57 protein-coding genes (1 of these 57 only partly in view) are annotated in these 57,671 nt (G+C 36.0%); 37 read left to right on the forward strand and 20 right to left on the reverse strand.

Annotation, left to right across the window (positions count from 1 at the left end; translation table 11 throughout):
* Nucleotides 1-4 precede the first annotated feature (4 nt).
* Entirely contained in the window at nucleotides 5-610 is a 606-nt protein-coding gene (gene pncA, locus J2772_RS21360; RefSeq protein WP_209920236.1) for a bifunctional nicotinamidase/pyrazinamidase, read from the reverse strand.
* A 261-nt stretch (nucleotides 611-871) separates the two neighbouring features.
* Here pncA and J2772_RS21365 point away from each other — a divergent pair, with 261 nt between their 5' ends.
* The 5 genes from J2772_RS21365 (at nucleotide 872) to J2772_RS21385 (ending at nucleotide 4,174) form a co-directional block, all read left to right on the forward strand.
* A complete protein-coding gene (locus J2772_RS21365) occupies nucleotides 872-2,014 on the forward strand; it encodes a DEAD/DEAH box helicase (protein WP_209920238.1) in 1,143 nt (380 codons plus the stop codon).
* A 195-nt stretch (nucleotides 2,015-2,209) separates the two neighbouring features.
* Nucleotides 2,210-2,746 (forward strand): YfiT family bacillithiol transferase, encoded by a 537-nt coding sequence (locus tag J2772_RS21370; protein ID WP_209920240.1) that lies wholly within the window; start codon nucleotides 2,210-2,212, stop codon nucleotides 2,744-2,746.
* Nucleotides 2,747-2,754: 8 nt separating this feature from the next.
* Nucleotides 2,755-3,201, forward strand: coding sequence for a DUF1569 domain-containing protein (locus J2772_RS21375; protein ID WP_245365292.1), 447 nt, complete (start codon nucleotides 2,755-2,757; stop codon nucleotides 3,199-3,201).
* Complete coding sequence (ytxJ, locus tag J2772_RS21380) at nucleotides 3,198-3,578, forward strand: bacillithiol system redox-active protein YtxJ (protein ID WP_209920247.1); 381 nt, start codon at nucleotides 3,198-3,200, stop codon at nucleotides 3,576-3,578. Before J2772_RS21375 ends, ytxJ begins: the two co-directional genes overlap by 4 nt.
* Nucleotides 3,578-4,174: a Crp/Fnr family transcriptional regulator gene (locus J2772_RS21385; protein ID WP_045496653.1), complete on the forward strand. Its 597-nt coding sequence runs from the start codon at nucleotides 3,578-3,580 to the stop codon at nucleotides 4,172-4,174. Before ytxJ ends, J2772_RS21385 begins: the two co-directional genes overlap by 1 nt.
* A 151-nt stretch (nucleotides 4,175-4,325) precedes the next feature.
* Here J2772_RS21385 and J2772_RS21390 read toward each other — a convergent pair whose 3' ends face one another.
* Nucleotides 4,326-5,747 carry a PLP-dependent aminotransferase family protein gene (locus J2772_RS21390; protein WP_209920249.1) on the reverse strand — a complete coding sequence of 474 codons (1,422 nt, stop codon included), beginning with the start codon at nucleotides 5,745-5,747 and terminating at the stop codon, nucleotides 4,326-4,328.
* Nucleotides 5,748-5,842: 95 nt separating this feature from the next.
* Between J2772_RS21390 and J2772_RS21395 the strand changes: the two genes are divergently transcribed.
* Entirely contained in the window at nucleotides 5,843-6,727 is an 885-nt protein-coding gene (locus J2772_RS21395; protein WP_209920251.1) for a DMT family transporter, read from the forward strand.
* Between the two features lie 118 nt (nucleotides 6,728-6,845).
* On the opposite strand, the gene J2772_RS21400 is transcribed toward J2772_RS21395, so the two are convergent.
* Entirely contained in the window at nucleotides 6,846-7,634 is a 789-nt protein-coding gene (locus J2772_RS21400) for an AraC family transcriptional regulator (RefSeq protein WP_209920253.1), read from the reverse strand.
* Nucleotides 7,635-7,718: 84 nt separating this feature from the next.
* Here J2772_RS21400 and J2772_RS21405 point away from each other — a divergent pair, with 84 nt between their 5' ends.
* A complete protein-coding gene (locus J2772_RS21405; protein ID WP_209920254.1) occupies nucleotides 7,719-8,855 on the forward strand; it encodes an Atu1372/SO_1960 family protein in 1,137 nt (378 codons plus the stop codon).
* Nucleotides 8,856-9,090: 235 nt separating this feature from the next.
* Here J2772_RS21405 and J2772_RS21410 read toward each other — a convergent pair whose 3' ends face one another.
* Entirely contained in the window at nucleotides 9,091-10,521 is a 1,431-nt protein-coding gene (locus J2772_RS21410) for a PLP-dependent aminotransferase family protein (RefSeq protein WP_209920257.1), read from the reverse strand.
* Between the two features lie 101 nt (nucleotides 10,522-10,622).
* Between J2772_RS21410 and J2772_RS21415 the strand changes: the two genes are divergently transcribed.
* The 5 genes from J2772_RS21415 (at nucleotide 10,623) to J2772_RS21435 (ending at nucleotide 15,516) form a co-directional block, all read left to right on the forward strand.
* Nucleotides 10,623-11,078, forward strand: a complete 456-nt coding sequence (locus J2772_RS21415; RefSeq protein ID WP_209920258.1) for a cupin domain-containing protein — start codon at nucleotides 10,623-10,625, stop codon at nucleotides 11,076-11,078.
* A gap of 120 nt (nucleotides 11,079-11,198) precedes the next feature.
* The gene (locus J2772_RS21420; RefSeq protein WP_209920260.1) at nucleotides 11,199-12,083 is read left to right on the forward strand and encodes a dihydrodipicolinate synthase family protein; all 885 of its coding nucleotides are present in this window, start codon (nucleotides 11,199-11,201) and stop codon (nucleotides 12,081-12,083) included.
* Nucleotides 12,084-12,377: 294 nt separating this feature from the next.
* On the forward strand, nucleotides 12,378-13,175 hold the full coding sequence (locus J2772_RS21425) for a helix-turn-helix domain-containing protein (RefSeq protein WP_209920262.1): 798 nt from the start codon (nucleotides 12,378-12,380) through the stop codon (nucleotides 13,173-13,175).
* Nucleotides 13,176-13,238: 63 nt separating this feature from the next.
* A complete protein-coding gene (locus J2772_RS21430) occupies nucleotides 13,239-14,192 on the forward strand; it encodes a nitrilase family protein (RefSeq protein WP_209920263.1) in 954 nt (317 codons plus the stop codon).
* A gap of 100 nt (nucleotides 14,193-14,292) precedes the next feature.
* Nucleotides 14,293-15,516, forward strand: coding sequence for an MFS transporter (locus J2772_RS21435; RefSeq protein WP_245365293.1), 1,224 nt, complete (start codon nucleotides 14,293-14,295; stop codon nucleotides 15,514-15,516).
* A gap of 301 nt (nucleotides 15,517-15,817) precedes the next feature.
* On the opposite strand, the gene J2772_RS21440 is transcribed toward J2772_RS21435, so the two are convergent.
* Nucleotides 15,818-16,063: a hypothetical protein gene (locus J2772_RS21440; RefSeq protein WP_209920264.1), complete on the reverse strand. Its 246-nt coding sequence runs from the start codon at nucleotides 16,061-16,063 to the stop codon at nucleotides 15,818-15,820.
* 200 nt (nucleotides 16,064-16,263) lie between these two features.
* Here J2772_RS21440 and J2772_RS21445 point away from each other — a divergent pair, with 200 nt between their 5' ends.
* Both J2772_RS21445 and J2772_RS21450 read left to right on the forward strand, forming a co-directional pair.
* Nucleotides 16,264-16,455 carry a hypothetical protein gene (locus J2772_RS21445; protein ID WP_209920266.1) on the forward strand — a complete coding sequence of 64 codons (192 nt, stop codon included), beginning with the start codon at nucleotides 16,264-16,266 and terminating at the stop codon, nucleotides 16,453-16,455.
* Nucleotides 16,456-16,514: 59 nt separating this feature from the next.
* The gene (locus J2772_RS21450; RefSeq protein ID WP_209920267.1) at nucleotides 16,515-17,225 is read left to right on the forward strand and encodes a hypothetical protein; all 711 of its coding nucleotides are present in this window, start codon (nucleotides 16,515-16,517) and stop codon (nucleotides 17,223-17,225) included.
* 28 nt (nucleotides 17,226-17,253) lie between these two features.
* On the opposite strand, the gene J2772_RS21455 is transcribed toward J2772_RS21450, so the two are convergent.
* From J2772_RS21455 to J2772_RS21495, 9 genes are all read right to left on the reverse strand, one after another.
* Entirely contained in the window at nucleotides 17,254-17,493 is a 240-nt protein-coding gene (locus J2772_RS21455) for a hypothetical protein (RefSeq protein ID WP_209920269.1), read from the reverse strand.
* An 89-nt stretch (nucleotides 17,494-17,582) separates the two neighbouring features.
* Nucleotides 17,583-18,227, reverse strand: coding sequence for a ligase-associated DNA damage response endonuclease PdeM (gene pdeM / locus J2772_RS21460; protein WP_317194526.1), 645 nt, complete (start codon nucleotides 18,225-18,227; stop codon nucleotides 17,583-17,585).
* A gap of 33 nt (nucleotides 18,228-18,260) precedes the next feature.
* Nucleotides 18,261-18,863 (reverse strand): 2,3-bisphosphoglycerate-dependent phosphoglycerate mutase, encoded by a 603-nt coding sequence (locus J2772_RS21465; RefSeq protein WP_209920275.1) that lies wholly within the window; start codon nucleotides 18,861-18,863, stop codon nucleotides 18,261-18,263.
* Between the two features lie 152 nt (nucleotides 18,864-19,015).
* Complete coding sequence (locus J2772_RS21470) at nucleotides 19,016-21,466, reverse strand: ligase-associated DNA damage response DEXH box helicase (protein ID WP_317194524.1); 2,451 nt, start codon at nucleotides 21,464-21,466, stop codon at nucleotides 19,016-19,018.
* Nucleotides 21,467-23,047 carry an ATP-dependent DNA ligase gene (locus J2772_RS21475; protein ID WP_209920278.1) on the reverse strand — a complete coding sequence of 527 codons (1,581 nt, stop codon included), beginning with the start codon at nucleotides 23,045-23,047 and terminating at the stop codon, nucleotides 21,467-21,469.
* A complete protein-coding gene (locus tag J2772_RS21480) occupies nucleotides 23,044-24,066 on the reverse strand; it encodes a ligase-associated DNA damage response exonuclease (RefSeq protein WP_209920280.1) in 1,023 nt (340 codons plus the stop codon). The genes J2772_RS21475 and J2772_RS21480 overlap by 4 nt, the downstream gene beginning before the upstream one ends.
* A 238-nt stretch (nucleotides 24,067-24,304) precedes the next feature.
* On the reverse strand, nucleotides 24,305-25,381 hold the full coding sequence (locus tag J2772_RS21485) for an SDR family oxidoreductase (protein WP_209920284.1): 1,077 nt from the start codon (nucleotides 25,379-25,381) through the stop codon (nucleotides 24,305-24,307).
* Nucleotides 25,382-25,465: 84 nt separating this feature from the next.
* A complete protein-coding gene (locus J2772_RS21490; RefSeq protein ID WP_209920287.1) occupies nucleotides 25,466-26,050 on the reverse strand; it encodes a Crp/Fnr family transcriptional regulator in 585 nt (194 codons plus the stop codon).
* Nucleotides 26,051-26,099: 49 nt separating this feature from the next.
* The gene (locus J2772_RS21495) at nucleotides 26,100-26,555 is read right to left on the reverse strand and encodes a PPC domain-containing DNA-binding protein (RefSeq protein WP_209920290.1); all 456 of its coding nucleotides are present in this window, start codon (nucleotides 26,553-26,555) and stop codon (nucleotides 26,100-26,102) included.
* 197 nt (nucleotides 26,556-26,752) lie between these two features.
* On the opposite strand from J2772_RS21495, the gene J2772_RS21500 reads away from it, so the two are divergent.
* The 4 genes from J2772_RS21500 (at nucleotide 26,753) to J2772_RS21515 (ending at nucleotide 32,464) form a co-directional block, all read left to right on the forward strand.
* A complete protein-coding gene (locus J2772_RS21500) occupies nucleotides 26,753-27,379 on the forward strand; it encodes a chloramphenicol acetyltransferase (protein WP_209920293.1) in 627 nt (208 codons plus the stop codon).
* A 180-nt stretch (nucleotides 27,380-27,559) separates the two neighbouring features.
* A complete protein-coding gene (locus J2772_RS21505; protein WP_209920295.1) occupies nucleotides 27,560-29,005 on the forward strand; it encodes a tellurite resistance TerB C-terminal domain-containing protein in 1,446 nt (481 codons plus the stop codon).
* Nucleotides 28,998-30,314, forward strand: coding sequence for an ATP-binding protein (locus J2772_RS21510; RefSeq protein ID WP_209920298.1), 1,317 nt, complete (start codon nucleotides 28,998-29,000; stop codon nucleotides 30,312-30,314). Before J2772_RS21505 ends, J2772_RS21510 begins: the two co-directional genes overlap by 8 nt.
* Complete coding sequence (locus J2772_RS21515; RefSeq protein WP_209920300.1) at nucleotides 30,311-32,464, forward strand: DEAD/DEAH box helicase; 2,154 nt, start codon at nucleotides 30,311-30,313, stop codon at nucleotides 32,462-32,464. Before J2772_RS21510 ends, J2772_RS21515 begins: the two co-directional genes overlap by 4 nt.
* Nucleotides 32,465-32,552: 88 nt before the next feature.
* Here J2772_RS21515 and J2772_RS21520 read toward each other — a convergent pair whose 3' ends face one another.
* The gene (locus J2772_RS21520) at nucleotides 32,553-33,284 is read right to left on the reverse strand and encodes an MBL fold metallo-hydrolase (protein ID WP_209920303.1); all 732 of its coding nucleotides are present in this window, start codon (nucleotides 33,282-33,284) and stop codon (nucleotides 32,553-32,555) included.
* Nucleotides 33,285-33,365: 81 nt separating this feature from the next.
* The gene (locus J2772_RS21525; RefSeq protein ID WP_317194525.1) at nucleotides 33,366-34,124 is read right to left on the reverse strand and encodes an NUDIX hydrolase; all 759 of its coding nucleotides are present in this window, start codon (nucleotides 34,122-34,124) and stop codon (nucleotides 33,366-33,368) included.
* Nucleotides 34,125-34,351: 227 nt separating this feature from the next.
* Between J2772_RS21525 and J2772_RS21530 the strand changes: the two genes are divergently transcribed.
* Nucleotides 34,352-35,536, forward strand: a complete 1,185-nt coding sequence (locus J2772_RS21530; RefSeq protein WP_209920306.1) for an MFS transporter — start codon at nucleotides 34,352-34,354, stop codon at nucleotides 35,534-35,536.
* Between the two features lie 194 nt (nucleotides 35,537-35,730).
* Here the strand turns inward: J2772_RS21530 and J2772_RS21535 are convergent, their stop codons facing one another.
* Nucleotides 35,731-36,108, reverse strand: a complete 378-nt coding sequence (locus tag J2772_RS21535; RefSeq protein ID WP_209920310.1) for a winged helix-turn-helix transcriptional regulator — start codon at nucleotides 36,106-36,108, stop codon at nucleotides 35,731-35,733.
* Between the two features lie 145 nt (nucleotides 36,109-36,253).
* Between J2772_RS21535 and J2772_RS21540 the strand changes: the two genes are divergently transcribed.
* The 11 genes from J2772_RS21540 to J2772_RS21590 all read left to right on the forward strand — a co-directional run bounded on the left by J2772_RS21540 (nucleotide 36,254) and on the right by J2772_RS21590 (nucleotide 47,040).
* Nucleotides 36,254-37,174, forward strand: a complete 921-nt coding sequence (locus J2772_RS21540) for an alpha/beta hydrolase (RefSeq protein WP_209920313.1) — start codon at nucleotides 36,254-36,256, stop codon at nucleotides 37,172-37,174.
* Between the two features lie 20 nt (nucleotides 37,175-37,194).
* Nucleotides 37,195-38,361: an MFS transporter gene (locus tag J2772_RS21545; protein ID WP_209920315.1), complete on the forward strand. Its 1,167-nt coding sequence runs from the start codon at nucleotides 37,195-37,197 to the stop codon at nucleotides 38,359-38,361.
* Nucleotides 38,362-38,435: 74 nt separating this feature from the next.
* Nucleotides 38,436-39,137, forward strand: coding sequence for a DsbA family oxidoreductase (locus J2772_RS21550; protein ID WP_209920317.1), 702 nt, complete (start codon nucleotides 38,436-38,438; stop codon nucleotides 39,135-39,137).
* Nucleotides 39,138-39,258: 121 nt separating this feature from the next.
* Nucleotides 39,259-39,738, forward strand: a complete 480-nt coding sequence (locus J2772_RS21555; RefSeq protein WP_209920319.1) for a hypothetical protein — start codon at nucleotides 39,259-39,261, stop codon at nucleotides 39,736-39,738.
* 9 nt (nucleotides 39,739-39,747) lie between these two features.
* Nucleotides 39,748-40,122, forward strand: coding sequence for a hypothetical protein (locus J2772_RS21560; RefSeq protein WP_245365294.1), 375 nt, complete (start codon nucleotides 39,748-39,750; stop codon nucleotides 40,120-40,122).
* A 63-nt stretch (nucleotides 40,123-40,185) separates the two neighbouring features.
* Nucleotides 40,186-40,767, forward strand: coding sequence for a nucleosidase (locus J2772_RS21565; protein WP_209920321.1), 582 nt, complete (start codon nucleotides 40,186-40,188; stop codon nucleotides 40,765-40,767).
* 12 nt (nucleotides 40,768-40,779) lie between these two features.
* On the forward strand, nucleotides 40,780-41,301 hold the full coding sequence (locus tag J2772_RS21570) for a GNAT family N-acetyltransferase (protein ID WP_209920323.1): 522 nt from the start codon (nucleotides 40,780-40,782) through the stop codon (nucleotides 41,299-41,301).
* A gap of 102 nt (nucleotides 41,302-41,403) precedes the next feature.
* The gene (locus J2772_RS21575) at nucleotides 41,404-41,979 is read left to right on the forward strand and encodes a Crp/Fnr family transcriptional regulator (protein WP_209920326.1); all 576 of its coding nucleotides are present in this window, start codon (nucleotides 41,404-41,406) and stop codon (nucleotides 41,977-41,979) included.
* A gap of 155 nt (nucleotides 41,980-42,134) precedes the next feature.
* Nucleotides 42,135-42,944: an alpha/beta hydrolase gene (locus J2772_RS21580; RefSeq protein ID WP_209920329.1), complete on the forward strand. Its 810-nt coding sequence runs from the start codon at nucleotides 42,135-42,137 to the stop codon at nucleotides 42,942-42,944.
* Between the two features lie 497 nt (nucleotides 42,945-43,441).
* Nucleotides 43,442-45,862, forward strand: coding sequence for a TonB-dependent receptor (locus J2772_RS21585; protein WP_209920332.1), 2,421 nt, complete (start codon nucleotides 43,442-43,444; stop codon nucleotides 45,860-45,862).
* Between the two features lie 2 nt (nucleotides 45,863-45,864).
* Nucleotides 45,865-47,040, forward strand: a complete 1,176-nt coding sequence (locus tag J2772_RS21590; protein WP_209920336.1) for a PepSY-associated TM helix domain-containing protein — start codon at nucleotides 45,865-45,867, stop codon at nucleotides 47,038-47,040.
* Nucleotides 47,041-47,188: 148 nt separating this feature from the next.
* Here the strand turns inward: J2772_RS21590 and J2772_RS21595 are convergent, their stop codons facing one another.
* Nucleotides 47,189-48,676 carry a PLP-dependent aminotransferase family protein gene (locus J2772_RS21595; protein WP_209920338.1) on the reverse strand — a complete coding sequence of 496 codons (1,488 nt, stop codon included), beginning with the start codon at nucleotides 48,674-48,676 and terminating at the stop codon, nucleotides 47,189-47,191.
* Nucleotides 48,677-48,742: 66 nt separating this feature from the next.
* Between J2772_RS21595 and J2772_RS21600 the strand changes: the two genes are divergently transcribed.
* The 5 genes from J2772_RS21600 (at nucleotide 48,743) to bioA (ending at nucleotide 53,721) form a co-directional block, all read left to right on the forward strand.
* Complete coding sequence (locus J2772_RS21600; protein WP_209920343.1) at nucleotides 48,743-49,366, forward strand: hypothetical protein; 624 nt, start codon at nucleotides 48,743-48,745, stop codon at nucleotides 49,364-49,366.
* Entirely contained in the window at nucleotides 49,359-50,468 is a 1,110-nt protein-coding gene (locus tag J2772_RS21605; RefSeq protein ID WP_209920346.1) for an aminotransferase class I/II-fold pyridoxal phosphate-dependent enzyme, read from the forward strand. Before J2772_RS21600 ends, J2772_RS21605 begins: the two co-directional genes overlap by 8 nt.
* 38 nt (nucleotides 50,469-50,506) lie before the next feature.
* A complete protein-coding gene (gene bioD, locus J2772_RS21610) occupies nucleotides 50,507-51,118 on the forward strand; it encodes a dethiobiotin synthase (protein ID WP_209920349.1) in 612 nt (203 codons plus the stop codon).
* Between the two features lie 2 nt (nucleotides 51,119-51,120).
* Nucleotides 51,121-52,104, forward strand: coding sequence for a biotin synthase BioB (gene bioB / locus J2772_RS21615; RefSeq protein ID WP_089736715.1), 984 nt, complete (start codon nucleotides 51,121-51,123; stop codon nucleotides 52,102-52,104).
* Between the two features lie 327 nt (nucleotides 52,105-52,431).
* Nucleotides 52,432-53,721: an adenosylmethionine--8-amino-7-oxononanoate transaminase gene (gene bioA, locus J2772_RS21620; protein ID WP_209920352.1), complete on the forward strand. Its 1,290-nt coding sequence runs from the start codon at nucleotides 52,432-52,434 to the stop codon at nucleotides 53,719-53,721.
* A 392-nt stretch (nucleotides 53,722-54,113) separates the two neighbouring features.
* Here the strand turns inward: bioA and J2772_RS21625 are convergent, their stop codons facing one another.
* Nucleotides 54,114-55,316: a CynX/NimT family MFS transporter gene (locus tag J2772_RS21625; RefSeq protein ID WP_209920355.1), complete on the reverse strand. Its 1,203-nt coding sequence runs from the start codon at nucleotides 55,314-55,316 to the stop codon at nucleotides 54,114-54,116.
* Between the two features lie 73 nt (nucleotides 55,317-55,389).
* Here J2772_RS21625 and J2772_RS21630 point away from each other — a divergent pair, with 73 nt between their 5' ends.
* Nucleotides 55,390-56,196, forward strand: coding sequence for an AraC family transcriptional regulator (locus J2772_RS21630; protein WP_209920358.1), 807 nt, complete (start codon nucleotides 55,390-55,392; stop codon nucleotides 56,194-56,196).
* Nucleotides 56,197-56,545: 349 nt separating this feature from the next.
* Here the strand turns inward: J2772_RS21630 and J2772_RS21635 are convergent, their stop codons facing one another.
* Nucleotides 56,546-56,743 carry a hypothetical protein gene (locus J2772_RS21635; RefSeq protein WP_209920361.1) on the reverse strand — a complete coding sequence of 66 codons (198 nt, stop codon included), beginning with the start codon at nucleotides 56,741-56,743 and terminating at the stop codon, nucleotides 56,546-56,548.
* A 559-nt stretch (nucleotides 56,744-57,302) separates the two neighbouring features.
* Between J2772_RS21635 and J2772_RS21640 the strand changes: the two genes are divergently transcribed.
* Nucleotides 57,303-57,671, forward strand: partial view of a Crp/Fnr family transcriptional regulator gene (locus J2772_RS21640; RefSeq protein ID WP_209920364.1) — the 5' portion only. It continues 201 nt past the right edge of the window; the window shows 369 of its 570 coding nt (coding positions 1-369); it begins with the start codon at nucleotides 57,303-57,305; its stop codon lies beyond the right edge, outside the window.

Here is a 57,671-nt window from a genome sequence, read left to right on the forward strand (position 1 = left end):
TATGTTATCCAAGTACGGTTACTCCTTTTTCAATCATTTCATAGATTGCATCTCTGCCATTATCAGGTTTTACATTTACAGCTTTGGTTCCGTTGAAGTGAAGACAGGTAATATATCCGTTTGCTACAGCATCCTGAGCTGTGAATTTTACACAATAATCCATTGCTAATCCAACGATTTCCACTAACTGAATATCATGGTATTTCAAGAAGTCATCCAATCCGGTTTTCATGAAATGATTATTGTCCTGAAAACCACTATAGCTATCAATTTCAATATTCTTTCCTTTCTGTATGATATGAGTAACCTTGCTTTGGTTTAAGTCCTTATGAAATTCAGCCCCAAAAGTTCCCTGAATACAATGATCCGGCCACATAAATTGCGGTACACCGTTCAGAATAATACTTTCTCCCACCTTACGTCCGTTGCTGCTTGCAAAACTTTTATGTCCCACAGGATGCCAATCTTGAGTTAAAATGATCTGGTCATATTCATTTTCTTCCATCAGAAGATTGATATAAGGAATAATCTCATTGGCTTCCGGTACTGCTAATGCTCCGCCTTCACAAAAATCATTCTGTACATCTACTATTATTAATGCTTTTTTCATATTTTGATTTCTCGAATTTTTGATAAATTTACAAAACTAATTGGCAAAAATTTGTCCAAAACTGAATTATCGGACAAAACGGCAAAAAAAATTAAAGGTTGGAAGCTGGAAGAAAGAAGTTGGAAGTTACTTTTAGTGATACAACAACGAACTGTCAGCTTTAAAAGGAGTATCATCATTTTTTTGACCATCATTACTTCCATCATCCATCATCCATCATCCAGCCTTTTAGCGTATCTTTGCAGCAAATAAATAGTTTTTATGTCATTTGAATCGTTAGGATTATCACACAATATTATTCGTTCTGTTAAAAAACTGGGATATTTGAAGCCTTTTCCCATTCAGGAACAAGCCGTACCTGTTATTCTGCAAGGGAAAGATCTTATGGGAATTGCACAGACAGGTTCCGGAAAAACAGCTTGTTTTGTAATGCCTATTTTAGAAAAGCTACAGAATACAGAAGCCAAGAAAGGGCGTAATGTCCAGGTTTTAATATTGGTTCCTACTCGTGAATTAGCTATTCAGATTGACGACGTTTTCAGAGCATTCACAGAAAATTTGAAACGTGAAATACGAACTATGGCGGTTTATGGTGGAGTTTCTATCAACCCTCAGATGAAAGGAATGTTTGGAGTAGAAGTCCTTATAGCAACTCCAGGACGTTTATTAGATTTGATTGATCATAATGCGCTGAGTATTTCAGAAATTCAGCATTTGGTAGTTGATGAAGCGGATAAAATGTTTCAGTTAGGTTTTGGAGAGGAGATGAATAAGCTTTTTGCTTTGATGCCTGTAATGAAACAGACGACTTTATTCTCAGCAACTTTAAATGATAAAATTGCTGAAATGAAAGAACGTTTATCTATTAATCCAACAATTATTGAAATTAAAAAAGAAGAAGTTGAGATTGATAATATTGAACAGTTTGCTTATCATGTTTCTCCGGAAAATAAGGGGCCTTTTTTACGATATCTCATTAAGGAAAAGAAAGTTGAAAAAGCTTTGATATTTGTTTCATCTACGAGATCTGCTGACAATTTAGTAGAAAAACTTAAAAAGAATAAAATTAAGGCAGTGGCTATTCACAGTCAGAAGTCCCAGGGTGCCCGAAGAAATAATTTAGAAGAATTTAAATCTGATGGAGCCCAAATTTTAGTGGCTACAGATTTAATCGGGCGTGGAATTCATATCGATTATCTGCCTTGTGTTATCAATTATGAACTGCCGCGTTCTCCTTTGGATTACATTCACCGAATTGGTAGAACAGGCCGTGCCAACGAAAAAGGAACTGCCATTAATATTCTGACAGATGATGAGCTGCAGCATTTTAGAGTAATTCAAAAGAAAATGGGTAAAAAAGTACCTTTGGAAAGAACAGAAGGAATTAACCTGCATGGTTACTAAAATAAATTAAAATAAAAAGTTCCGATTATACACAATTGGAGCTTTTTTGTATTCCTTACTATAATCATTACAATTAACATTTTTTTCATATTCAAATTTCTCGAATTTTAATAAATTTACAGAATCGGATAAAAGCTTGCCCAAAACTGGATGACCATACAAACCAACAATAATTAAAAGTTAAAAACCTGAACTATGAATGATCTTGAGAACAAAAAATTTCCAATAGGACCGTTTGAAGCACCGGAAAACATCTGTGATACCACTTTAGACACCTATATTAAAGAAATTAAAGACTTTCCTGGAAAACTGAAGAATCTCATTGAACATTTTACAGACGAACAGCTTGATACGCCTTACAGAGAAGGAGGGTGGACAGTGAGACAGCTTGTTAATCATATTGCTGACAGCCATACCAACAGTTTTATCCGTTTTAAGTTAGCGCTTACCGAAGATAACCCAACCATCAAACCTTATGATGAAGCTAAATGGGCTGAACTTCAAGACAGCATTCACATGCCGATAAAGCCAGCCATGAGAATATTAAAAGGAACTCACCAGCGATGGACAACACTTCTTAAAAGTCTTACCAATAAACAGTTTGAAAGAACCTTTCATCATCCTGAACATAACAGAAATTATAATTTAAGGGACAACCTTGCCTTATATGTCTGGCACTGTAACCATCATTTTGCCCATATTGAAAACCTGAAGAAAGAAAAAGGTTGGTAAAAAAGTACTTGACTCATCCAATATATTATAAGGAAATTACAGAAAGGATTTCGAAATTATCTGCAGACAGCCAAAAAAAATGGGGAAAAATGGATGTCTGCCAGATGCTAACACATTGTGATCTAGTTCTTCAGGTCGCCCTGCGAAAAATTGAACTTCCTTCCATTAATCCTCTCTTTGAGACCATAGGGATCGTTACAAAATTGGAAATGTATGTTTTCAATAACGGAATTCCCAGAAACATGCCTACTTTTCAAAAACTAATCGTTAATTTTGAGTGTGATTTTGATGAATCAAAAACCAATCTACTGAAAACGCTGGAAGAATTCCGGGAAGCCTGTGAAAACAGAAAACTACCTGATAGACACAGATTATTCGGAAACATGACTGAAAAAGACTGGGAATTTTTAGAATATAAACATCTAGATCATCACTTAAAACAATTTAATGTATGAGTTTTTTTGATAAAATATTCGGTGGAAATAATAATGAAACCTCTGATCAAAAATCTTTCTGGAAAAATATAAAGTCTGAACAAGACCTGGAAAAAGCCATTGAAAGTTCTTATCAACATAAAATAGCAATATTCAAGCATTCAACAAGCTGTTTTATCAGCAAGACTGTATTGAGAAATTTTGAAAAGGAGGTTGAGAACTCTGATCAGGAGGTAGAAGTATATTTTCTTGATTTATTAGCTCACCGATCTCTTTCCAATAAAATTGCTGAGGATTTCGGGATAAGGCATGAAAGCCCACAGCTGATTGTTATTGAAAACGGAAAGCCCGTTAACAGCGCTTCGCACCAGGACATTTCTTTAAGCCAGATTGTATAATGAAGAATATTAATAATTATTTAGCCAAAGTTTTAAATGTTCCTCTTCAAAATGTGAACACCTGCAGCCTGCATTATGAAGTAAAAAAGATTCCTAAAAATCAGTTTCTTCTTCAGTATGGTGAAATATGCCGACATATATTCTTTGTAGAAAAAGGACTCTTGAAAATGTACTCTATTGATAAAAACGGAAAGGAGCATATTATACAGTTTGCTCCTGAAAGCTGGCTGATTTCTGACCGAAGCAGTCTTTATTTCAATGAAAAATCCAATTATTATATAGAAGCAGTAGAAGATTCTGAAGTTTTGTTTCTGCATCCTGATTTCTTCAATAAATTAGTAGAACAATTCCCGAACAGTATTGAGCGTAGCGATTTTCTGCTTCAGAAACATATCAGAAGTCTTCAAAACAGGATCAATTCTTTATTGGGAGAAACGGCAGAGGAAAGATATATGAAATTTATTAAAATGTATCCTGATCTGCTTCTTAGAGTTCCTCAATGGATGATTGCCTCTTATCTTGGTATTACTCCGGAAAGTTTAAGCCGTGTAAGGAAAGAACTGGCAAGAAAGAACTTCGTTCCGGATAATAAATAATATAGAATGGAAGCTGGAAGAGGGAAGTAGGAAGTTATATTGAACACATAAGAACTTCGGATGCTATTGTTAAAGTATTCTTTACAATTGCAATATGAATAAATATGGAAGTAATTATTTTTACATTTCCATCTTCCAGCCTCCATCTTCCTTACTTCAAATAAATCTTTTTAGCGAGCTGTCCAATCTGCTTGAGTTTTGCCTGCGTATCTTCTGACCAAGGAAGTCCAATACAAAGTCTCATACAGTTTTCAAACTGTTTCTGGAAAGTAAACATTCTTCCGGGAGCAATACTTATATTCTGTTTGATGGCAAGATCATAAAGCTCTGTAGTACGGATTTTCTTATCAAATTCTACCCATAAGGACAATCCTCCCTGTGGGCGACTGGTTTTGGTTCCTTCCGGAAAGTATTCAGCGATGGTTTGTACATAATTCTGATAATTACTTTGCAACGTCTTTCTAAGCTGCTGAAGATGCTTTTCATACCTTCCGGACTTCAAGAAGTTAGCAACAGCCTCATTCACAATTGAAATAGAAGATGTGGAATGCAAAAGTTTAAGCTTTAAGATCTTATCTTTATATTTTCCAGGCGCAATCCAGCCTACACGATATCCCGGAGCCAATGTTTTTGAAATAGAGCTACAATACAGCACATTCCCATCTTTATCAAAAGATTTGCAGCATTTCGGACGGGTAGAGCCAAAATAAAGGTCTCCATACACATCATCTTCAATCAAAGGAATATTATTTTCTGAAAGGATTCTTACAATTTCTTTCTTATTCTCATCAGGCATGCAGCTTCCCAGAGGAGAATTAAAATTAGGAATCAACAAACACAAATCAATTTTGGGAATCAGTTTTTTTAAGGCCTCAATTTCTATTCCGGTGGTAGGATGGGTGGGTAATTCTAAAACTTTTAATCCCAATCCGTTGGCCAGCTGAAGAATCCCTGGATAACATGGACTTTCAATAGCAATAGTATCTCCTGGTTTCCCTAAGGCCATTAAACAGAAAGATAGGGCATTCATTCCGCCATTTGTAGTAATCAGATCATTTTCATGAAGATTTCCAGCCCATTGTAATGAACGTACAGCAATCATTCTTCTCAGCTTCAGGTTTCCCTGTAGTTCTTCATATTCTGTTCCACCTTCTTTTAATTCTCTTATAGCATGTACAATCTCTTTTTTCAGTTTGGCCTGAGGAAGAAGATCTCCGGATGGAATTCCAATGGAAAAGAAGGTGATATCCTTTTTACCCATATTTTCATAGACTTTACTGATAAGCTCATCAGGTTCGTCATTATTGGCAATCAAAGAAGGACGGCTCACTTCAGGCAACGGAAGCTTTACAGACAACAATTGGCTTACAAAATATCCGGATTGTGGCTTAGATTCTACAAGAGATTGAGATTCCAGCTCAAGAAAAACACGTTTAGCGGTGTTCATGCTTACCTGATGTTCACTGCATAGCATTCTTACAGACGGAAGTTTATCTCCTGCCTTTAATACTCCGCTTTTGATCTGGGAGGCGATGCCATCTGCTATTTCTGTATATAAAAATTCTTTACTCATTTTTTTAACTGTACTCATACAAATATACAAAACTGATACTGTGTTTGTTTGTTTTTCCTCTTTAATTTTGTCCTTATAATTAAAAGTTTATCAAAATGATGACAAATACAATTTCAAAAGACCAGGCTTTAAGCGGCTGGATCAATGGTTTCATAGGCGTATTGCTATTTAGCGGTTCTATGCCAGCCACCAAGCTTGCAGTGATGGAAATGGATCCTATATTTGCAACAATTGCCCGTGCAGTGATTGCAGGAATCTTAGCGCTTTCCGTTTTATTGATTTATAAGGAAAAACGCCCGGCAAAACATCAGTTATTTTCCTTAGTACTGGTTGCTATAGGGTGTGTCATAGGATTTCCTTTACTTTCTTCATTAGCCTTGCAGTATCTTACCTCTGCTCATTCTATTGTATTTTTAGGAATGTTACCTTTGGCTACTGCTATTTTCGGGGTTTTCCGTGGTGGAGAGAAACCACATCCTGTATTCTGGATGTTTTCTGTGATTGGCAGCCTTTTAGTTGTTGGCTATGCTTTTTCTCAGGGTATTTCCGCTTCTCCAATTGGAGATATTCTGATGCTTGTGGCCATCATTCTGTGTGGAATGGGCTATGCAGAAGGAGCAAAACTATCTAAAACATTGGGCGGATGGCAGGTTATTTCATGGGCTCTGGTTATATCTTTACCTATTATGCTCCCTTTATTTTTTATCTATTTCCCTTCCAATATTGAATCCATAAGCTTTAAAGGTTGGTTTGGATTAGGTTATATTTCCCTGTTCAGTATGTTTATCGGGTTTATATTCTGGTATAAAGGATTGGCACAGGGTGGAATTACCACTGTAGGACAGCTTCAGCTATTACAACCATTTTTCGGTCTTGCTTTAGCGGCATACCTTCTTCACGAACAGGTAAGCATAGGCATGTTGGGAATTACAGTTGGAGTGATTCTATGCGTTGTAGGTACTAAAAGATTTGCAAAATAGGGATTAGCACCCATGTATTATAAGGTTTAAGCCCGTTATCATCAATGAAAACGGGTTTTGCTATTCTATATAGTCATTTCATCCAATAAGATCCGGATCTAAATATTGAGAATAGTCCTTAGGCTTTAAGTACTTTAGGTTTAGCTTTCATCACCGCGAAATATGATGAAGTAAAGGCAGATAAACTTTGATAACCTACTTTGTAGGCTACTTCACTTAACGTATATTGTTTTGTATCAATAAGTTCAATGCTTTTTAATATTCTGGTCAGTTGAAGGTATTTTTGTAAGGTAATTCCTGTTTCATTTTTAAAGTTTCGCTGAAGGCTTCGTACTGACATTTGTGCTTTGGCCGCCAGGGAATCAATATCCAGATTATATTTAAAATTGGAATTGATATCATTACAGACAGGAATTAATCTTGTATCCTTAGGAATAGGAATTTCAAGCCCATTACTTTCTTTGCAAAAGTTCGGAAGACTCTTTAATATGGCTTTAAAGAAAATATCCTGTTCTTCGTTTTCATCCAAAGACTGGTTCCATTTTGAAGCATACAGCAGCATTTCTTTCAAAACAGGAGGAACAGCAAATACATGAACATTCTGATAAAAGTCTTCTTCAAAAACAGATTTGAATAAAAAGACCATCAGATTAACTGTTTTTGCTTCTGAAGTAATTTTATGTGCTTTTCCGGACGGAACCCAGATCACGTGATGCTGAGGAACCAGATAGATTTTCTGATCAATATGAAAATACTGGTAACCCTCTTCCACAAAAGTAAGCTGTGCACGTTTATGAACATGCTCGTAGTCGTCGTGTTTCCAGTCTTTTTCAAGCCATACATAAGCTTCTTTTTCGATGGTGTCTACAAACTGGCTCTGTGTTTTTTCAATCAGTCCACATTTCATGCTGTCGTTTTGTATATATTTTTTGGCAAATTTAATAAAAACGACAATATTAATTTTGTATCATTAATTTATATCCTGTTCAGAATGAAAAAAATATGTTCTTTTTTTATTTTAATTTTACTATTTAACACCACACAGATTATGGCACAGCATAAAGCTAAAATACTGGTTCTTATCCATTCAGACAATGGCGGAACCTACGAACTGGCAAAAGAAATTGCCAAAGGTATTGAGAGCGAGAATAATGCTACTACTTATATCAAATTGGTTAAGTCCTCACAGAATCAAAATCTGAAAGGGTTACCGGTTGCAACAGTAGACGAGCTAACCGACTATGACGGAATTGCTTTTGGATCACCGGTTTACTTCGGAAATATCAGTACCGGAATGAGTGAATTTTTATCTAAAACTGTTCAGCTTTGGACCAATCATGCTTTGGAAGGAGTTCCGGCAACTGTTTTTATGTCTGCAGGAAGCGGTGCGGGAAAAGAACTGGCTCTTCAGGCTTTCTGGAACAGTCTTGCCGTACATGGAATGATACTGGTATCTAATGGAATCCGTGGAACTGAAGAGCTGAATAAAGCTATTCCACAAGGAAATTCAGTACTGGGAATTACCACTATGGCTTCTCTGAAGGATGTTGAACGTCCTACAAAAGGAGAGGGAGCTCTGGCGGAGCTTCAAGGCAGAAATTTTGCAAAAGTATCGTTGGCATTAAAAGATACACGTCCGAAAAGGACTGCTGCCATTGTTGAAAATCATCAGAATTTTAATGAAGTTTTAAAACAAAAAAATATTATTCTTCCACAAGTTCCTAAGCCTGCAGGAAATTATCAGCCATTTGTACGTTCAGGAAACCTTGTTTTCATCAATCAGGTTGCTTTAAAGGATGGAAAAATTTTCAATGCCGGAAAGTTAGGGGTAGATGTTACTGAACAGCAGGTAAAAGATGCTACCAGAGTTACTATGCTGAATGTTCTGTCTGTTCTTAATGAAGCTGTTGGCGGTGATCTCGGCAAGGTAAAACAATGTGTGCAGCTTACGGGCATCTTTAATACAAAAGATGATTATACCAAACATGCTGATCTGATGAATATAGCTTCTGATCTTACAGCGGAGGTTTTTGGAGATAAAGGAAAACATGCAAGAGCAACATTTGGGGCTTCTTCTATTCCTGTAAATTCTTCGGTGGAAATTCAGGCTGTTTTTGAAGTAGAGTAACTTTTTCCCGCGGAGCTCACAGATCTCACTGGAAAATATATAATAAATTGATAGCGCAAATAGATTAATATTTGCGCTATTTTTATGCTTTGTTGGGAGATTATTTAATCTCTCACTGGGCAGATTTTTTAACCACAGATAAACAGATTAACACAGATGATTGTGGATGAAAAATTACCAGTTACTTAACAAACAAATAAGATCTGCATTATTCGCGAAATCTGTGAGAATTTTATTAAGAAAGTTGTTTAAAGACTTCTGCAATAATCTGTATACTTTGTTCCAATTGTTCTTCTGAGATGGAACCATAGCTTAACCTGAAACCATTGACATGATTTCGACTGTATTGTTTTGGATGAATGATCTTAATATTTTTCTCCAATAATAATGAAGTAGCTTTATCCCAATCCAGTATTGTTTTTGGGACAATCCAAAAGGCCAGTCCTCCTTCAGGCAGGGTAAAGTGGGCAACATCTTTCATATACTTATTCAAAATACCGTATACGAAGTCTCTTTTGTGTTTATAATGAGTTGTCGCTTTTCTGATGTGTTTTTTTACAGCCCCTTCTTTGATTAACTGCAAAACGGCCTGCTCCATAATTACATCTCCATGTACATCAATAATCTTTCTTAAGCTTCCAATTCTTTGTAATAAATTCTGATTTTTAGTGGCCAGATATCCAATTCTCAATGCGGGTGCCACCACCTTACTTAAGGTTCCGACATATACATAATTATTGAGTTCAGGAAAGCTTGAAATAGGCAGAATAGGTCGGTAACCGAAATGAAATTCATTATCATAATCATCTTCAATGATCGTAATAGTATGTTTATTGGCAAGCTCTATTAATCTTAAACGCCTTGATAAACTTAAAGTTACCATCGTTGGATATTGTCTGTGAGGTGTAATATAGATCGCTTTTATATTTTTATGCTGAGCCAAAAGTTCTTCTATATTATCTACACAAATTCCATTTTCATCTACAGATACGGGCAGAAGTTTTGCTCCCGAGTACTCAAAAGCCTGCCATGCCGGTTGATAACCCGGATCTTCTACAATGACAAAATCTCCGGAAGTTAAAAGACTCTGGGCTGTCAGAAACATTGCCATCTGGCTTCCTCTGGTAATTGAAATTTCATGTTCATGAATTTGCATTCCTCGCTGATGGTTCAGCATTTGGGAGATTGTTTTCCTGAATTCTATATCCCCATGTTCATCTCCATAGCCCATCATTTGCCATTTTGCTTTAATCCCGAAAATCTGCCGGTAGGCTCTTGCCAATTCAGTAACAGGAGCTATTTTACTGTCCGGATGGCCATCATCAAAGGTAATCATCATTCCTTGAGACATCATTAATTCATCTGATGTATCCGATGTTCTGTAAACTTTTTTTTCATGTAAAGCAGGAAGACTTTCAGAAACAAAAATTCCTTTCCTTTCTTTGGAAATTGCCCATTCTTCATTGAGTAATACCTCATAAGCTTCTACTACTGTGTTCCTGTTGATTTTGAGCATCGCTGCCAGATTCCGGCTCCCGGGAAGTGTATCACCGGGCTTTAGCCTTCCGGAACGGATGTCTGCAATAATAGTATCTGCTATCTGTAAATAAACGGCTTTATCAAGCTTTTTATCAATTTCGAATTCTAATTTCCAAGGTCTTAACATCTGGACTATCTATTTATATAAAAACTGAATCATTTAAACAGTCCAAATATAAAATAATTTTGTCAGGCAATAAAGCACAAAATCTTTAAATTTTTAAAATCATGGACAAGAAACAGTTTAGTTCAAAAGACTTTCACGAAACGTATGCAAGACCAAAGTATGTAAAACCGGCTCATTTAATTCATAAAAATGTAGAAAATGCAGGAGAGCACAATCAGTTTTCAACAGAAAGAAAGCATCCGGTTTTCTTTGTGGATCTTCCAAGCAAAAATGTAAGCATGACGATTGGCGGATTGCTACCCGGACAACAAACCAACAGACATCGTCACACTTATGAAACCGTATTGTTTGTGCTTGAAGGAAAAGGCTGGACGGAAGTGGAAGACGAAAGAGTACATTGGGAAGCCGGAGATGCCGTTTACATTCCATCATGGGCATGGCATAAACACCAGAACATGAGTGATACGGAACCTGCCAAATATATTGCCTGCGAAAATGCTCCTCAACTTCAGAACTTAGGTGTTGCCCTGAGAGAAGAAGAGGGTAGAGACCTTTAATCTTCAACTGGTGGAAAGTAGTAAATCTTTTATTTTAAAATACCCCCGGTTTACTACTTTCTGTCAGTTTACTTTTAATTCCATTACAACAAAAAAATCTTTATTTTAAACCAAGAAAATATGAAAAACGTTCCATTTAAAGGAATTATTGCATATCCTATTACTCCGTTTCATGAAAACGATACCATCAATCTTCCGCTTTTTAAAGATATGGTTGAAAAATTAGTAATTTCGGGAAGTCACGGAATTGCATCACTGGGAAGTGCCGGCGTTATGCCTTATTTATCAGACGAAGAAAAGGAAGCAGTAACTGAAGCTACTGTACAGCAGGTAAAAGCCAGAATTCCAACGCTTATAGGAGTTTCTAACCTGACTACGGAAAAAACGATCCACCATGCGCAGTTTGCAGAAAAAGCAGGTGCTGATGCTGTTATGATTATTCCCATGAGCTACTGGAAGCTGACTGATGATGAAATTATAGCTCATTATGATGCTGTAGCCAGCAAAATTTCTATTCCAATTATGGCGTATAATAATCCTGCAACCGGTGGGGTAGATATGTCTCCCGCTCTTTTGAAAAGACTCCTTGAAATTCCTAATGTAACCATGATTAAGGAAAGTACGGGAGATGTACAGAGAATGCATTACCTACGAAAAGAATTGGGGGAAGATGTGGCTTTTTATAATGGTTCCAATCCATTGGCTTTAGCAGCTTTTTCTGCAGGAGCAACAGGCTGGTGTACCGCTGCACCCAATCTGATCCCGGAACTTAATCTCAATCTTTATGAGGCAATTCAGCAGAACGAATTGCATAAGGCACAGGATATTTTTTACAAACAGGTAGAGTTATTGAAATTTATTGTGGCTAAAGGATTACCCAGAGCGGTTAAAGCGGGATTGGATATTTTGGGAGAAGAAAGTGGTTATTTAAGAAACCCTCTAAAACCATTGACAGAAATTGAAACTGAAGAACTGAAAAAGATTCTCAATGAAATAAGAAACTGATTTATATTAGAAAACTAAAGGGAGCAAATGTTTTCCTTATATGCTGCTTATTTAAACCATTAAGATGTTAAAAGAATAAGAAGAGTTGAAACTGTTTCATGAAGGAGTATGCTTAATGATTCTTAACACCTTCATTAATCTTAATCGTTTAATATTCTGCGAAATTTCTGGTGAAAATTATAGTATTTTTAATCGTCACGGATGCACGGATAATTTTTTACTCGTGTATTCGTGGCTAATAAAAAAGCATAAAAATCTGTCTCATCTGTGGTAAAAATTTATGTACATTTGAATATGCAGATTTCACCCCCAAAACATCTGGCACCCTTCATCCGGCATTATATCTTTCTGGAAAATAATAGAAAGGATATAAAGAACGTCAGATTATTTACTGATGGCAGCAGCGGATTGATTTTGTCTGCTCATACGAATCTGTTTTCTCATCATTCGGAAGAGCATATACCGGCTTCTTTTTTTTATGGAACATTGAACAGTTATAAAGATTTTTATTCAAAAGGTAATTTTTCCTTTATAGCAGTGGTTTTTCAACCTTACTTTTTAAATATGCTTCTGAAAACCTCTGCAAAAGAAGTTAAGAATCAGATTATTTCTGTGGAAGATGTATTAAAGGACAAATTCACTCCTTTCCAAGACAGGATTTTTTATAAAACAGATCCATTAACGGTTATTGGTGATCTGAATATTTTTTTCTCACAATTTATATCGAAAGAGATTGGAGCTGATTATCAACTTATAGGAGCTATTCAGCAATATATTCTACAGCATAAAGGTTCTGTATCATCCAGAGATCTGGAAAACTTTACAGGATATTCTGAACGGCATCTGGAAAGAAAGTTTGAAGACTATCTGGGCATTTCTCCTAAAAAATATACTAATATTATTCGTCTTCATTATTTTTTAAGCCTTATGAATCAAGGAATCTGGGATGAAAATATAACTACACTTTCTTATCATGCCGGTTATTCTGACCAATCCCATCTGATTCGGGAGTTTAAAAAGAATGTAGGTCTCACTCCCGGACAGTATGCCCATACTGAAAATAAAATGGCCGTCAACTTCATTGAACTGTAACTCTCATGTCGGTTTTATACAATTTTTCTTTGGCAAACTGATATAGATTTGCTGAAAAAAATAATGAATATTAAAATTTCAACCGCACAATTTGAAAACAAGAGTGGTGATAAAGAATATAACCTGGGGGTTATAGAAAAACTGTCTCAACAGGCTTCTTCAGAAGGTTCCGATGTCATTGCTTTTCACGAATGTTCCATTACAGGATATACTTTTGCCAGAACCCTTTCCAAAGATCAACTACTTGATATTGCTGAACTTATTCCTGATGGAGAAAGCATTAAAAGACTACAACACATTGCTAAACAAAACAATATTGTTATTCTGGCCGGGCTTTTTGAAAAGGATGAAAATAACAATCTCTTCAAGGCTTATGTATGTGTAGATGAGACAGGATTGAAAGCCAAGTACAGAAAGCTTCACCCTTTTATCAATCCCCATCTCACACCAGGTAATGAATACTGTGTCTTTGAAATTCTGGGCTGGAAATGTGGTATTCTGATCTGTTATGACAACAATATTATTGAAAATGTAAGAGCTACTAAACTTCTGGGAGCAGATATTATTTTTATGCCTCATGTTACCATGTGTACGCCTTCCACGAGACCAGGAGCTGGTTTTGTAGATCCTCAGCTTTGGGAAAACAGGGTAGAAGACCCTACCTCTTTACGATTGGAATTTAACGGAATGAAAGGGAGAGACTGGCTCATGAAATGGCTTCCAGCAAGGGCTTACGACAATGGTGCTTATATTGTTTTTTCAAATCCTATTGGAATGGATGATGATCAGCTTAAGAACGGCTGCTCAATGATTATTGATCCTTTTGGAGACGTTATTGCGGAGTGTCATTCATTTGAAGACAGTTTTGAATCGGCTTTTATTATTCCTGAAAAACTTACCCAGGCAGGAGGATACCGCTATCTTAATGCAAGACGCCCGGAACTTTACAGAGATATTATCGGAAAAGAACATTCGTCCATGCAAAAAGTAGTATGGCTGAATGAAAAAGAAAATTAAAATATTATTATTCTGATAATTTAATACAATTTAAATAATTTTTATAATACAATTATTCATTGGAAATTTGCATTGTCAACATCAACAAAATTACAATGCAATGAATTATCAAAAAGAAATACAAATTAATACTGCATCAGGAAGTGTAAAAAGCAAAGGCCTTCCTGCTGCATTATGGGCACTTACGATCAGTGCCTTTGGAATTGGAACTACAGAATTTGTAATCGTAGGGCTTCTTCCTACTGTTGCGGGTGATCTTGGGATTACGATTCCTTCAGCTGGATTACTGGTAAGTCTTTATGCAATAGGAGTTGCTATTGGGGCACCAATTTTAACGGCATTAACAGGGAAAATTCCCCGTAAAATGCTTTTGGTTTCCATTATGTTATTATTTGTAATTGGAAACGGATTAGCGTCTATTGCTCCCGGATTTATCACCTTAGTACTGGCCAGAATATTAACCGGATTTGCCCACGGGGTTTATTTTTCCATAGGCTCTACTATTGCAGCATCATTGGTTCCGGAGGAGAAAAGAGCAACTGCCATTTCCATTATGTTTGCCGGGCTTACGCTGGCCATTGTAACAGGAGTACCATTGGGAACTTTTATAGGACAGCATTTTGGATGGAGAGCTACTTTCATTGGTGTTTCTATTCTTGGAATGATAGGATTGGTGGCAAGTTTACTCTTGGTTCCCAATAATTTAAAAAACGGAAAAACAGCATCTATCAAAAGTCAGTTCAAAGTATTAGGGAATAAACGTTTGATTTTTGCCTTTTTAATGACTGCTACTGGCTATGGAGGAACATTTGTGGTATTCACGTATCTGTCACCTATTTTACAGAAAATAACAGGATTTCAGGAATCCACCGTCACTTTTATTCTGTTAGTATATGGTATTGCGATTGCATTAGGAAACCTGATTGGGGGGAAAGTAGCCAATAAAAATCCTTTGAAGGCTCTTTTATGGATGTTTGCTGCCCAGGGATTAACCTTACTGGCATTCTATTTTACAGTAAGCAGTCCGGTTTTGAGTATTATTACTTTGTTCTTTCTGGGTGCACTTTCTTTTGCAACGGTTCCCGGTCTTCAGCTTTTAGTAGTACAGATTGCTGAGAAGGAACTTCCCGGAACTGAGGATGTAGCATCAGGAATCAATATTGCAGCTTTTAATATTGGTATTGCAATTGGATCGTATGCAGGCGGGTTGATTGTAACATCATCATTAGGATTGGGAAGCACTCCATGGATTGGTGCGTTATTCTTAGTGATTACAATCTTAATAACCATCATCAGTATTCGTTTAAGCAAAAAAGCAAACTAATATTCAATCTTACCCAATATCCCAATTGAAGGACTGAACTTTCCCCTCTCTTGGAGGGGTGGCAAAAATTCAAAGAATTTTTGACTGGGTGGTCCATAGCACACATTAAATTATATTTCCAGACACAATATGTTAGATTGAAGTAAATACATGAAGTGAGGTTTTATGAAAAGGGCAGATCAATGATCTGCTCTTTTATATTTTTAATCTGACGCAAAGTTTTTATTATTATGCTGCTTTATTTTAGGGAGCAAAGAAGGAATCAACAAGTTGATTTGACTAAGCTAATGATATAACCTTACTATCTTGGTCTGTCCGGTTTTGTTGGATCAATTGTCTCGTCTGGATTATCACCTTGGATGGGTGGTGTAATTTTAGAAGTAGATGATTCTGTTTTAGTAGAATTTACTTTTATTCCTTGTTTGTTTAAATTTGCACCAATTTTCATAGCTGACTCTTGCGGAGTAACATTTTCATCTCGGTCAGAGCATGAACTTACAGAAAATGCAATAGCTGTACTTGCTGCTAAAATGATTAGTTTTTTCATAGTAATTGTTTTATATTAAGTGGTAAAAATACTAATTAACAGATGATATTTTACTATGTATTTCCCGTTTTTATGAATTGCTGATTCTTTGGATAAAAAAAACCTTCGCTATAAAAAATCTATGCAGCTATTTGCTTTCTCAATGGAAATCATTAAATTAGAGATAATGGTGTTTTGCCAGTGATTAAAAAAACTTTCATATGAAGGAGATTGTTTATGGTTACATTATCAAAGTGATCGAAACAGAGGGAAGAGAGAGTTTTCCCTATGAAGAAATTGCTGAATTATTTGGTTTAAATACTAACCAATATCAAAATTTAGCGAAAAATGCTGGGTGGTACAATTTAAGATTCCGCATTGTAAAAGAAACAATATTCTTTTACAAGATTTAAAATTATTGGCCTTCTCTTTGAGAGGGCTTTTTGTTATATTTGTGAAAAACATAATAATTATGATTGAACAGTTATCTGTTTTACCTGATATATATAAAGGAATTTTTACTGGTGTTATTGGCGCATTTATTACTGGAATTGCCGTTTATTTAAATGAAAAATCTAAACGAAGAGCTTTACTGAATGATAATAAAAGATTAGTTAAAGAAACAGAAAGTATAAAAGCAGATTATAATAGAGAATTAGAAGAGTTAAAGAGAGATCATCAGCTCGAAATTTCAAGAAGAAAACACCAGTACGAAGGAAAAAAAGATTCATATGTAGCTTTTTTCAAAATGATAGATACTTTTTCTGCCGATCAAAATATTAAGTCACAAGAAAAGCTAAGAGATTATATCCATGAGTTCAACAGGAACTTTGGAGATACTCAAAGTAGTCAAAAAAAGGCGACACTTGTCTTTTCGAAAAAAATTCAAGCAATTACAATGGAATCCTACAAAGAATTTATTCGACTAAAGCAGGAAACGAGCGTAATTAAATTAATGGCAAGCGAAGATGTTGTTAATCATTTACAATTAATGGAATTAGGATATGAAAATTTAATGAAAGAATCTGATAAGATGATGAGCGCAATGCCTGTCCTAGTTATGTCGCAAAATGAAGAAAAAATGAAGGCAATGAAAGATGAAATAGAAATAAAGGGAAGAGTCATTAACCAAATCAAGGATGAACTAAACGGTTTGATGAGAAAAGAGCTTAATGAAATATAAATAAAACAGCCCCTTAATTGGGGCTAGCTTAAATGCGTTGTGAAAAAATTTCTAAATCAATTTCTGATGGTTCGAAAATAATTACACTATTACGAAGTAATTCAGCAGGAAAGAATCTTTCAGTTCCATCCTCGCTTGGTACTATCCAACAATTACCTTCATTTTTAATACATTGTTTAATGACTTCTTTGTGTTTGTCAAATCTATCGTTTGGAACATCCACAATGTGTTCAACAGAACCGTGTTTAATTATAATTCTTCTATTCATGATGTTTTTGTTTATTTAGTCAAATTTAACTCTTTTCCTTTAAGTGTGAAGAAAAGATTTTTATATACTATAATACCATATAACGAACCTCACACCTCATAAATCCCATCATCCGTAAACACAAAAAACTTACTTTTCTTAGGAAGATTTTTAGTGTCTAGGCCTGTAAACTCACTGAATGCCGGAAGTAACAGCTGGTTTTCACTAAGGGCAAAACAGGGAAGCCTGATGCTTTTCACAGCAGAATTCAAAACAATCCCCGGATGAATATGACCAGTAATCTGAAAACCGGATCTCTCTTTATCAAAATCATGGATCAACGTAAACGCTCCCAGTTCCAATAAAGATGCTTTAAAATCCAGGCAAAGCTTTTTCTCCAAAGACTCTGAGATACGGTCGTGATTTCCCTCGATAAGATGAAACTGTAAATCAGGATATTGATTTCTCCATTGGCAAAACTCATCTACATCAGAATTATCACCGGCATGAAGAAGATCACCCACTACAATAAATTTTTCAGGCTGGAAATATTCAATGAGTGCAGATAGCCTTTCCAAATCACTTTTCATGATATGATTCGCCAGTGCAATACCATTTTTACGGAAATGAGCGGTCTTTCCAATGTGAAGATCGGAAAGGAGTAAGGCTTTTTCTTTTTCCCAGAACACAGCACGCTGATTGGTTAAGATAAAAACCTCATTGTGAATGATGGTTTCTTTGGTAGCAATAAACACGGACAAATTAGTTCAAAGTTTTGGGTTTAAAGTTTAAGGTTCTCTTCTGCTTACATGAAAATTTTCATCAAAGATATAGGTAATTGGAATTCCGGTTGCAATTTCTCTTTCCAGAATTTCTTCAGGAGATAAGTGTTCCAAATACATGATAAGGGCACGAAGGCTGTTTCCATGGGCAACAATCAATACATTTTCACCTTTCTTCAACAAGGGAGCAATTTCTTTTTCAAAATAAGGAATCACTCTGTTATAGGTATCTTTAAGACTTTCACCACCCGGAGGAACCACATCAAAAGATCTTCGCCAGGTATGCACCTGCTCATCTCCGTATTTCAGTGCGGTTTCTGCTTTATTAAGACCTTCAAGATTTCCGTAAGAACGTTCATTCAAAGCTTTATCCATAACAATGGGAATATTGGGGTTTCCAATTTCATCAAGGATAATGGATAGGGTATGTTTCGCTCTGAGTAAAACTGAAGTAAAGGCAATGTCTATTTTTTCTTTTTTTAAGGCAATTCCTGCATTTTTCGCTTCTTCAATTCCTGTTTCTGTAATATCGATATCCTGCCATCCGGTGAATCTGTTTTCGAGATTCCAGAGTGACTGTCCGTGACGGACTAAAAACAATTTTGCCATTATGTATTTTTTATTTTAAACTTCTAAGAAGCTATACTCTAAGTTACGGTGATTATTTAAACTTATCAAGAAAATTCCGTAAGAATACTAGGCTAACAATAAGATTGAAATACAACACTCAATGTATTGAAAAACATCTGATTGACTTTTCTTCAGATATCATTTATATTGGAGAGCTTCAGCATTCTTTTAATTCTGGCATCCAAGCCTTCACTGGAAAGTGTCTGCCTGAGACTGTCTACTTTAATTGGGAAGCTTAAAGGTGTAAAAGAACGGGAATGTTTTAAAATAATCGTAGATTTTTCAATTCTTTTAAAGGCTTCTACCAATCTTTGTTCCTGCAGCTGCATATTAAAAACTTCGGTATAGGCCTGTCTGATTAAAAAATGATCGGCATCATAGTCTTCCAATACTTTAAAGATCAAGCCTGCTGAACTCTGTAATGATTTATTGGAACGTTGTTTTCCTGCATAGTTTTGAATCACCATTCCGGAGATCACAGCAATATCTCTGAATTTCCGCCTTGCCATTTCTGCTGAATTGATACTGGCAATCACATCATTCATCAAATTATCCCGGGTTAATATTTGTTGTAAGTTTTCTTCATTCAACGGAATTTCCTTATCACTGAATAATTCAAATCCATAGTCGTTCATCGCCATTGAAAAGGAGATAGGAGCTAGTTTTGAGATGCGATAGGCGATGAGTGCAGCCATCACTTCATGTACCAGACGGCCTTCAAAAGGATATAGAAACAGGTGATAACCTTCGCGGTTTTTAATCATTTCTACCAAAAATTCATTCTCTTTTGGAATGTGTGAGTTTTCTTCCTGATTGACTAACAGCGGATGCAGAAACTTAAGTTCTTTTTCTGAAGCTTTCGGACTTAAGGCATGTGAAAGTTTTTCTCTTAAAAAATGGCCCAGATTGGAACTCAAAGGCAGCCTTCCGCCCAGATAACTTGGAACCAGAGCTTTTCCTTTGGCAGCTCTCACATAAACCGTCATGTCCTTAATCATAGCAACTTCCAGTGTTCTCCCTGCCAGAATGAATTTTTCCTCTTTTTTCAGTTTTGAAATAAAATATTCTTCAATCATTCCTATATAACCTCCGGAAATAAATTTAACTTTAAGCATGGCATCACTGACAATCACTCCCATATTCATCCGGTGAAGCATTGCTATTTTTCGGGAAGTTACTTTGTATAAACCATCTTCCATCACCACAATTTTATGGAATTCTTCATAGTTTTTTAAAACACTTCCGCCAATGGTCAGAAACTCAAGAATACTTTTCCATTCTTCCTCCATCATTTCCTGGAAAGCATATACTTTTTTAATTCTTTCATAGACTTCATCGGGATAAAAACCGTTTCCAACGGCTAAAGTCATTAGAAACTGAACCAAAACATCAAAGCACAAAACCTGAGGCTCTCTTGGTTCAACAACTTTTTGTTTTACAGCTTCTTTTAAGGCAGAAACCTCTATTAATTCCAATGAATGGGTAGGAACACAATAAATTCTGGAAGTTTCAAAAGGGGAGTGCCCACTACGGCCTGCCCTTTGAAGAAATCTTGCGACGCCTTTTGCGGAACCAATCTGAATGACCGTATCAACGGGCTTAAAATCTATCCCAAGATCTAATGATGAGGTGGAAACAACCGCTTTTAATTTCCCGGAGCTCAGATTTTCTTCAATCCAGACTCTTAGATGAGCATCAATGGAACTGTGATGAATGGCAATTTGCCCTGCAAAATCAGGGTAGGCATCCAAAAGTAACTGATACCACATTTCACTCTGGCTTCGGGTATTAGTAAAGACAATGGTAGATTTCGATTCAAGGATAATGGGAACTACTTTATCTGCCAGTTTGTGCCCAAGATGTCCAGCCCAAGGGAGTATTTCAATTTCGTCCGGAAAAACCGGAATAATGTCGATCTTTTTATGTTCTTTGGCCGTTATTTTTGTTTTTTTAATGTCATATGGAATCAAAACATCCATGGCTTCATCCAAATTCCCGATGGTAGCAGTAATCCCCCAGATCTGTAGTTTCGGAACATACTTTCTGAGCTGAGATATTCCCAGTTCTGCCATAACACCGCGTTTTGAGCCTAATAATTCGTGCCATTCATCTACCACCACACATTTCATATCCCTGAAAAAGATTTCATGATTTTTCTGAGCTAAAAGAAGATGTAAACTTTCCGGAGTAACCACAAGGATTTCAGGCATCTTTTTTACCTGCTGCTGCCTTACTTTAGGATCTGTATCTCCGTTTCTTACACCAACAGCCCAATCAAGGCCAATCTCATCTATCGCTTCCTGCATCGCTTTAGCAATATCCTTAGACAAAGATCGAAGTGGAGTAATCCAGATCATTTTAAGCCCTTTTTTATAGTTTTCGGGATGGTTTAAAAAGTCTGAGATCAATGCTAAAAAAACAGAAAAGGTCTTACCGAATCCTGTAGGAGCCACTACCATACCACTGTATCCACTTCCAAATTTCCGCCATGTATCAGTCTGAAATTTAAAAGGGGACATGTCTTTATCCTTCATCCATTGCTGAATGATGGTTAACCCGTTGCTATGTTCAAAGGCTGCCACTTATTGTATTAATTTTTTGATTTCTTCCAGATGGTCAATCTCATCTGCCGTTTTATCTTTCCGCCATCTTACAATTCTTGGGAATCTGAGTGCTACACCGCTTTTATGACGGTTGCTGAATCCGATTCCTTCAAAGGCAATTTCAAACACCAGTTCTGCTTTTACGGTTCTTACAGGACCAAATTTTTCAATTGCATTCTTCGTTACAAATTTGCTGACTTCCATAATTTCTTTGTCAGTTAATCCGGAATATGCTTTAGCAATGGTTACTAATTTGTCTTCATTTTTTACAGCAAAAGTATAATCTGTGTAATAGGCACTTCGTCTGCCGCTGCCTTTTTGGGCATAAATCAGAACGGCATCAATGGTAAAAGGATTGATTTTCCATTTCCACCAATCGCCTTTCTTACGCCCTGCATGGTAAGGTGAGTTTTTCTGTTTCAGCATCAGTCCTTCACTGTTTACACTTCTTGAGTTTTCCCGGATTTCATTCAGTTCTTCCCATTTCTCAAAATCTATACTTTTTGAAAGTCTGATATTTTCAGGGGTTTCATTCAATAATAATTCTTCCAGCATTGCTCTTCTTGCAGAAACAGGCTTTTCTCTCAGATCATTACCTTCCAGTTCTAACAGATCGTAAGCAAAAACCTCAATAGGAATTTCAGAAAGCATTTTTTTAGTTAAAGTTTTTCTGTTTAATCTTTTCTGTAATTCGTTAAAATTTAAAACCTTACCTTCTTTTACTGCAAGTATTTCTCCATCTAAAACAAAATTGCCTTTCATCGCCATCACAGTTTGAGTAATCTCAGGAAACTGCTCCGTAACAAGTTCTTCACCTCTCGACCATATAAATACTTCATCATTTCTCCGGATAATCTGTCCACGAATGCCATCCCATTTATATTCTATCAGCCATTCATCCGGCTTTCCCAGCACTTGAAGCTCTTTTTCCAAAGGATACGCAAGACAAAACGGATAAGGTTTGGAATTATCCGGATTGATATTTTCTGCAGAGATCAATTCTTTAAAAGAAACTTTATCAGGCTTCCATTTCCCCATTAAACTATGAGTTAATGTACTGGCTTCCTGCCCGGAGAATTTGGTTAATGCATTAATCAGAGTTTTATCTGATACTCCGATTCTAAAGCTTCCACCTATTAATTTATTGAAAATCAAACGTTCAGTATAATCCAGGCCATTCCAAGATTGGAAGACGAATTCTTTCTTTTGGGTTTCTTTTTTATCCTGTAAATCAACAATATCCTTCATCCATTGGGAAAGGCTTCGTTCAATCTTTTCCTGTGGTGGTGGGAGAATCAATGAGAGGGTTTCTCCAAGATCTCCAACTGAGGAATAGCTTTCCTGAAAGAGCCAGAAAGGAAGTCCTGTGATTTCCAATGCCCATTCCTTCATTAAGTTCGTATTGACATTCCTTTTGGGTCTTTTTCCTGTAAATAAAGCAATAAACCACACTTTATCTTCATCCGGAGCACGTTCCAGATAATCAATGATAGCATCAATCTTAGCATTGGTTTTATTGGTTGTTTCCAAAGCGTTGATAAGGTCTGCAAAATGTCTCATGGCTTTGGATTTTCAAGGGTTTCCTGCTCTGATACTTCTTCATCTTCACCAAACAGGGTTTCTATAACATCTGCTTTTATCCCGATTTCATTCAGATATTTTGAAAAAACCTCTGTCTGTCCATGTGTCACATGTACAATTTCCGCTTCTGTCGCTTTTACAGTTTGTAATAATCCTTTCCAGTCGGCATGATCACTCATGGCAAAACCTGCATCGGCACTTCTCCATCGTCTGGCACCACGCACCTGCATCCAGCCTGAACATATTGCTGTAGCCGGATCAGGAATTTTTTTGATAATATTACTGTCAAGCAAAGCAGGAGGGACAATCACAATTTCGTGTTCCATATCTTTCGGACGCTCTCTGAAATTGGCAACGGTATATTCCGGAAGATCAACTCCTACGGCTTCAAAGGCTTCATTTAATTTGCCGATAGACTCATGAACATATATTTTCCCCAGTCCTTCCACGGCTTTCATAATCCGTTGTGCTTTTCCTAAAGAATACCCGATAAAAACCGACGTTTTGTTATTTTCCTGATTTTTCAAAACCCAATTCTGAAGCTTTTTATTTAAATCATCTACTTCCAGCCAGTTATAAATAGGCAAGCCAAAAGTACTTTCTGTAACAAATTCATTACATCTCACCAGTTCAAAAGGAGTACTCAGGCTATCATCCTGAACTTTATAATCTCCGGAAACAACGGTTACAAAACCTTTATATTCCAATCTTATCTGTGCAGAACCTATAATATGTCCGGCAGGATGCAATGAAACATTTACTCCATTGATATTAATTTTCTCCCCATATTCCACGCCCTGACATTCTATATCTTTTCCGATTCTCTGATATAAAACAGGTTTTGTAAAATGATGGCAAAGGTATTTTTTCATTCCCCAACGGGCATGATCGGCATGTCCATGAGTAAGGACTGCCATATCTACGGGCCGCCAGGGATCTATATAGAACTTTCCCTGTGGACAGTAAATTCCTTTTTGGGTCAATGTGATTAGCTTCAAGGGTATGATTGTTTTGGATAAAATGCTTCAAAAACTTAACCAATTTACAATAAACTGTTGATTTTATTATAATTCAAGGTTTTATTGTTGGAAACGCAAAGGCGGAGATTTTTGGTAAGGTTATGTTTTTAAGTGGTAAAGGTTTTATCTGCGATAAAGTTGAATACCGTTTTGGTTAGGGATACGGATGCACGAATAATTTTTATTCGTGCATCCGTGGCTCATAAAATAGCAGCAATTAAGGGATTATATTTTCAGCCCGCAATCTTTTAAATACTTCTATGAAAGAATCTTCTGTACTTTTATAAGCAGTAAAACCCAGTTTTCTGCTTTTTGACAGGTCACACATCACTTCAAGCGGTCTTCCAAGATCTAAATCAGTGTGCCATGCTGAAGATAAACGATCTAAATGATTCTCTTTCAGATTATATTTTTCGGCAATGACTTTCCAAATTTCCTGGTCGTTTCCCATTTCTCTTTCCAGTGGCCTTATGGTACCGTTAAAACCTTCTGATTCTACACCAAACCAATCTGCCAATCTTTTCCACAGCCATTTCCATCGGAAAACATCTCCATTGGTAATATTGAAAGCCTGATTTTTTGCAGAGTCTGTACCAGAAGCCCACACCAGCTGTTTAGCTAATATTCCGGCATCAGTAACATCAGAAATGCCATTCCATTGCGCTTCAGAACCCGGCCAGATGAATTTCCTTCCTGTTTCCTTACAAATGCTGGCATATACGGCTAATGTTGAGGCTATATTCATGAGATTTCCCACGGCATATCCAACAACAGTGTGAGGACGGTGGATACTCCATGTAAAACCGTCCCTTTCCGAAGCTTTATAGATCTCATCTTCCTGAGCATAATAAAAATTGGGAAGCGGAAGTCTTGGATGTTCTTCCCGTACCGGTGTTTCTGGTAGCTTACCTGCTTTAACATAAGTTTCAAAAGGACCCAGATAGTGTTTCAATCCGGTTACTAAAGCAACATGCTGTACAGATTTTTTAGGAGATAAAACGTTCAGTAAATTACTTACAAGCATACTGTTAACACGAATGTTTTCTTCTTCGGTATCATTACGCATCCAGGTTGTAAAATAAACATGAGTGGGAGAGAGGTCTTTTAATGCCTCCGTAAGATTCTGTTCATCCAACAGATCTGCTTTCACAGAATGAAGCCCCTTGATGCTGTTATTGGGATTTCTTGATAGTCCATAAGTTATCCAGCCTTGTGCAATAAGTTCTTCTGCAAGATTGCTTCCTGTAATTCCGGTAGCACCTACTACCAAAGCAATATTTCCTGTATTTTCCATAAGTATTGTAAATTTCTTCAGCAAAATTATGGGAGTTACAGGCTTTCACACTTGATTTGGATCATGGGTTTGAGTTGATCTGGATCAAGTATTATTCAGGGAATTCTTTTTACGGATTCTGCTGATGGTTTCAGGAGCCAATCCAAGATAGGATGCAATGAGATTATGGGGAATCCTTTGAATCATTTCCGGTTTTTCCTGTGCCAGTTGCAGGTATTTTTCTTCAGCAGTATATCCGTTGAAAACAATAAGTCTGTAATCTTTGGTAACCAGGCTGTTTTGATAGAGAATTCTGAAATAACGATCCATTGCAGGGATTTCCTGCATCATTTTCTCATAATTTTCCAGAGTAATCATCAATACTTCTGTATCTTCTACAGCATCAATATTTAAGACAGCCTTTTCCTGATGAATAAAGCTATTGAAATCAGAGATCCACCAGCCTTCAAAAGCAAACATATTAATATGTTCATTTCCCTTTTCATCAAGAAAATAAGATTTCAACAAACCTTTACTCACAAAGGAAAGACATCTGCAGATATCTCCTTCCTGCAACAGATATTGCCTCTTCTTCAGCTTTTTTACAGTAAAAAACGATTGAATCAGACTTTTCTGCTCATCTGTAATATCAACTTTATTCTGAATATGGGAAAGTAATACCTCAAACATCTGACAAATATTTCCTCAAAAATACTGCTTTCAGAAGGAATGAGGGAGCCTATTTATCAAAATCATAGAAATTGATTCCCGTTTCTTTATCTTTTATTTTTACAGCTCTTGTATCTAAAGGATAAAAGATAAATTCCCCTGCACCATGAATCTTTGCTTCTAAAAGATGCCCGGCTAAAGCTGTATAATCTTGTCTTCCCAATGTAATATGAATATGAAGTGAAAGCTTTCCATCTATTACGGAAACATTTCCTGAGATATTGGCCACTTCCATCTGTTCTTTAAAGGTTTTGTCAATGTATGTTTTTGTTTCAAAACTAAAGAACCTAAGAGTGGCTTCACCTACAGCACCTATTCCGGTAACTTCTCCTGCATGAATATTCTGATTTTGAACAAAATCCGTTAAAGCTTCTACAATATTGGAGTAATTTTTAAGGCTGACAATATAGATCTGATCTACCTTCCTTGCTGACCATTGGCTTCCTTGAATGTTTTGTACTTCCATGATGATGGGTATTTGATGAATTTTTCATTAATGTGAAATAAGATAGAATCTATCCGGTTTTAATAAATATCAAGAATCATGCATATCAAACTTAAGCTATCTTCTTCTAAATATTTTTTTGTTAATAAAAAATTAACACCCATTTTACTAGTTAAAACCGGGAAAAATTGCAGAAATTTGCAGTAAATTAAAAATCAATGAAGATCGTAGACCTCGAGCAATGGAACAGAAAGGAGCATTTTGAATTTTTCTCTCAAATGGCAAGCCCATACTTTGGTTTTACAACCGAAGTAGATTGTACAAAAGCCTATGACAAAGCTAAAGAAAACGGATATTCTTTCTTTGCCTATTACTATCATAAATCAATGATTGCAATTAATATGGTGGATGAATTAAAGCTGAGGATTATTGATGGACAAGTAATTCAATTTGATACCGTTCATGCAGGAAGTACAATTGCCAGGCCGGATGGGACTTTCGGTTTTTCTTTTACTCCTTTTTCAGAGGACTTTGAAACGTTTAACGCTGCACTGCAGGAAGAAATCAAAGGGGTACACCATTCTACAGGCCTTAGATTAAGCAATGAGAGATTAGGAAAAGATCATGTTAGACATACAACCATTCCCTGGAATTCGTTTAGTGCGATTCTTCACCCTACCAATTTTAATAATGATGAATCGGTACCGAAAATATCTTTTGGTAAATTCAATATCCGTGATGGCAGAAAGTACATGCCGGTTTCTATAGAAGCACACCACGGATTGGCAGATGGAATACACATTGCAAAATATTTGGAGGAGCTTCAGAGGCAGCTTGACTTATAATTAAGGAGTCCGAAGCATTTTAAAGAAAAAAGGAAGCCTTACCTCTTCTGCATTACGGAAAACCGTAAAGAATATTGGTTCCTCTTCAGTACATTTGAGACAATATTATTATATTAGATAACTGATTGATGAATCAGAAAAACTAATTAACTAATAAACTCAATTTTACTAAGAGCCATCATGCAGAATGATAATACAATTGATGATTCCATTATAGATGTTTCAGGAAACAGAGAAATGCCAATTGATTTTGGAAGTATAACCTCTGTTCCGGATTCTCAATCTAATACTTGTAATCCTGATTCATGGAAAATAGGGCAAAAATATACCCGTAAGTTGTCACTGAATGAAGATCAGACCAAAATGCTGGATAAAATGTCATTTTCCGGCAATATTTTCAATGAAATAGAATATTGTAAAGTTCAGATATTGAAACAGTTTATAAGAGCTGTTGAATACCTGTATCAACACTGTATACCGGTTAATAAATCTTATCCTACAGTTGTTGACGAGCTTTCGGAAATTATTGTGTGCCTTCGTTACAATTACAGGAAAGACAGTTTAAACTACAATTATACCTATGAGTCTGTACAGACTGAAATTTTCAATCACATTCTGAAATTATGTGAAAATAATGTCCGTGATGTATATGGTATCAAAAGAAAGATCAATACTGATTTTAATTATAACCATCCGGATATCCTTCATCAGTACAATAAAAAGGTAGTTTCAAAGCTGGAAATCTTTTTTACGGAGAACCAGCATCAGATTCTGGATGCTGATTATAAAACGAATATTATCCTCAATGAGAATAATACGAACCGTTGGAAAACCAAATTTGACGAAATCAAAGATGATTATTCCAACCCATTAGCATTTGAAAGGGAAATTTTCAGGCTTACGGAAGTCAATGTCAAAAATCCTTCTGTTGATGCCATATTTTTTGAAGCTTCGAAGTTTGTTGCAGAACATGATAAGACATGTGCATTAAGGTTTTACATCCATTACCTTGATAAGGATCTGAATTCTCCGAAATTTGATCAGAAACAGCTGAACAAAACCGTCCAAAAAAGCTTATTTTCCACAAAAGAACAACTGTCTGATTTTGAAAAGATCCTTAGTGAATTTATTGCGGACAGAAACCTGGGCAGCGCTATTGAAAAGGCGAATCAGCTTTATGTTCCTAAAAGAAAAAGAATTACCATTGATCCCGAAGCCATTAAAAATATTCAGGCCCTGGATTCTGAAACGGCGGATATTTTAGGACAAATTCTTAATGAAGAAGAGGATGAAGATTCTGTAAATGCAGAAGAAGTTTCCAATCAACAGGAAGTCACAATCACCATTCCCCTGATCCAGGAGTCTCACAGCTCAAAATACCTTGATGAATTGAATTTATCAGCTATTCAAAAGGAAATTCTTGATCGGTTTGAAAAGCAAAGCTTTAATATACTTCAAGCTGATTTTGAATGTTTTATCAAAACCAAAGGTCTGTTTACGGGCTCTACCATAGATTCTATTAACGAATGCTGCTATGAAGCTCTGGACGATATTCTGATTGAAGAAGAGGATGAATATTTTATTATTAACACCCATTACTATAAAAAACTTTTAAACAATGATTGACAATATCAAACCCAAAGAAGCAACTTCCATTATCAACTCTCTGGTAAGTGGTGTGGTGCCTAAAATTGGAGTACAACATATTACTGTAGGAAGATCTGATGAAGTGAATGCTTTCATCGGTTCCCTTGAAGATGTTAAAAACGGACTTAGTCTTGTAAAGTTCTGGATCGGAGATTTCGGAAGCGGAAAATCTTTTATGCTTCATCTTTTAAATACGGTAGCTTTAAAGCAGAAGTTTGTAGTGGCCAATGCAGATTTTACTCCCGATAACAGGCTGTATGCCAATGATGGGAAAAGTGTGATTCTTTATTCTGCTATCATGGATAATATTGCCATCCAAACCAAACCCGAAGGTGGAGCTTTACAAACTCTTTTGGAAAAGTGGATTGAGCAGGTTATTTCAAAAACAGCAGAGGAACATCATATTCCCTTAATGGAAATAAGAAATGACCAATATTTAGAACTGATTCAGAATTCCATAATGAAAACGGTGAATGAAATAACTGAAGTAGGTGGGTTTGATTTCGGTTCTGCCATCATAAAATATTATGAAGGTTACATAAAAGGGGATGAATTGATGCGCCGAAATGCCTTGAAATGGCTCAAAGGTGAATATACCACCAAAACAGAGGCCCGCCAGGATCTTGGAATAAGGGAAATCATCAATGATTCTAACTATTATGATATGCTGAAGAACTTCTGTAAGCTTTTTGTAAGCATGGGTTACAGCGGTTTTATGATTAATCTGGATGAAGCCATCAATCTTTACAAAATATCGGTTTCAGCTTCCCGTGAGAAAAATTATGAGAAAATCTTATCTATTTACAATGACTGTTTCCAGGGAAAAGTATCCAATCTTTTCATCAATTTTGCAGGAACAAAGGAATTCCTTGAAAACGAAAGAAGAGGGCTTTTCAGTTACCAGGCTTTAAAATCAAGACTGGAAGGCAATAAGTTTGAAACGTATGAGTTCCGTGATTTTGCCCAGCCGGTTATCAAACTGATGCCTTTGAATCATAATGAAATATTTGTTTTGCTTAAAAAACTGAAACTGATCTTTGATTTTAACTACAAAACAGAATTGAATATTACGGATGAGGAAATTTCCGCTTTTATGGAGGAAATGTTCAATAAACCGGGAGCTGCAGAATTTCTTACTCCAAGAGAAGTCATCAGGGACTTTCTAAATATCCTGAATATCATCAGACAAAATCCTGATGTGGACAAAGGAAGACTTTTTGGAGACATTGAAATTTCCGATGAAAGACCAAATGATCTGATCCTTTTAGACAGTATTGAGGAACTATGACAGCATTCAATCTGCTTTCTGAACCCATCAGAAAATACATCCGCGATAAGAAATGGGAGAGCCTGAGAAAAATACAGGAAGCTGCCATTCAGAAAATTATTACTACAGATAACAACTATGTTTTAATATCCAGAACAGCTTCAGGTAAAACTGAGGCTGCTTTTCTGCCTATTCTTTCAAAAGTAAATTTTAGGGAACCTGGGGTAAAAGTCCTTTATATTTCTCCTTTAATCGCTCTGATTAACGATCAGTTTATCCGTGTTGAAAACCTTTGTGAGTATCTGGACGTTCCGGTAACAAAGTGGCATGGAGAAGCGGCTAAAGGTGCTAAAGACAGATTGCTGAAAAGTCCGGCAGGCATCGTTCTCATTACTCCGGAATCTTTGGAAGCCATGTTTGTGAATAAACCCTACAATATCAAGTATTTATTCTCTACTTTAGATTATATTATTATTGATGAGATCCATTCATTTCTGGGATCAGACCGTGGAACTCATCTGCAGTCTTTACTGAACCGGCTTCAAAACGTGAATATTAAAAAGTTCAGTATTGTAGGGCTTTCTGCTACAGTAAGTGATGCCAATCAATATATAGGGCTTAAAAACTTTCTTGGAGATCCGAAGGACACCACAATTATCAGAGATAACACCCCCAAACCAATTAATGCTGTTTTCAGATACTTTGGAAGCTCTGTAAATGAATTACCATTACCTTTATTGAAGGATTTATATGTAAGAACAAGAGAAAGTAAAGTTCTTATTTTTCCCAATGCACGAGGGAGAGTAGAAGAAGTTGCTGTAAAATTAAAGCAAATTTCAGAAAGGGTTGGTGGACATAAAAATTATTTTTCACATCATTCTTCTGTAGATAAAGAAGTAAGAGAATATGTAGAGTTTTTTGCTAAAAATTCCACGCTTGAGAATTTTTGTATTTCCTGTACTTCCACTTTGGAACTGGGAATTGATATCGGAAATGTAGATGAAGTAGTACAGATTGATGCCACTCATAGTATTGCCTCTCTCATCCAAAGAGTTGGAAGAAGCGGAAGACGTGAAGGCAAAGCAAGTAACCTGTTTTTGTATGCTACAGACGAATGGAGTTTATTACAGTCATTAGCATGCTGGCTGCTATATCAGGAACAGTATATAGAACCCATTGCCATCAATGAAAAGCCTTACGATGTTTTAGTTCACCAGATTTTGTCTATTGTTAAAGGGACATCAGGAATATCTTCATCCAAACTGTTGGAAGAAGTAACCGGCAACTCTGCTTTTTCAAAAATCAAAAAAGAAGAAATAGAAGAGATTATTATCCATCTTACTGCTCTGGATTTTTTAGAAAAGTTAGGCAATGACCTGATTATAGGAATAGAAGGAGAAGAAGTAGTGAACAGAAGAGATTTTTACAGCCTTTTTGAAACTCAGATTTTCTTTAAAGTTTCCAGCAATGGCGTCAAAATTGGAGAACTGCCATTATCTCCACAAATAAGGGAAAGTGAAAATATATACCTGTCTGCAAAGATCTGGAGTATTATTGATATTGATTTTAAAACAAAAAAAATAGAAGTGATGCCTGCCAAAGATGGAAATAAACCGACATTCTTTGGTGATCCTGCCGATACTGCTTACCGGATCAGAGAAAAAATGCTCGAAATACTGATTTCAAAAGATGAATATGACTTTTTGGATGAGATGGGCCGTGAAGCTATATATGATTTAAGAAAAGAGTTTTCCGTTTTTGCTATTGATGATTTTAAAATTGAAAGACCTCTATTAACCAGTAATGAGTGCCTTAGCTTTTATTCCTTCACCAGTTCAAAAATCAACAGGACTTTGCGTTTTATTTTAAATGCATTAGAGGTCAAAAATATTCTCCATAATGAGGAAAGCCTTTTTGAGATAGAAGACCACAGCAGCAGTGAACTGCAAATTATATTAAAAGGGATTGACAGGAACCAAAATATGGATCAGATTCTCATAGAGTTACTGGAAAATACCCCTGAGGTCATAGATTTTTCAAAATGGGGAAAATACCTGCCTATTCGGTATCAGGCAGCATTATTAAAAGAAAAATATTTTGATTTTGAAGGCTGCTACAACTATCTCCAACATCTGAAATTCGTAGAAAACCAGCTGGAACTTTCCAATTAAACCACTCCGGATATTTATGAATCTTTACAATAAATATCCGGAATGATATCTGTAAATAGGTTAATGAAATTTAACCCATTTGTTATTTTTAAGCTTCAATAATAGCCTTATCCAGATCGTGATAAAGAAGGAGTTTCCAATTATTTTCCCGGGCTTCTTTTTCCCATAAAAGTCTTAATTCCATTGCTGTTCTCCCATCAAAATCACTTTTGTAGGCCAGATGGTATTTCAAATAGGAAGCTTGTGGAAGATCATCTGCTCCATAGAAAACCGTTTCTTCATTTTCCCTGATCCAGAACACCTGCATAAATGGGGTATGCCCACCTACCACTTCATATGAAATTTCATCACTGATCTGCCCTTTGTCATCATTCATCCAGATAATATGAGGCAGTTGAATCAGTTTTTCTAAAATATCAAAATTAAAAGAAGGATTTCCTTTATTTTCCATTGCAAAATCCAACTCACGTTTTTGGATATAAATCTGGGCATTAGGAAAAGTTGCTTTATAACCACCATCTGTAAGGGTTACTGCACCCTCAATATGATCTTTATGAAGATGAGAGAGAAGGAGTTTTGTAATCTGTTCAGGACGTATATTTTCTCTTTCAAGAATTTCTGAAACTATGGTGCTTCCAGCTTCATTTTTCCAGCCAATGCCAGCATCTAAGAGGATATAATCGTTTTCAGTAATGATAAGAAAAGGCTGAACGGACATTTTTATTCCGGTAACGGCATCAAAGTTTTCTTCTGTTAAAAGGGTAAAATCTTTGGTTTTACTTGCAGAGAAATTACCTTCTTTGAGTGGAATGATTTTCATGATGCAAATTTCCTGAATATTTCCAATACCCAAAAGGTTTTTCATCAATAGATATCATCGGTAAAAACAATGAAAGAACCTCTACCAATTGTTCAGACCATTTTCCAGAGCTTTTTCATAGTTTTCCATATCAAAGGAGTAAAGATCAGGAGATCTGTGAGCGCCTACATATTTTTGTTCATCAAGCTTTTTTAAAACATTCAGATTTTTAATTTTTCTGTAGAAATTCCCTCGGTTTAGTGATTTGCCTAATATCGCCTCGTATAGTTTTTGTAGTTCCGGAAGGGTAAACTTTTCCGGCATCAGATTATATCCAATGGGTTTGGTAGATATTTTTTCGCGTAAAGTAAGCAATGCCTTTTCAATAATTTCACGGTGATCCATTGCAAAATCAATTTCGGACAGCTGATGCAGATACACCCATTCGCAGGCTTCACTCACATCATCAGCTACAGGGTTAATTTCAGAGGAATTATAAAGCGCATAATATCCTACGGAAATGAATCTCTGTTTTTGGAAAAGGGTTTCATCAAACTCATCAAAATAGAGCTGACTTCTGTTTCTTCTTCCAAAAACACCAAATTCTTCCAGGAATACATCAGTAACACCCGCCCTGTCTTTAAGCACTCTTACTACTGCTTCATCCAGATCATCATCTCTTCTTACATAACCACCCGGCAAAAGCCACTGTTTTTTGTAATTCATTCTTACCAGTAATACCTTAAGCTCATTCTGGTCAAAACCAAAAACAACCGGGTCCACTGAAATATGGGGAAGATAAAGTTCTTTTGCTTCGGCAGATTTCTGTAAGATCTGTTCTCTGGAATCCATATAATCCATAAAAATAAATGTGTGTTATTACAAATGTAAAGATAAAATTGGATAATATTTAAAAAAAACTCTTTGTTGGAGCAGGTTATAAGAAAAAAACATATAACACTTACAGGTGAAATCAATCATAATCAATCTGTCTTTTTTATGAAAATGCCTACCTTTGAGGTCATTAAAAAAATAGATCCAAAACATTCAGTCATCAGGATATATTTCTATTCAATAAAAATTTTAAGATGCAGGTGAATTCTACCAATGGTATTTCCAGAGCAGTGGTCTGGTTAATGGCTATTATTTCAGGACTTGTAGTGGCCAACAATTATTACAACCAGCCTTTATTGGCACTAATCTCAGAAGATCTTCACGTTTCTGAAGCTGCTGCCAGCAAAATTTCCGTTCTTACCCAGATTGGGTATGCCCTAGGATTATTACTGATTGTACCGCTTGGAGATAAATTTTTCCGTAAAAAATTAATACTGATTGATCTTTTTCTTGTTTTTGGATCTCTGCTTTGGATGACCTTTGCTAACCAATTATGGATGCTGTATGCAGCCAGTTTATTGATTGGAGCTACTTCTGTAATCCCTCAGCTGTTTGTACCCATTGCAGCTGAATTGTCGTCAGATCAAGAGAAATCGGCCAATATTGGATTGGTAATGTCCGGACTTTTATTGGGAATCCTTCTTTCCCGTTTCATTGGCGGTATTGTAGGGGAAGTATGGGGCTGGAGAGCCATGTTTGGAATTGCTGCAGGATTAATGATCTTAGTCTGGCTGGCTGTGTATAAAATGCTTCCGGAACTATCTCCCAATTTCAAAGGCACCTACAAAGAATTGATGCGGTCCGTAGCTCATCTTGCTAAAACACAACCGATTCTTCAGCTGGCATCTTTCCGGGGGGCTATGGCTTTCGGATCTATGTGTGCTTTATTTACAACATTGGTTTTTCATATGGAAAAACCGCCTTTTAACGCTGGTTCATCTGTGGTAGGGAGTTTTGGCCTTGCTGGAGCTGTTGGTGCTTTAGCAGCAGCAAAAGTAGGAAATCTTCAAAAATACTTAGATATCAACCGTATCATATTGTATTCACTGCTGATTCTTATTGGAAGCTGGGGATTTACTTATTTTGCCGGAGAAACTTATTGGGGTTTAATTGTAGGAGTAATCCTTGTAGACCTTGGGGTGCAATCCAGCCATATTATGAACCAGACCAATTACTTTTTAATTAAATCCAATGCCGTAAACAGACTGAATACAGTATATATGGTTTCTTATTTCATTGGCGGATCACTGGGAACTTGGCTGGCATCTTTGGCATGGCAGAAAGCACAATGGACAGGTGTTTGTGCTGTAGGAACTATCTTTGGAGTTTTGGCTTTAATTGCTCATATCTTGTTTTGTAATAAAGTCAATAAGTCATAAACTATATTGGAAAACGCAAAGGTGCAAGAGCATTTTGAATTTGCCAGGATTCAAACATGCAGTTTTTATGCAACAATATTCCAAGTACTTATGTGATAATTATTTTTTTAAGAGAAACATAGGTTTTACACGTGAATATAGTCATTCGTATATTCGTGGCGATAAAAAATATTTGTAGTTTGTATTCTTCTTAATTATTCGTTACAATCCTCTTGTTGAGTAATAAATTTTCTGTGCTTCCCACCCCAAGTATTTAATGCATCCCATATAGGAATCAGTTCTCTGGCAATATCGGTAAGCTCATAATCTACTCTGGGCGGAACTTCCGCATATACTGTTCTTTTTACCAATCCTTCCTTTTCAAGTTCCTTTAACTGAAGCGTAAGCATTCTTTCCGTAATTCCCGGAATAGCTCTTTTAAGTTCACTGAAGCGCAGTTTATTGTCTTTTAATTTACTCAGAATAAACAATTTCCATCTTCCGCCGATCTTACATACAGCATAGCTCAAATCACATTCCTGAATATATTGTCTGTTGATATTATTGGTTGAATTCTCTTTTATCTTACCCATACTTACAAATTTGTTAGTACCATACATTGGCCTGTATATAGTGCAAATGTAAGGCATGAAAACTAATTTTGTCCTCATAAAAGCAGATAAATAACAATAGCGCTACTGTTCACTGCAAACAATATTAACTTAAAATTAAAACAAAATGCAGTTGACTCCTAAAATCAATCAGATTTTAAACCATTTAGAAAAAATACAGTCTTTTAACTCACAAAATCCTTTGGATGATGCCCGAAAATACCTTGAAGCAATGTCTTTACAGCTTAGTGGTAAAAAAGAAGCCATAGCTATGATTGAAGAAATGGATATTCCTATGGAAAATCATCAAATTCCGATCAGAATCTATCGCCCAAAGGGAAAAACCGTTCAGAAGTCTCCAGCCATTGTTTATATTCATGGCGGATGGTTTATTGCCGGTGGTTATGAAACCCATGATGCGGTAGTCCGTAAACTAGCCAATGCAACAGGATCTGCTGTTATTTTTATAGATTACCGCCTTGCTCCGGAACATCCTTTTCCAGCAGGTTTGAATGATTGTCTTGATACTGTTCAATGGGTAATAGAAAATGCAGAATCCTTAGGAATTGACCAAAATCAGATAGGAATCATAGGAGACAGCGCCGGAGGTGCTTTATCAACAGCTGTTTCAACTCAAATTGGAGAATTCTTTAAGTTTCAGGTTCTGATTTATCCTGCCGTGGATAATCAGCTTAATACAAAAACCTGGGAAATCTATGAAAATGGACCGGTTCTCAATAAGCAAGGTGGAGTGGATGCCTGGAACTCGTATCTTCCCAAAGAGGAAAGCAACAACCCACTGGCAATTCCTGTTTTAATAAAGGATTTCAAAAATACTCCATCCACACTCATTATTATTGCGGAACATGATCCTTTGGCGGATGATGCGAGACATCTTGCCGAAAATATGCAAAACGCCGGAGTACCCCTTACTACAAGCTTCTATAAGGATATGGTTCATGGCTTTATGCATATGGGAGAGGTGTTGGAAGAAACTCAATTGGCCATTAATGAAATGGCAGATTTTGCTCAGCAGCATTTTAAATAAATCCATCCAAAGAAATAATCATGAAAAAATATGCTTATATCGGATGTTTGGGGTTTATTGCTGTGATTACTACAGAGTTTGGAATCATTGGAATCCTTCCACAAGTGGCAGAATATTATAAGATCAGCATAGATAAAGCCGGGTATCTTTTAAGTGCTTTTGCTTTGGTAATTGCTCTTACAGGACCTTTTATGACTTTACTTACTTCGGGAATCAATCGTAAAAAGATTATGACAACTTCCATTCTTATATTTCTGATCACCGGAATTATCTCTTCATTTTCCCCACCTTTTTGGCTGTTGATGTTAGTAAGAATTCTTCCTGCATTTTTACAGCCTGTATATATTGCAACAGCGCTGTCTGTAGCGACATCCGGAGTAGATAATAGTAAGAAAAATGAGCTGATGAGTATTGTTTTCAATGGTGTGGCTATAGCGATGGTTACTACGGTTCCTTTTGCTACGTGGATTTCAGGACTTTATTCTTGGGAATATTCATTTATGATACAGGCTGCAGTGAGTTTGGTAGCATTGGTTACCATTCATTTTCTTCTTCCCTCAATGCCCGTTAAAGAGAAAAAGTCATACGGAAGCCAGATCAGAATTTTAAAGCAGCCGCCGTTTATTTTGAGTACGCTTACTAACTTTTTTATGATCAGTGCCTGGTTTTCCACGTATAGTTATTTTGCAGATTATCTTGGGAAAGCTAAAGGAATGGATACTTCAATGGTAAGCTATATGTTATTTCTATTCGGAATTATTGGGGTTATTGCGAATAAAATTGCGGGTAAAATGCTTAATAAAAATGTCACCACAACATTGGCATTCTTCCTGTCCGGAACAATTCTTATTCCTGTATTATTGTATGTTTCAGATGGAAACCTACTAGCCACTATCTTTGTGATAGGAATCTGGGGCTTCCTTTATTCTCCGAGCTTTCTGAATGCCTCTACTTATATGATCTCGGCAGCTCCTGATGCTTTGGAATTTGCAAACAGTCTGGCTACTTCATTTGGGAATCTGGGAGTTACTTTAGGAACTACTATCGGTGGGTGGATCATTATCACCAAAGGAGTGGAATATACACCTTGGATAGGCTTTATTTTCGGGATTCTTGCTTTTCTGATGATGATAGCAAGGAATATCGTGGAAAAAAAAGAACAGATTATTTCTGGTTGTCCGGAATAAATGTAACAAATTTTATTACATTAAAATAAATCCGTATCTTTGATTATACTCAATTCGAATTAAAATTAAATAGAATGAAAATAGAAATCTGGTCGGATATAATGTGTCCGTTTTGCTATATCGGAAAAAATAATTTTGAACAGGCATTAGAAAAATTACCATTTAAAGATGAAGTAGAAGTAGAGTGGAAGAGCTTTCAGCTTGATCCAACGTTAGATGCTAATACCACTCAAGATACCATTCAATATTTCAGAGAGAAAAAAGGAGTGGGTGAAGCTCAGGCAAGTCAGATGCTGGCTCAGGTTACCCAAATGGGAAAAGGAGCGGGTATTGATTTTGATTTTGGAAAGACTTTAATCACCAATACTTTCAGCGCTCACAGACTGCTTCATTTGGCTAAGAAACATAACCAATCCAACGAAATGGAAGAAGCATTATTTATCGCTCATTTTATTGACGGTAAAAATGTAGGAGATACCGAAGTATTAATTTCCCTTGCTGAAAAATTAGGCATTCCTCAAGAAGAAGCCAGAGAAGCTGTTACTTCCGATCAATTGGATTACGAAGTGAATCAGGATATTATGGAAGCGAGAAACAATGGAGTTTCAGGTGTTCCTTTCTTTGTTCTGAACGGTAAATATGCAGTTTCAGGGGCACAGCCTGTAGAAGTTTTTGAAAACGCTTTGCAGCAGACTTATAAAGAGACTGTAAGTTCTTTTAAAGATCTCTCGGGAAGCAATGGAGCTTCCTGTGATGCAGACGGATGCAGCATTTAATCATATAAACCCCAAGCTATTTTAGTTTGGGGTTTATAAATATACTATAAGTCTTTTTTTGAAGGTAAAATGAATATATTTATATTTGAAAATATCAATTTTATTAAAAGGCAATTCATTAATGAAACATTCTCTATTCTTTTTCTTATCTGTTTTATCCATAGGATGTACAAATCATAAAGAAACAAAAACAGAAGAGCAAAATAACCCCATCGAATATATCTCTTTTATAGAGTCAGACACTTTAAAAGAGCGCAATTATATTGCTGTTTTTGATGATAATACTAATAACAAAGCAGAGCTGAGCCCATCAGAGTTAAAAATAGTAAATGAGTATTTAATTAAAGCAGTCAATGAATATAATGAAAAGGAGAAAAAAGAGTATAGGCTGGATTTAAGAAATTATTTCCGGCAATATTCTGTTTTAACAGATTTAAAGGGAGAAAAAATTGTTAAAGTTTTTTGTTTCTGTAGATATACCGATGATACTTGGCGAAATGAAAAACTGTATGTTCATGATGGAGGAGACTGCTATCTTAATGTGAATATTAATATTACAAAACCATATCACGACAAGTTACGAACTCATGGTATTGCTTAAGATATTAATATGAAAACAATTACCTTTCTGAGATTTTTTTCAATTATTTCCTATTTATTCATTATTTTGATGGGTCAAATGATGGGACTCCCTTTTATTTGCTGGCTTTTATTTACCATGTTTGATATTGGAAATATTGACCAAATTTTTGCGATTCTTGGCGTCTTAGGTATTATATTAAATTTCACGAAATGGAAAAACAAAACCTTAATAACCATTTTAAGTTTTCTTTTGATGCTTTCCCCACTTATTGGCAGAATGATTCAGGTTCCTATTGAATCATTTGATTATGCAGTATTTAAAATCCCTTTGCTTATTTTTATAATAGGGTATAGTACTTTCATTGTTCTTAATGTAAGAAACAATAAAATACAAACAGTATAATTCTTCCAAAATACAGTAAAAACTCTTGTATCTTTGTAATACAGTATAAATCTATATTTTTCAATGATAAAAATTAATAATGAACTTCATTTTCCTATTGCAGACAGTCTTTTTGTTTTTGCACTGGATTCTGAAGCAGGAACAGTATTTGATGGGAAGAATAAATTAATAACAGGAATCGGGAAGGTAAATGCAGCGATAGAACTTACTAAAGAAATTCACCTCAGAAAACCAAAATTAATTGTTAATCTGGGTTCTGCAGGAAGCAAAGGTTTTCATAAAGGAGAAGTGGTTTGCTGTACTAAATTTATCCAGAGAGATATGGACGTAAGAGGATTGGGTTTTAAACTATATGAAACCCCATTATCCGGAGTTCCCCCTGTTTTGGAATACGGGTTGAAAATGGACAGTCTTAAAGAAGGAATCTGTGGAAGTGGTGACAGTTTCGAAATGAATCACTCGGAAACAGATTACAATATTGTAGATATGGAAGCCTATCCTTTAGCATTAATTGCACAAAAAGAAAACATTCCGTTTCTATGCTTAAAATACATTTCTGATGATGCTGGAAGCGATGCTGCCGACGACTGGAGTGTACAGGTGCATCTTGCTTCTGAAGCGTTCAAAAAAATATTATTTTCATAAAACTTTAAAAAAATGGCATCAATTATTATTAACAAAGCCTCTGCTGAAGATACAGATATTATCCAGAAGCTGGGTATTCAGACTTTTTCTGAAACTTTCTCAAAAGACAATACTGAAGAAGCCATGGAAAAATATCTGAAAGAAAGCTTCAATACAGAAAAGGTAACCGCTGAACTGAATAATCCTGATTCTCTTTTTTATATTGCCTGGGAAGAGGACGATCCGGTTGGTTATCTGAAAGTTAATACTGGCAAAGCACAGACAGAGGTACAGGACGAAACCAGCCTTGAAATTGAAAGAATTTATGTGAAGAAAAGCCATCATGGTCAAAAAGTAGGTCAGCTTCTTTATGATCAGGCACTAAACACCGCTCAACATCTCAAAAAATCATATCTGTGGCTGGGAGTCTGGGAAGAAAACCTAAGGGCTTTGAACTTCTATAAAAAGAATGGCTTCGTTGAGTTTGATACACATATTTTCAGACTTGGAGATGAGGAACAGACAGATCTGATGATGAAGAAAATTCTGGATTGAAGATAAGTGTCACTAAGATTTATTTCTCTCACAGATCATGGAGATTATGCAGATCTTTTATCGCCACGAATGCCTAATTATTTTATTTATACATAAAGCTCAATGAACAGTTCTGAATTTTTAAAACAAATCAACAGCTATTATCCATTATCAGAGGACACTACTTCTGCTATGATGGCTATTTGCAGCGAAGAACAGTATAAAAGAAATGATATTCTTCTGGAATCCGGTAATATGGCAAGGTATTATTATTTCTTACAATCCGGATTAATAGGGTATTACACAACTGATGATGAAGGAAACAGCATTTATAAAATTTTCTTTGAGGAAAACAGCTTTGTGGCTTCCACATCGGCTATTATCAAAAATGAACCGAGTGATTTCAATATTATTGCGCTGGAAGATTGCTCAGTAATTAAATATCCAGTAAAGGCATACCGTGAACTATTGGAAAAACACCATGACCTTGCTCTTTTTCATATCCGGTATCTGGAGAAAAACTGGGTGGTCAAAAAGGAACCTCTAGAAGTTTCTTTAAAATTTGAAACCGCAAAACAACGGTATTTATTATTGCTTGAAAACAAACCACTTCACAATAGATTGAAACAGAATCAAATAGCCTCTTACTTGGGAATTACTCCCACGCAGCTCAGTCGTATAAAAAAGGAAATAAATTAACAAAAGCTTCAACATTTGTTGAGGCTTTTCTGTTTTTTCAGGAGCAACTTTGTCATATCAAAAGATTGCAAGTACGGCATTATTTAAATAAAAGATTATAAATTTATTTAAGATGTACTTAAAGTCTGCCCATTATTAATTAAATATTTTAAAGCATGAAAAAGTTAATCAACATCGTTGTTGTTATGGCTGCCTTTGCACAGTTTTCAGCACAAAAGATCATTCATCAGGAAGTTTTCAGTCCTAAGATGAATAAAAAGATCAAAACCATTATCATCACTCCCAATGTACAACCCAATACCACCTATCCATCAGTATATATTCTTCATGGTTTCAGCGGTAATCCGGACAGAACTATAAAGGAGGACATTCCTGATCTGGTTCAGAAAGCTCAGCAATACAAAACCATTTATGTGTTGCCTGATGGAAATTACAGCTCATGGTATGTAGACAGTCCGATTGCTAAAGATTCCCAATACCAAACCTTTATCGGCAAAGAACTTGTTGATTTCATTGATAAAAACTATCCGGTAAAAGCTGAAAAGAAGTTTCGTGGAATTCTGGGATGGAGTATGGGTGGTTATGGAGCTGCAAACATTGGTGTTATCTATAACAAAACATTTGGGATTGTAGGGAGTTCATGTGGCGCTTTAGATCTTAACTCATTTGGAGAAGGGTACAACACGTATATGGTAAATAAAGTATTAGGCCCTTTTGAATCTTTAAACTCTAATTTCCTTACAGACAGCAAGATCAAATTAATGGCTGCCGCCGGACAACACTATATTTTCGATTGTGGAACGGAAGACGTTCAAATGATCGGGCAAAACAGAAAATTCCATGCTAAACTTACTGAACAGAAGATACAGCATCTTTATACAGAGTCCTTAGGAGCCCACGATACTCAATATTGGAGCCGTTCATTATCTGAACAGCTGACCTTATTTGACAAGTATTTCAAATAGTGCAAACTATAACAAATCTTACCCTAAAAACCTTTTTAAGCATTGTCTTAAAAAGGTTTTTTTTTATTCTAAACAATCTTAGAATTTTCAAAATTTCCGAAACTGCAGATATTTTAATTAAAAAATTAGAGTTATTGTTATTTATTTTTATCTTTGTTTTTAATTATTCCAAATAAGAATAAATAAAAAAACTAATGAAAACTTTTCTTACAAAAACCTACTTCAATCCGTTGATTTTCTTCTATATAAATTCAATAAAACGAAAAGTTAACTTCATTTATCCAGCTTAAATTACTTTATAAAACTTATATGAATAACTCCATTATTCTTCCACATAAAGCAACAGGTAAAATCTTTCCTCTGTTTTATGTAATTCAATTTTTGATAATCCTAAGAAATGATACATGGAAAATTTTAAACTTAAACACTACAGAAGAACTTTATGAAATTACAATTCAAACCAATGAAAAACAATATACTGTTATAAAAACGATAACATGAAAATACTTAAAACCTCTATATTACTTTTAACTCTTACTCTATTCTCGGCTACTTTTTCGGCCCAACAAAGTGAACGCATCCATGGGAAAATCCTGGCCTCTGAGAAACTTCCTATAAAAAATGCTGTTTTAAGACTTGTTGATACATCCTATCAGGCAAAAACCAATAATCAAGGTGATTTTTACTTCGAAAATGTAGCCCCTGGAGAATACACTCTTCAGGTAGTCTTAAATGATATTGAGCTTATGCAGGAAAAAATCAGGATTGAGAAAGATATTTATGAAATACCTACCATTTTCGCCCCTACACAAAGCAACGTTATTGAAGGAATTACAGTCTATGCCTTCAGCAGAAATAAGTTTTTGGATAAAGACAGTATTTCCATTTCAAAAATGCCGCTGAGAAATCTGGAAAATCCACAAGCTTACACGAGCATCAATCAACAGATCCTGAAGGAACAGCTTACCTATGATGTTTCTGAAGTCCTTAAAAATGTTCCCGGAATGGTAAAAATGCAGGGAAGTCCCGGCAGGGGTTCCGGTGATGGAAGCTTCTATTACAGTCTTAGAGGGTTTCCTACAAAGATATCCATGGTAGACGGGGTTCCTGCTACTACCAACGGAGAAATTGACCCTTCTGATATTGAACGCCTTGAGGTGATTAAAGGACCATCCGGAACATTGTACGGAGGCGCTGTTACTTCTTTTGGAGGTCTTATTAATATTGTAACCAAAAAACCTAAAGATTATTTTGGTGGTGAAATTTCTTATATGCTGGGAAGCTACAATCTAAACCGGGCAACAGTGGATGTTTATGGGCCTGTTACAGATTCCAGAAAGACTTTATTCCGTTTAAATGCTGCTTACCAATACCAAAATGGATTCAGAGATTCGGAATTCAGAAAGTCATTTTTTGTTTCACCAACACTAAGCTATCAGGTAAATGATAAACTTAAATTCAGCCTTGGTGCTCAGATTTACAATTATGAAGGAACCAATACTCCTATTATCTTCCTTCCAAGAGGACGTGCATTTCTGGCACATACTCCTGATGAACTTGGCTTTGACTGGAAGAGATCGTATTCCAATAATGATATGACGTTAAAAGCTCCCTCTACCAATGTAAAAGCTGAGGTTAACTATAAAATCTCCGATAACTGGACTTCACAAACCCTCATTTCAAGGAACTACAGAAAAACGGAAGGTATATACCAATATCAATTCATCAGAGAGAAAGACACTGATGCAATGCTTGAACGTAATGTACAGGCCCAGAACTCTGAAGCAGCTTCTACAAGTGTGCAACAGAACTTCAATGGACAATTCAATATTGGAAAAATCAAAAATAAAGTGCTTATCGGTTTAGATTATTTAAACCAATCTCTGAACAACAATCATTCACCTATCATTAAATACGATAAGGTTAACGGACAGACTTCCGAAGCTAATTACGGATTTATTTCAAAAGATCTTGTTTTACAAAAAATACAGACTTCTACCGCTCCTCTTACCAGAACTACAACATCCAGTAATATCTATGGTGCTTACCTTTCTGATGCCCTTTACATTACTGACAGATTGACAACTTTATTGAGTTTACGTGTAGACCATTATGAAAGTAAGGGACAGCTGAATCTCAATAATAACCAGCGTTCAGGGGATTTCACTCAAACTGCATTATCACCTAAATTGGGCGTTGTTTATCAGATCTTTAAAGACCGTTTATCTGTTTACGGTAACTATATGAACGGATTCAGCTACACACCGCCGGTTAATCAAGAACTTGCTGATTATAGCGGAGATCTGAAACCACAAAAAGCCAATCAATGGGAAATTGGTTTTAAAGGAAACCTTTGGAAAAATCGTTTGAATTTCACAGTAGGGTATTATGATATACTGGTTGATAATATCTCAAGAGATATTGAAGTCATCCGAAATGGAGAGAAGTATAGAGTAACCATTCAGGATGGAGAACAAAGAAGCAAAGGAATTGAATTAGAAATCATAGCCAATCCTCTTCAGGGATTAAATATTATGACCGGATATACCTACAATGACAGTAAATCTGTTAAAGCAGATCCGGAATTTGATGGCCGTCGCCCAGGCTCTGCAGGTCCAGCTAGTGTATTTAATTCCTGGGTAAGTTACACTCTTCAATCCGGAAGTTTACAGGGATTAGGTTTGGGCTTTGGGCTTAATCGTGTTGGTCATCAGCTCAGCGAAAATAAAAAAACAACAGGGAAGTTTACTTTCCCGGCTTATACCCTTATCAATGCCTCTGTCTCTCTTGAGAAAGAAAGATACAGAATAGGTTTTAAAATGAATAATCTTGGGAATGTACAATATTTTGCAGGACAGGGAGTAATTGTTGCTCAAATGCCTCGAAATTTTGTTGCCGAGGTAAGTCTTAAATTTTAATCATGAAGCTTACACTTAGAAAAGCTGCCCTTCAATTACATCTATGGCTCGGATTAACATCCGGGCTTGTAGTTGTGATAATGGCCGCTACCGGATGTATTCTTGCTTTTGAAGAAGAATTAAAACATCTAATATATCCTAAAAGATATTTTACAGAAAACATTGGAAGCAAAAAACTATCTCTTTCTGAACTTTCTTTACAAGCTGAAAAAGTTCTTCCTGACGGATTGAAAATCAAAAGAGTTCAAATGTCTTCTAATCCATCCCGGACGTATGTATTCCGAACTCTTAAAATGGATAATGATGCATTAACCTATTGGGGAACTTATCTTTACTATTACCGGGTTTATATTGATCCTTACACAGGAAAAGTTCAGGAAGTGGAAGATGCCAAATATGATTTTTTTGAAATTGTGCTGGATCTTCACAGAAGACTGCTGCTAGGAGAAAAAATAGGAAAAGCTATTACAGGATACTCAACTTTAATACTAGCCGTTATTCTTTTATCAGGATTAATCATTTGGTATCCTAAAAAGATGAGTAAAAAGATGCTGAAAGGAATGTTTTTACTCAAAACTTCAGCAAGTTGGAAAAGGGTTAACTACGATCTTCACAATGTCTTAGGATTTTATGCCGTAATTCCTTTAATTCTCATTTCTTATTCTGCTTTGATCTGGAATTTTGAAAACATAGATAAATGGGTGAAAAATACCTTGAATAGAAAGACTCCTACTGAGCAGAAAGCCAAAAGCATCATACCTTCAGAAGAATTTACGAAACGTGAAATTGTGTTGAACAGCATTGGCCAAAAAGTGGAAAAAGATCTGGTTAATAAAAAATCAGCAATGATTAATTTTCCAAGATCAGAGGAAGGTACTTACTATGCAGAACTGACGTATGGAAATAAGCAATATCAGAATCAACAATATAATTTTGACCAGTATTCAGGAAAAATCTTAAAACATCAATTCTATAAAGATGAAAAGATAGGACATGGGACTGCTTTAAGAGAAAGGAATTATGATCTGCACACCGGAAGTATTTTCGGAATCTTCGGGCGAATTATTTATTTGTTAGCTGGGATTATTGCTACCTCACTTCCTATTACAGGATTCATCATATATTTCAACCGAAAAAAGAAGAAACCCAAGAAAAAACATTCCATCAGAAAAGGATAACGATCTATCGAGGCTGTCTCCAAAAGTTAAAAAATAGACTTTTGTCATTCTGAGAGAAGCGAAGAATCTCTAAAAACTAAACAATTAAAAATTCTTCATCACATTTTCTCCAGAATGACATTTTCTCCAGCCTCTTTTATATTATTTTTCATCGAAAATGCAGAATATTCTGGGAAAGAATTTCAATACTTTTTTCCATTTCATCAAAACTCAAATCTCCAAATCCTAATCTCATTGCAGTAAGATTTTTATTCTGATAGAGAAGAGTTTTTGGAATAAAGAGATTATCCTGAGCACATTTCCGGCTCAGCTGCATCAGATTAATGGGAATATTCCATTCCATCCAGATGGCAAGACCTCCGGAAGGTTTCTCAAATGTAATTACATCTCCAAGATTTTCTTTGAGCAAACCACTGAAATGATCCCGTCTTTCCTGATAAATTTTTAAGGACTTCTTGAGATAACGATTGATTTCTCCTTCTTCAATCATTTCTCCCAATGTTCTTTCCATCAAAATATCACCCTGACGATCAATAATTCCAAGGTGTTTCCGCATTTCCACCATCAGATTTTCAGGAGCCACAATAAAGCCGGTTCTGAATCCAGGTGCCAATGATTTTCCGAAAGATCCGATGTAAATAACCATTCCGTTCGTATCAGCACTCGCCAAAGGCAGAATTGGACTTTTATCATAATGGAATTCATAATCATAGTCGTCTTCAAGAATCACAAATCCATATTCATGAGCCAGTTCTAGCAATTCCAGTCTACGCTGGGCACTTAAAGCCACTGTTGTGGGGTAATGATGGTGCGGAGTAAGATAAAGCATTCTTATTTTCTGTTTTTTACAGGCTTCCCGAACACTTTCTACGATAATTCCATCCTCGTCAATCGGAAGGGTAACAATACTAACGCCTGCTTTTTGAAAAATCATATTAACGGAAAAATAACTCAGGTCACCCACCAGAACAGTATCACCAGCAGACAACAGGATTTCGGAAACAATATAAATACTCATTTCCGTACTTCGGGTGATCAAAAGGTTATTTTTAGAGATTGGTAATCCACGGGATAAATTGAGATACTGAGACAAATGTTCTTTAAAAAATTCACTTCCGTCATGGTTATAATGCCCAAGTCCTTTCTGATTGGACTTCCGTTTAAGAATGGAACTGTAATATCGGGAATGCTGCCCGATCTGGGTAAGTCTGATATCCGGTACACCGTCATTAAAGACATACTCACAGTCCGAGTGCTCAAAAGGATTATCTAAGATATTAGAGGTTTTAAATGTGAAACCGGTATTCTTAGGATAGTTCTGAAGGTTATTTTCCTCAAAGTCCTTTACTTTTACTGGCTTTTCCTGATCTTTCCCAATCACAAAAGTTCCTTTATTAGGGAAACTGTCTACCCAACCCTGTGCAGACAGCTCATCATACACTGCCACTGCTGTATTTCGATGTACATCCAGAATTCCACTGAAGGCTCTGGTTCCCGGAAGTTTAGTGCCAAATGGTAAAACACCTCTTTGAATAGCATTCACCAATTGATTGGCTATTTGCAGATAGATAGAAGTTTCTGATTTTCTATCAATTTTAATAAAACTTTCATAAGGAATCTTAACCGGACTATCCATAATATAAAAACTGGCACCATAGAACCATCCGGCAATATACTACTTTTGACATCAAAATAAAAATCTATGGAATTTCATCATCTGCTCAGAAGAATAGTACAGGACGGCAGTACTCATGCCAAATGGCTGAACACTCTTTCTTTTATGGAAAATGCTGGTGCCAGAAAAATATCAAAGTGTGAACATCCGGTTCTGGTTACCCAAATCCAGCTTAAACACGCCGCTGAAGAGCATCGCCATGCTTATTATCTCAAAAAACAGATCGGGAAAATAGATCCGGAACTGTGTAAAACGTATGAAAGCAGAGAATTGCTTGCTCCGGTTGCAACCAGACAATATCTGCATTCATTGGATATTAAAGCCTGCAGATACCTTCAGGAGGCTTTTCAGCTTACAAAAGAAGACCTTAAATATGCAGCCTACCTTTTTGTAACCTATGCCATTGAAGTCCGCGCAGATGAACTTTATCCTGTTTACCAAGAGATCCTTACAAAAGAATCATCTAAAATTATGGTAAAATCTATTATTCTGGAAGAAGAAGGACATCTGGAAGAGATGATTAATCAACTTAATGAATTTTCTGAAGACTGGCAGCTGCACGCAGATAAGGTCTTAGAGATTGAAAAAGAGCTGCATCAACAATGGATCAATGCGATTAAAGAAGAAGTGTCTCAACTGAATTATGCTTAAAAACATAAATCGTTTTCAGGAAGCACTCTGCAAAAGAAAGCAGGCAGGGATATTACGAACTTTAAAGCAAAAGGTTGAAGGTGTTGATTTCTACTCCAATGATTATCTGGGATTAGCGAGAAGCAAAGAATTTCAAAATATATTGCTGGAAAAGATCAATAAGAATCCTCAATTGCTTTCAGGTAGCACAGGTTCCAGACTGATTAGTGGAAACAGCAGGGTAGTAGTTTTTACAGAAAATTTCATTGCTGAGAAGCATCAGTTTTCTTCTGCATTGTTGTTTCCATCAGGTTACAATGCTAATTTAGCTTTATTTTCAACACTTCCGGGCCGTCATGATACGATTATTGTAGATGAACAGATTCACCGTTCCGTACATGATGCCTGTAAAATGTCGAATGCCCGAAAATTAAAGTTCAGACACAATGATATTGAGCATTTGGAAAGTATCTTAGAAAAACAGGAAGGACATTGTTATATCGCTATAGAAAGCCTCTATTCTATGGAAGGAGATCTAGCCCCAATTCGTGAAATTGCTAAGCTGACAAAGCAATATGAGGCAGACTTAATCGTTGATGAAGCTCATGCATTCGGAGTTTATGGAAATGGCTTGGTAGATCAATATGGTTTACAGAATCAGGTGACAGCCAATGTCATCACATATGGCAAAGCTTTGGGAGCTCATGGTGCAGCAATACTTTGTAATGAGACTGTAAAATCTTACCTGGTGAATTTCGCTTCTCCATTTATCTATACCACTTCCGCACAGGATTTTCAATGGATGAGCATCAAAACAGGCTATGATTTTCTGGAAGGCCATAAAGAATTATCCATACTGCTTCAGGAAAACATAAAAACATTTCGAAGTCAGGGATTAGAGTCTCCATCTTCAGAAACAAGTCCGGTTCAGGCTATTATCATTCCCAACAATCAGACATTGAAATCTTTACATGAAGCATTATCAGAAGAAGGATTTTTAACTTATGCCATCTACAGTCCAACGGTAAAAGAAGGAACCGAAAGACTCCGGATATGTCTTCACAGCTTTAATACGGAAGCGGAGATTACAAGGCTTACAGAAATTATTAAAGACTTTATTTAAGAAAAAAACACCACGCATCACTTAACTCAATACTTCAAATGAAACTATTTATAACAGGAATAGGAACTGAAATTGGAAAAACAGTCTGTTCTGCCATTTTAGTACAATATTTTAAAGCTGATTACTGGAAACCCGTACAATCAGGAGATCTGCACTACACAGATAGCCATAAAATAAAAGCCTGGACTGATGATACAATTTGTCATCCGGAAACATACCGTCTCAAATTGGCTGCCTCACCACATCAATCTGCAAGAGCGGAAAACAAACAGATCAACCTTGATGATTTTCAACTTCCGGAAACTCAAAATGCTCTGATTGTGGAAGGAGCAGGTGGGCTTATGGTTCCGCTTTCAGATGATACTTTTATGATTGACCTTATTGAGAAACTAAAACTTCCGGCAGCTCTTGTCGTGAGAAATTATTTAGGCTGCATCAATCATACTTTATTATCGATCATGGCCCTACAACAAAAAAAAATCACGCTGGAATACCTGATTTTCAATGGAGATTTCCCCGAAGACACTGAAAGAGTTATTTCAAACTTTATTACAAAAGAAACAAAAATTATCAAAATACCTGAAATAGAAAGTTCGGATAAAGAACATATCACCACTATTGCAAAACAATTAACAATAACAAAACTATGATAATGGATAGAACAACAACAATCAGAAACAACTGGACGAAAGAAGAAATAGAGGAAATTTATCACTTACCGCTTATGGAGCTTATTTATAAAGCTGCAACGGTACACCGCGAATGGCATGATCCATCTGAAGTACAGATCTCTACTTTGTTATCCATCAAAACCGGAGGCTGCCCCGAAGACTGCTCATATTGTGGTCAGGCAGCACGTTATCACACTAATATCAAAGTACAGGCTTTATTACCAACAGAAACGGTAATTGCTCATGCTCAAAAAGCTAAAGACAGTGGCTCATCCCGTTTCTGTATGGCTGCAGCATGGCGTGAAGTTCGTAACAACCGTGATTTTGACAGAGTTATTGATATGGTAAAAGGAGTGAATGATCTAGGTTTGGAAGTATGCTGTACTTTGGGAATGCTTACCGAAGAACAGGCTATAAGGCTTCAGGAAGCTGGATTATATGCTTATAACCACAATCTTGACACTTCTGAGCAATACTACGAAGAAATCATTTCTACCAGAACATTTGACAATAGAATCAACACGATTAACAATGTTAGAAAAGCAGGAATTACAGTATGCTCAGGCGGAATTATTGGCTTGGGAGAAACCCACAGAGACAGAATTTCTATGTTGCTAACATTAGCCACTATGCCTAAACATCCGGAATCTGTTCCTATCAATGCATTGGCTAGGGTAGAGGGAACTCCTTTGGAAGATAATGAGAAAGTAGATACCTGGGAAATGGTAAGAATGATTGCCACTGCAAGAATTGTGATGCCTTCTTCTATGGTAAGATTGAGTGCCGGACGTATAGAAATGACTGAAACAGAACAGGCATGGTGTTTTATGGCTGGTGCTAACTCTATCTTCACTGGAGAAAGAGAAACATTGCTGGTAACGCCTAATCCGGGTGTTTCTGAAGACATGCAAATGCTACAGACCCTTGGATTAAAACCCATGATGAAAAAAGAAACCTGCTGTTAACCAATTACAAATCATAATTATGAGTTTCTGGATTTTAATACAGAGCATTTTGATGTTTATTCAGGAGCTACTTACTGAATATCTTAGCCTTTGATTTTATGATTTAAATGCTAAGATCGCAGAAAAGCATAATGAAAATACATGTTTTTCGTTCGCAAGGGCATTGCATTTAGCAGAGAAAAGTATATCAACTAATCCTGACTGAGTGAAACGCCTTTGCAATCTTAAAAGTCATACAGCATCATTGTAAAGCCTTTAGCGGACGTTGCGTTAAAAACAGAAAATCTCAACCAGACTTCAAAAGTCATCAATACATTTTATAAACACATGGATACAATAACACCACCCAATCTTCAACAAAGAGATAAAGCTGTCAACTGGCATCCTTATACCCAGATGAAAACTGCAGATGAAATCATCCCTATCATAAAAGGAAAGGGGCTTTATCTTTACGACAATGAAGGTAAAAAATACATGGATGTAGTTTCTTCATGGTGGGTAACCCTGCATGGACATTCTCACCCTTATATTGCTCAACGTATCTTTGAACAGCTTAATACATTGGAACAGGTTATTTTTGCTGGATTTACCCATGAACCAGCCACACAGCTTTCAGAGAATCTACTAAAACTTTTACCCTCCAACCAGAAAAAGGTCTTCTATTCTGATAATGGCTCTACAGCTGTGGAAGTAGCTTTAAAAATGTGTATTCAGTATGCACACAATCAGGGAAAAGAAAAAAACAAAATCCTTGCTTTTAAAAATGCATACCATGGTGACACTTTTGGAGCGATGTCTGTAAGCGGAAAAAGCTATTGGACCAAACCTTTTGAAAGCAGACTGTTTGAAGTTGTTTTCATTGATACTCCCAATGCTGAAAATCTAGAAAGTTTGCAGTCTCAGATTAAAGATATTGCTGATGAGGTGGCGTGCTTTATTTACGAACCATTAGTTCAGGGAGCAGCAGGAATGCTGATGTATAAGGCTGAAGACCTGAATAACCTGATGAGGTTCTGCAGGGAACAGGAAATTCTAATGATTCAGGATGAGGTTTTTACAGGATTTGGAAGAACCGGAAAACTCTTTGCTGCTAATTATCTTACCGAACAGCCGGATATTATGTGTTTTTCAAAAGGGCTCACAGGCGGAACCATGCCTATGGGAATCACCACCTGCTCCAAAACCATTTATGACGCTTTCTGGTCTGATGATAAGTATAAAACCTTATTTCATGGACATTCTTTTACCGCTAATCCTTTAGCTTGTACCGCAGCTTTAGCCAGTATGGAATTATTACTTCAAAAAAAAACCCAAATGGATATCAAACGTATTTCTCAGCAACATTCAGACTTTATCAAAGCACTCGCTTCACATCCGCAAGTTGAAAATGCACGCCAGATCGGAACCATTCTCGCTTTTGATTTTAAAACCGGGCACGGGACTTCTTATTTCAATGAGGTCGGGAAAAGACTTTATAATGAGTTTTTATTGAGGGGAATCATTATGCGTCCTTTAGGAAACGTTCTTTATCTGGTACCTCCTTATTGTATTTCTTCTGAGGAACTAGGTATAGTGTATCAGAATATTCTGGAGGTTTTGGATCAGTTTCAGGGTTAGGATATTTCTTATTCAAAAAACATCAGCCTCATAGACTTTCAAATCTATAAGGCTGATAAATTATGATTAAAAACAAGCTCTTTTAAATTTCCTGTTCTGCATTTTTCAAGATTTTTATTAATTCTTTCAACTCATCTTTACTGAACTCATTTAAAGAATTTCTGTAACATCTAGAAGCGGTAAGTCATTGCAAAGAAGATAGGACATTTATCCAGAAAAAGATTAATAAAAAAGGATATGAAACTCAGTGTTTTATTCCAAAGAATGGGGAAGAAATAGATCTTTATTAAAAAAACTGGTTTCGTAAACTTAAAAATATATCTATTTCAATAAAAAATGAGGCCTTTCATACAGAAAAGCCTCATTTTATTTAAAATTAAAACTAAGTATCATTAATCTTCTACATATTTATTCCTTGCTGCTCTTAGTCCGAAATAGAGCATTATTAGTACCGCAATGCTCAGAAAGTAAAATGAGGTATTCCAGGAAATATCCCAATCATGCAGCTTTCCAAATACCGGAGGACCAAATGCAGCAATCAGATAACCTACAGACTGTGCCATTCCGGAAATCTTTACTGCATTGATACTGCTTTTGGTTCTTGTAGAGAAAAACAAGATGGATAAACTGAAAGATAACCCATTAGAAATCCCTATAATGACAGCATTCACATAGATCCATTGAGATTTCAGAAAGACAAACATCATGGTACTTCCAAACATCAGAGCACATATAAAAAGGATCAAAATTCTTTGGTCTTTCATTTTACTGGCAATAATCGGACAGCAGAATGTTATCGGAATCATAGTAATCTGAATAACAAAAAGCACCCATCCCGAACTTTCACCAGACATATTATAATCGGTAAGGAATGAAGGCAGCCACGCCACCATACAGTAATAAAACAAAGACTGTAACCCCATAAAAACACTGATATTCCATGCCTGGGCAGATTTAAACATATTAAAATCGGAAGTTCCCAACGCCGTTTTAAGTTGTGTAGGATTCTTCTTATTAAATATCATTTCAAGAATCAACACTACAAATCCCAAAGCAGCAATAACCAACCAAATTCCCAAAGATCCACGCCATCCGAAGCCTGTCCATTCTCCAATTCTTACACTGAAACCGGAAGCCAAAGCAGCCGTAAGGTTCATAGAAACAGCAAAAATCCCCGTCATTAAACCAATCTGCTTCGGAAAATTATTCTTAACATATCCGGGAGTCACTACATTTCCAATACAAATTCCCAAACCGATAAATACAGAGCCTGCAAATAACAGCCAAAGAGAACCTGAAATTCTCAGGAACAATCCAAAACTTAAAATAATCAACGAATACATTAACAGTTTACTGATTCCGAACTTATTGGAAAACCTGCTGACCAAGACAGAGCAGACTGCAAACATAAAAAGTGGAATAGAGGTCAAAAGACTCACCTGGAAATTATCCAGCTTCAGCGCATCTCTTACATCACCAAGCACTGGAGATACGGCCACAATCGGTGACCGAAGATTGCTGGAAATCAATATTACAACCAGCACATTCAGAAGCATTAAAACATAAGAAGCATTCTTTTTTACTTCGTTCTTCATTATAATAAAACTTTTGTACAAAAGTAGCATAGTAATTTTGTTTAATTTTGCCAAAGTTTTAACCTGAAACGACATGAATGCGAACGACAGTATCAAAATAGATGAGCTTAATAAACCTTATTTTGTATGGTTTGAAGAAAACTGGATTCATGATAATGTTCTCCACCAGCATGAAAAGGGTCAATTGGTATATGTAGAAAGTGGATTTCAGTATATCACGATTGAAGAAAAGATTTATCTTCTTCCCCAGAATTATGCGGCCTGGATCCCTTCAAAGGCCATACATAAAACGAATTCCCATTCTGAAAAGATCAAGCTGATGATTATGTTTGCAGATACAGACAGTAAAGATTCTTTTTATGATGAGGTGAATGTCTTTTCTGTTCCTCCTGTATTAAGGGAAATGATAAAATATGCCGAAAAATGGTCCAAATTGATGAAAAAGGATTCCGGTGAAACTGTATTTTTAAAAGCGCTTTTTAATGAGCTTCCTTATTTTGTGGAACATTCCCTGAAGCTCCACATCTGTCTTCCAAAAGATAAGCGTCTGGAGAAAGTGATTGAACACCTTCATCATTATTATAATACAGAAATAAAAATAGACGACCTTGGTGAACTGGCTTTGGTTTCTTCCCGAAGCCTGGAGCGTATATTCAAAAAAGAAACAGGCCTTACTTTGAGCAAATATCAGCAGATGCTCCGTATTATTAAAAGCCTTGAACTTTTGAGTTCAGGAAACCTAACAATTTCAGAAACGGCTTATGAAGTAGGGTATAAGAGTGTGCAGGCGTACACCAGAAGTTTTCAGGCGGTAATGCAGTTCAGACCTACGGATTTTATGAAAAACATTAACTTAGGTCAAGGAAAAGGGACTTATTAATAATTAAAATTCACCAAAAAATATCTATATAAAAGCATTTACAACTTTTATTTTAATGAATAATTCCCCTTTTGTTCATTTATTACATCAATAGCAAATTTCCAATTATACAGCTTATTAAAATAAAAAGGCCCCCATGACTGGAGACCTTAAAAAAACACAAATGATGAAAAAAAATTATTTCGATTCACAAATATAAGCAAAATTCATATTATGCAACGCATGGTATGTGGATTTTTTTTAAAAATTATTTATTTTAATTAAAAATTATCATTTACTAATATATTTTGATTTTCCTTAACATTTTGAAATTAAGCCATATCTTGTAAATTACTCCACCAAACACGATTCATTCTATAATGGGACTCACCATATAAATACTTCGGATTCCGTACAACATGGGAATAATGAGAAGAGCATGGATGTATAATATCAGCTGTCTTAAAATACTTATCACAGTAGCCGGCCGTGCATTTTCTAAAGAAGAAAAACCAAACCATGAGCCCTGTAAAGGAGAAAATCCGATATGCTTTGATACTTCTTTCATATTTTTCAGCCCCAAATTTCATTCCCGTGACAGGCTGCAATGCTCTCATCAGTCCTCAAAGCGGAACCATGGCAATTACTGCCGGCCAAGACATCTGGCACATTACTTTCGGCATATTTCCGTTCAAAATAAGCTGTCTCTGCTGTTCCATTATTATGATTGTAAATTTTTAAAAGAAAGATGTGGTATTGCTATAAAAGGTAGTTGAAATAGAGAAAATGAAATGAATAAGTTCTACAAGATCAATTACACCTAACCCTTCATTAATCAACAAATCGTAATTTCAAATTTCTTTCTTCCAGCTCCCGATGAATACTCATCTTAGCTATAGTCTCATTGCTGTTAATTATTAATAATAATTCTAAATAACTTAAAGTTTTTACAAACTTAGTGCTTAGTGATAGTAGATTGGCTCCTTAAGGCGGAATAAATATAGAAATTAAGCTAATGAATGACTACTCTTAACTATTAATCAAAAGAGCAGAACTTTAAAAACACGGTGGAAACATGGACTAATAAAGCATTTATCACTACATTTGCTGATGACTGACTTAATTACATGGAAGAACAATTAGTTTCATATATTCAAGATAAAATATTGGTAACTGATGAAGAGATGGAAACCATTCTGTCTTATTTTAAACCTATTAAATTAAAAAAGAACGAGCTACTTCTCACCAATGGCCAGACCAGCCAAAGAACCTTTTTTGTCGCTAATGGCTGTCTCAGAATATTTTTCATCAATGAAGAAGGGCAGGAGTCTACCCGTTATTTTGCTTTTGAAAATCAGTTTGCTACTGCTCTGGTAAGCTTTATCACTTCCGAACCATCTGAAGAATTTATTCAGGCTGTAGAAGAGACGGAGGTTTATTACATTACCCACAAAGACTTTTATCATCTTCTGGAAATTGTGCCAAAATGGGAAAAA

Origin of the sequence: Chryseobacterium jejuense (assembly GCF_017877355.1) — a bacterium.
Taxonomy (GTDB): Bacteria; Bacteroidota; Bacteroidia; order Flavobacteriales; family Weeksellaceae; genus Chryseobacterium; species Chryseobacterium jejuense_A.

Coding starts and splice junctions, on each gene's coding strand:
- J2772_RS21510 (WP_209920298.1), top strand. CDS start 28,998: ATGATTGACAATATCAAACCCAAAGAAGCAACTTCCATTATCAACTCT.
- J2772_RS21635 (WP_209920361.1), bottom strand. CDS start 56,743: ATGAAAGAAGTATCAAAGCATATCGGATTTTCTCCTTTACAGGGCTCA.
- J2772_RS21600 (WP_209920343.1), top strand. CDS start 48,743: ATGGAATTTCATCATCTGCTCAGAAGAATAGTACAGGACGGCAGTACT.
- ytxJ (WP_209920247.1), top strand. CDS start 3,198: ATGAGTTTTTTTGATAAAATATTCGGTGGAAATAATAATGAAACCTCT.
- J2772_RS21525 (WP_317194525.1), bottom strand. CDS start 34,124: ATGGATTATATGGATTCCAGAGAACAGATCTTACAGAAATCTGCCGAA.
- J2772_RS21440 (WP_209920264.1), bottom strand. CDS start 16,063: ATGAAAAAACTAATCATTTTAGCAGCAAGTACAGCTATTGCATTTTCT.
- J2772_RS21560 (WP_245365294.1), top strand. CDS start 39,748: ATGAAAACAATTACCTTTCTGAGATTTTTTTCAATTATTTCCTATTTA.
- J2772_RS21550 (WP_209920317.1), top strand. CDS start 38,436: ATGAAAATAGAAATCTGGTCGGATATAATGTGTCCGTTTTGCTATATC.
- J2772_RS21430 (WP_209920263.1), top strand. CDS start 13,239: ATGAATATTAAAATTTCAACCGCACAATTTGAAAACAAGAGTGGTGAT.
- J2772_RS21420 (WP_209920260.1), top strand. CDS start 11,199: ATGAAAAACGTTCCATTTAAAGGAATTATTGCATATCCTATTACTCCG.
- J2772_RS21595 (WP_209920338.1), bottom strand. CDS start 48,676: ATGGATAGTCCGGTTAAGATTCCTTATGAAAGTTTTATTAAAATTGAT.
- J2772_RS21585 (WP_209920332.1), top strand. CDS start 43,442: ATGAAAATACTTAAAACCTCTATATTACTTTTAACTCTTACTCTATTC.
- J2772_RS21485 (WP_209920284.1), bottom strand. CDS start 25,381: ATGGAAAATACAGGAAATATTGCTTTGGTAGTAGGTGCTACCGGAATT.
- J2772_RS21555 (WP_209920319.1), top strand. CDS start 39,259: ATGAAACATTCTCTATTCTTTTTCTTATCTGTTTTATCCATAGGATGT.
- J2772_RS21530 (WP_209920306.1), top strand. CDS start 34,352: ATGCAGGTGAATTCTACCAATGGTATTTCCAGAGCAGTGGTCTGGTTA.
- J2772_RS21505 (WP_209920295.1), top strand. CDS start 27,560: ATGCAGAATGATAATACAATTGATGATTCCATTATAGATGTTTCAGGA.
- J2772_RS21490 (WP_209920287.1), bottom strand. CDS start 26,050: ATGTTTGAGGTATTACTTTCCCATATTCAGAATAAAGTTGATATTACA.
- J2772_RS21395 (WP_209920251.1), top strand. CDS start 5,843: ATGATGACAAATACAATTTCAAAAGACCAGGCTTTAAGCGGCTGGATC.
- J2772_RS21450 (WP_209920267.1), top strand. CDS start 16,515: ATGATTGAACAGTTATCTGTTTTACCTGATATATATAAAGGAATTTTT.
- J2772_RS21370 (WP_209920240.1), top strand. CDS start 2,210: ATGAATGATCTTGAGAACAAAAAATTTCCAATAGGACCGTTTGAAGCA.
- J2772_RS21535 (WP_209920310.1), bottom strand. CDS start 36,108: ATGGGTAAGATAAAAGAGAATTCAACCAATAATATCAACAGACAATAT.
- J2772_RS21495 (WP_209920290.1), bottom strand. CDS start 26,555: ATGGAAGTACAAAACATTCAAGGAAGCCAATGGTCAGCAAGGAAGGTA.
- J2772_RS21540 (WP_209920313.1), top strand. CDS start 36,254: ATGCAGTTGACTCCTAAAATCAATCAGATTTTAAACCATTTAGAAAAA.
- J2772_RS21365 (WP_209920238.1), top strand. CDS start 872: ATGTCATTTGAATCGTTAGGATTATCACACAATATTATTCGTTCTGTT.
- J2772_RS21390 (WP_209920249.1), bottom strand. CDS start 5,747: ATGAGTAAAGAATTTTTATATACAGAAATAGCAGATGGCATCGCCTCC.
- J2772_RS21445 (WP_209920266.1), top strand. CDS start 16,264: ATGAAGGAGATTGTTTATGGTTACATTATCAAAGTGATCGAAACAGAG.
- J2772_RS21425 (WP_209920262.1), top strand. CDS start 12,378: ATGCAGATTTCACCCCCAAAACATCTGGCACCCTTCATCCGGCATTAT.
- J2772_RS21545 (WP_209920315.1), top strand. CDS start 37,195: ATGAAAAAATATGCTTATATCGGATGTTTGGGGTTTATTGCTGTGATT.
- J2772_RS21415 (WP_209920258.1), top strand. CDS start 10,623: ATGGACAAGAAACAGTTTAGTTCAAAAGACTTTCACGAAACGTATGCA.
- J2772_RS21475 (WP_209920278.1), bottom strand. CDS start 23,047: ATGAGACATTTTGCAGACCTTATCAACGCTTTGGAAACAACCAATAAA.
- J2772_RS21465 (WP_209920275.1), bottom strand. CDS start 18,863: ATGGCAAAATTGTTTTTAGTCCGTCACGGACAGTCACTCTGGAATCTC.
- J2772_RS21515 (WP_209920300.1), top strand. CDS start 30,311: ATGACAGCATTCAATCTGCTTTCTGAACCCATCAGAAAATACATCCGC.
- J2772_RS21385 (WP_045496653.1), top strand. CDS start 3,578: ATGAAGAATATTAATAATTATTTAGCCAAAGTTTTAAATGTTCCTCTT.
- bioD (WP_209920349.1), top strand. CDS start 50,507: ATGAAACTATTTATAACAGGAATAGGAACTGAAATTGGAAAAACAGTC.
- bioA (WP_209920352.1), top strand. CDS start 52,432: ATGGATACAATAACACCACCCAATCTTCAACAAAGAGATAAAGCTGTC.
- J2772_RS21400 (WP_209920253.1), bottom strand. CDS start 7,634: ATGAAATGTGGACTGATTGAAAAAACACAGAGCCAGTTTGTAGACACC.
- J2772_RS21625 (WP_209920355.1), bottom strand. CDS start 55,316: ATGAAGAACGAAGTAAAAAAGAATGCTTCTTATGTTTTAATGCTTCTG.
- J2772_RS21455 (WP_209920269.1), bottom strand. CDS start 17,493: ATGAATAGAAGAATTATAATTAAACACGGTTCTGTTGAACACATTGTG.
- J2772_RS21410 (WP_209920257.1), bottom strand. CDS start 10,521: ATGTTAAGACCTTGGAAATTAGAATTCGAAATTGATAAAAAGCTTGAT.
- bioB (WP_089736715.1), top strand. CDS start 51,121: ATGGATAGAACAACAACAATCAGAAACAACTGGACGAAAGAAGAAATA.
- J2772_RS21435 (WP_245365293.1), top strand. CDS start 14,293: ATGAATTATCAAAAAGAAATACAAATTAATACTGCATCAGGAAGTGTA.
- pncA (WP_209920236.1), bottom strand. CDS start 610: ATGAAAAAAGCATTAATAATAGTAGATGTACAGAATGATTTTTGTGAA.
- J2772_RS21520 (WP_209920303.1), bottom strand. CDS start 33,284: ATGAAAATCATTCCACTCAAAGAAGGTAATTTCTCTGCAAGTAAAACC.
- J2772_RS21590 (WP_209920336.1), top strand. CDS start 45,865: ATGAAGCTTACACTTAGAAAAGCTGCCCTTCAATTACATCTATGGCTC.
- J2772_RS21580 (WP_209920329.1), top strand. CDS start 42,135: ATGAAAAAGTTAATCAACATCGTTGTTGTTATGGCTGCCTTTGCACAG.
- J2772_RS21570 (WP_209920323.1), top strand. CDS start 40,780: ATGGCATCAATTATTATTAACAAAGCCTCTGCTGAAGATACAGATATT.
- J2772_RS21500 (WP_209920293.1), top strand. CDS start 26,753: ATGAAGATCGTAGACCTCGAGCAATGGAACAGAAAGGAGCATTTTGAA.
- J2772_RS21630 (WP_209920358.1), top strand. CDS start 55,390: ATGAATGCGAACGACAGTATCAAAATAGATGAGCTTAATAAACCTTAT.
- J2772_RS21605 (WP_209920346.1), top strand. CDS start 49,359: ATGCTTAAAAACATAAATCGTTTTCAGGAAGCACTCTGCAAAAGAAAG.
- J2772_RS21575 (WP_209920326.1), top strand. CDS start 41,404: ATGAACAGTTCTGAATTTTTAAAACAAATCAACAGCTATTATCCATTA.
- J2772_RS21405 (WP_209920254.1), top strand. CDS start 7,719: ATGAAAAAAATATGTTCTTTTTTTATTTTAATTTTACTATTTAACACC.
- J2772_RS21565 (WP_209920321.1), top strand. CDS start 40,186: ATGATAAAAATTAATAATGAACTTCATTTTCCTATTGCAGACAGTCTT.